The following is a 57,671-nucleotide window of genomic DNA, read 5'->3' on the forward strand; positions in this document are numbered from 1 at the left end:
GAGACGCCATGTACGGTTTGAATCCCTGTTGGATCATCATCTAATACAATGACTTTATGATGAAAGCTGTTCAGTGCTTGTTCGTATGCTGCTTGAATGATTTTTGAATCCGCTTTCGGAAGAGCATTCAGTATGTCAGTGCTTTTCTTCATAACCATCTCATCCTTTCTTCACTTCGACATGAGCCATTTTTTCGTAATATTGAACGATGCCGCCATGGTCAAGCCCAGATTTTCCGTCGGCTTTGAGCGCGTGGAAGATTTCGAGCAGCTGGCTAGAAAGAGGGAGAGGAACGCCGATATCGTGAGCCGTTTCCATCACATTGGTTAAATCCTTTAAGTTAATGTCGATACGTCCGCCTGGTTCAAAGTTACGTTCTAAGATGAGAGGGACTTTTGCATCAAGAACGGCACTTCCTGCCAGCCCACCGCGAATAGCTTCATACATTTTGTCAATGGCAATGCCCGATTTAGCAGCAAGAACGAGCGCCTCGGACATAGCGGCAATATTTAAGTTGACGATGATTTGATTGGCGAGCTTCGCTGTTGTTCCGCTCCCATTTGTGCCAACTAATACAACCTCTGTGCCCATCGCAAGCAGGACATCCTTCACTTGCTCAAAGATGGCTTCTTCGCCGCCAGCCATGATGGCAAGTGTTCCGTCTATTGCCTTCGGTTCTCCTCCGCTGACAGGTGCGTCGATAAATTCCACCTGATGCTGTTTTGTAAGAGCAGCTAAAGCTCTAGAAGTAACAGGGGAAATTGAGCTCATATCTACGACAATCGTTCCAGGTTTAGCTGTAGTTAAAATGCCATGATCACCTGAAACAACAGCCTCTACGTGCTCTCCTTTAGGAAGCATTGTGATAATGATATCGCTTTCAGAAGCGGCATCAGCTGCTGAAACAGCACCTTTTGCTCCGGCTTTTTGTAACGCTTGAATCGCTTCCTCATTTAGATCGAAAACAGTCACAGTATGACCGGCTTTTAATAGATTAAGTGCCATAGGCTTTCCCATAATACCTAATCCAATGAATCCAAGTTTCTTTGTCACATTGAACGCCTCCTATATAGAAAACCCTTACAAAGAGCGCTTTCTTTTTCATTTGTTAGTATATATACTATCTTATTTATTTGATAGTAGGAAATAAACTATTGTTCATTTAATGTACATGACGTGATAGGAACGTGTCAACGGAAAATATGAGAAAAGTCACAAAAAAAGACCGGAATCAGCTCCGGCCTTTTGCGTTCATGTTTTATTTTTAGCTACGGCTAATCGAGATCTTTTCACATTTTCAATGGCATTTGATCCTAGTTCTAAAACAGCGGCAACGTATAGTACATCGATGATCACAAGCTGGTTAATACGGGAGATCATGGAGTCAGATCGATAGGTTGTCTCCCTAGAAGAACTGAGCAGATGAAAGTCAGATCGCTTTGCGAGTTCTGATTTCGGATAGCTAGTGATAGAGGCAATTTTTGCTCCCTTTTCTTTAGCAAATTGCACGGCATCGAGAATTTCTCTACTCTCTCCTGAATGGGAGATCGCAACGATAAAATCGTGTTCCGTGGCGTGAGTTGCAATCATGTTCATCATATGCGGATCACTGCATAGACTTACTTCAAAACCAAGCTGGAGGAACTTATGATAAGCATCCCCGGCAATAAAGCTGGACGCACCGGCTCCAAAAAAGACGGTTTTATGTGCCTGTTTCATTTGTTCAATAAATTGCGTGACGGCATGGTCTTCTACTATATGTTTCATATCTTGAATAGAGTTTGTTGTTAACTCTATGACCTTATGTTTAATGTCAGCTACACTATCGGATGCCTCGATTTCACCGTATATGGATTGGGGTGTATTGGTTGCTATATCCTGTGCGACATGGACACGAAACACTTGGTATGATTCATAACCAATTTTCCGTAGAAACCGAAAGATCGTCGTTTCACTTGTATTGCATTCAGAAGCGAGTGCACTAATGGAATGAAGCACAACCTTCTGAGGGTTTTCTAAAATGTAATTGGCAATCTTTTTCTGGGTCGGAGACAAACTATGAAACGTCGTCCGAATGTGACTAAAAATATTCTCTTCTATGATAAACACCACACTTCTTCATCTAGCATTCTACATTAAGCATACAGGAACTTATGAAAACGGTAAACAAACCCGAAGTGGGAAAATGAAGAATAATATGGAAATACTGCTTCTTTTGGTTCTTTTGTCATGGTATACTCAATTGGTAATAGACAAAAATGGGGGTTTTTACTATGACAATGAAAAAAGGCCTAACAATCAGTCTGCTCATTTTTTCACTGATTGTTTCGTTGTTTGCGCCAGTTGGATCTGCGGATGCCAAACAAGCAAAAAAAGCGAAAGTAAGCACACATTATTATAAAAAGAAAAAAACGTTTAAATATGCACAGGTGAAAAACCTAAGTAAGGCGCATATGAAAACCATCAATCGTGATTTAAAAGAAGACATCGCATTCTCTTATTCTACTTATTTATACTTAAAGGACGAAGCGAAAAAGGATGGCTTTGGGAAGATCACGTACGAAAGATCGTTTAAAACGAAATTTAACAATGGGAAGAAACTCAGTATCTTAAACTATGATTACATGAATGATGGTGGAATGCACGGCGATACGATGGTTTCCAGCATGAACTATGTGCTAACGAAGAAAAAGACAAAGCAAGTATTCTTGACAGACGTTGTGAAAACAAAGAAAAAGCGTACGAAAGTAAGAGATTATATTTATAACTACACAAAGAAACATAAGAGCAAATTCTATGCGAACCTGAAAAAAAGAGACATTGAAATCAACTACAACACGCAGTATTACTTTACGAAAAAGGGAATTGCTGTTGTCTTCCAGCCATATGAGATTTCACCTTACTATGTAGGGATACCGGTGATTCAAGTTCCTGCGAAAGTATATAAATAAAAAGAAAAACGACCACTGTATTTGGTCGTTTTTTTGCTATTTACTCAATGAAAAAGAGCCCCTGATGAGGCTCTTTTTTTAGATTTATACTTGTTTAGGTGCCTCGTTTAGTGGGTGACGGCGTTTTCCGTTGTAGTGGCGGCGCATACGAAAGATTTCAAACTCCGAAAGCTCTGCGCTTTTTCGTTTTGGTGTGCGGTTATCTTTTTTGAAAGAGAATAGTAAGTAGCAGCAAAGTGAAGCGATAATCAATAAAATCATCATATGACATTCCTCCAATTCATCCTATTCTTTAAGTGTAGACAGGGTGAGTGATGTTTATAACTGAAAATAAGCAGCAGAATCGGTTTAGTTCTTAAGATTTAGGTGATCTGCTAATTTAGGTCTAAAATACTGGTTGTTTTTAACTATTATATTTCCAGTTATTGCACTCGTCAAGAAGAATTTTTCTGGGGTTGTCTCTATTAGTACGAATAAGTGTCATAAAAGTTTCAGAAAATTGTAAACTTTTATTAAAAAACCGTTCCCGAACAGGAACGGTTGTAAACATATCTATGCTTTTTCTTCAAATAAACGGGCGATTTCTACGATAACTTCTGTTGCTTTCACCATGTTCTCGACAGAAATAAATTCATATTTACCGTGGAAGTTTTCCCCGCCAGTAAAGATGTTTGGCGTTGGAAGACCTTTATATGAAAGCTGGGAGCCATCTGTACCGCCGCGGATTGGTTCGATCACAGGTGTCACTGAGCGGTTTTCCATTGCTTCATGGGCAATATCCACAATGTGTTTCACCGGCTCAATTTTTTCTCTCATATTATAATATTGATCTTGAATTTTGAGATTGATGCTGTTTTCTCCGTAAATGGCTTTTAAGTCACTTGCTATTTTTTCAAATAGTGCTTTGCGATCGTTAAATTTGTCTTTATCAAAATCACGAATAATATATTGAAGCTCTGCTTCTTCGACTTCTCCTACAAACTTCGTGAGATGGAAAAACCCTTCATAGCCTTCTGTGTATTCCGGTGATTCATCAGATGGTAGCTTGTTGTGGAAGAGCATCCCAATCTTCGCAGCGCTGACCATTTTGTCTTTTGCTGTCCCAGGGTGGACATTGTTTCCTTTAATTGATACTTTCGCACCTGCTGCGTTAAAGCTTTCATATTGCAGCTCCCCGAGTGGTCCTCCGTCAATTGTATACGCATAGGAAGCGCCAAAGGCTTCCACATCAAATTTGTGCGGCCCTCTGCCAATCTCTTCATCTGGTGTAAAGGCGACGCGAATTTTGCCATGCTTGATTTCTGGATGCTCAATTAAGTAATGCATAGCGGTCATAATTTCTGCGATACCTGCTTTGTTATCCGCACCAAGTAAGGTTGTGCCATCTGTTGTGATTAGCGTATGTCCTTGATACTTTTGTAAATTTGGAAACTGTGTTGGAGATAAAACGATATGTAAATCTTCATTTAAGGTGATGTCGCCGCCTTGATAGTTTTCATGAAGCTGCGGTTTTACATTTTTTCCGGTGAAGTCAGTCGCTGTGTCGATGTGAGCCAGGAAGCCAATAGTCGGCACGTCTTTGTCTGTGTTAGACGGGATCGTCCCCATGACATATCCGTTTTCATCCATTGTTACTTCTTGAATCCCGATGGATTTCATTTCTTCAACTAGTTGTCTAGCTAAGTTCAACTGTCCTTCAGTTGATGGGCAACTTTCCTTATCTGCATCCGACTGTGTATCTACCTTCACATAACTTGTGAATCGCTGAATCATTTCTTCTTTCATGTATACGTCACTCCTTTTGTAGAATACGTTCATTTTATCACGTCTTGAATGCGCTTCATAACAAGAAAGGCTTTCTCTGGCAATTAGAGAGGAAAAAGACCTACTTTCATTTTATGATGTGTTGAATGGTTCTTTAGGGTGATTTTTTTGGGTGTCTTTTTATTTATAATGAGGACATATAAAATCATCCATTTGTACGTTAAATTGGGAGAAAGGGGTGCGAAAGTTGGATTCTAGTCAAACGCTGGCACTCGCTCAAAAGTTTCAGGAAGCAGCTGAGGAGATTCGGCAGTCAAAGCAGTTGCTGGAGAATCGGCTCAAGGCAGTAGTATCAGGCTGGCAAGGAGAAGCAAGGAATAAATTTGATCAAAGCTTTGAAGAAACAACAGCACGCTATGATCAATTTGAAAAGGACTTGCTTGAAACAAGTCAGGAACTGCGCGATGCAGCGGTCAAAATCGAGGAACGGAAAGCTGAAATAGCCAGAATGGAAGAGCTTGAGCGAAAGAGACGAGAAGAACGGAGAGAAAGAAACCGAGAAGGGAGATGATGTGATGGCACGTGACATAGTGGTTGATCCAGATCAGCTGACAGGGCTGGCGAATGATGTTGTAGGCGAACTGTCTGCCATAGAAACGAAGCACCGCGATTTACATAGTGAACTGGATGGTCTCATTTTAGGCTGTGATCCTCGGTATAGAAGCTGTTTTTCCGGCGTCGGGGATGCATGGGGAGCAGGACAAGCATTGATCAGTAAATTGAGCAGTGATGATATTGCGATTCGTCATGCAAAAGATAAAATGGTCGAAGCAGATGATATTTTACGGAAATTGTACAGTATCTATGATCAATATGGAACACTCACGAGCTTAGCTGGTATTGTGATGATGCAGGCGAAATACTACGGGCTTGGGATGACGACCTTCATTAAAGAAAATGGCCGTTATGCAGCGCAGCATTCAAAGCTACTGCTTGATTTGACGAGCCGGGTAGAAGGAACGAGATTTGACCGACTAGCAAGGATTTGGCTAAGCAATAAAGAATTATTAAAACGATCAAATTGGTCGATGGCTGATTTGGTCCATAAGAAATTCACAAAATTTTATCCTGACGATACAGTTGCATTTACGAATAGTGTCCGTGATTTTACAAAAGGAAGTATCAATTGGAAGGACACGGCTGCGATCAAGTCTGTTTTGAAAAATGGATCAAGATTTGCCAAAGGAAATGCCATCATTGCAACGGTAGTCACTGGTGCAACGGAAACGGTCGGCTGTGGTTTGAAAATTGCAGAGAACTATGCAGAATTCGGTGATCAGCCAGAAGTCCTGAAGCGTGAAAATGCGAAGGCTGTTGGAAATGCAGTGAACAATACGGTCTTTATCGCTGGCGGGTCTGTCGCAGGTGCCGTTGTCGGAGGAGCTCTTGGAAGCTTCGCAGGACCGATTGGAACTGTCGTTGGAGGAGCCATTGGTTCCGCAGTCGGTGGTTTTATAGGAGAAAAAGTTGCCAAGCTGACATCAGGATTTGCTGAGCAGGTTGCAGTGAAATTAAAGGACCCAATTCATGCAGTCGTGGATAAAGGGAGGCAAGCATTCGAGCTTGCGGGTCAAGGTGTGAAAGCAGTCAATGACACCATTGATCAGGCAAATCAGGTGATACATAAAGGGATAGAAAAAACAAAAGAAACCGCAGATTCGCTCATAAAAGGTGCAGGCGATTTCTTTAAGGGTGCATTTTCTTTTGGATAAGGAGAGATCAAGTTGGATCAGCTAAGTCTAAGTATTGAGGAACTCATCTTTAGTTTTTACAGTGAAGGCTATTTTGAACAGGGCATGTCCTTAAAGGAAGCCTATTACCCTGATGTAGAGGACGAGCGATTAGGTTTTTTATTTGAAATTGCGTGCCGCTCTTTGCTCGCAAAAGGTGTACTGGAATTTCAAAACAGACAATATCGTTATAAAGCGGAATACCGTCATTTCATTCAGGCGATGAATGATGCATCTCACACCATCAAGGCGTCTCGATTTGGGGATAAAGATGAAGAAATTAGTACCTCCTTTCACACGACACAGATGGGCGTATATGCGCATCATACGCTGTATGATCAACAAGTCCATCAGATTCAAAAACTGAAGGATGACCAGCAGGCAGAGGAACAAGTGACTGCCTTTTTCAACATACAGATGAGTGATCACCCTGAATCTGTCATGACCCTGCAAGCAGAGGAATTTGAAAAGCTATTAGAGCAAGCAAGTGAGGCGAAAAAAGAGTGGCCTTCCTTCCTTCCTCGAGCAGAGAACGAAGAACTCGTGCAGTCATTTGTTTCGGATGTACAGACGAGAAAAGGAAAGATGGACTCCCTAATGAAGGTCGTCTACGACAAAAATAATACGCCTGATGTGGAATCTATGTTATTTGTTATTCCAGGTGAGAAACAGTCGTGGCTTGTGTCGGGAATAAAAGAAAGTGAATTTCGCGTGGAGACGGCTCATAGAGACGGATTACGTTCTATATTCTAATGGAGAAAAGGAGAATGACGCTTGAATCCAAGTGAAGGAATAGAAGTGAGAAGCAGGACCTTTTTAAGGGTATGGGCTTTTTTAGCAACAGGCGGCTTCGGTATCATCGGTATTTGGTTGTTTTCAGAAGCTCTAACATTTGAATCGAATTATACATTGTTTTTATTTTTAGGCGGACTATTAGGCATGGTATATGGCTCGATCTCTTTTTTGATGATTCTGCCAGCTTTTACGAAGAGGGGAAATGTGATTTTTCGCATTCAGCGCGGAAAAAATGGTGCTGTGCTGCATCGTGAGCGGACGATTCCTTTTCAAGACATTCAATCCATTGATATGCGTAGGCATCGGTACAGTGTAAGAGGATTTCTCTTCATGGATGTGCTCATTCGGAAAATAGATGGGAAATTGATCAAAATTCCAGCGTACAGTATTTTAGATGAAGAAGTATTCGAGCAAACCGTCAAACAAGAGATCTATCCATATTTAAATCAGACAGCCCAAGAGAACTGGAGACAGCAGCATGGTCAGGTTGAAGAACAGATCAATTAAGTATTATTTGCCAATATCCTAAAGGATGAGGCGCCACTTTTTCGAAAAAATCGTGTATGATGTCAGTAAAGACTGAAGACTCGGAGAGGTGATGAGAGATGGATAAAGAGATGGTAATCGACCTCGTCACAGAACAAATGGCACGAATTCGAAAAGAAAAGAATTATACGCAGGACCGCATGGCTGAGGTACTTGGTTTATCGAAGCGTCATTTGCAACAGGTTGAAAAAAATAGGCTTCGCCTCAACTGGACGCAAACTGCGGCCGTATGTGCATTATTCAGGGATAGTGACATTTTAAAAGGGACACTTGGAGATGATCCGCTTGAGATTCTGGAAGTCGTTGCACATGATGAATTGCATTTATCGGTGGAACGTACGATCGGCGGAAAGGTTTGGTGGCGGACATCTATCAAAAAAGGCACATTTCGTCTTCAGCAAAATGTGCTGAGTCAGCATTACCGCATTTTAGATGATGAGAATTATCGCTATTATAGTTCGTTTAATAAAGAAGAAGCGAAGCGGCGCTTAGAGGAACTAAGTCAGCTGTCTTCTCCTTATTCATAAGCAGTTAAAAAAAGAGAGGCACCCGATTGGTAGGGGCCTCTCTTTTTTGTGTTTTATACTTTTAGGGTGTTTTTCGCCCGAATAAAGGCAACAAGCTGTTTGATTTCTTCATCATTTAGGGGAACACCGTCTACAAGAATGGTTCCTTCTTTTGCTTCCGTCAGTTCAATTTTGATATCAGAGATTTTACGTTGTATCTCTGGCTCGTCCGTTCTACCAAGTAAAAAATCAATGGACGTATCATACAAATCAGCCAGGCGCTTCACTGCTTCAAGCGAAGGTCGTCGGTACCCAGATTCGTAACCGGCATAGGTGCTTTTGGCGATACCTAGGCGATCTGCCGTATGCTGGAGAGACCATTTTTTCTTTTTTCTAAGAGTGGTTAAACGATCGAGTATCATTACATGAACGCTCCTTTATATACAACAACAGTATATCATATTTTGTGATAGAATGTACGCGTTATGCGTAATAATTTCTTGATTAATTCGCGTTATGTGACTATAATGGCAATGAAGGTACGCGTAAAGCGTATATTATAGAATAGCACAAGCTGGCTTATAATATGTGTGACAAACGTAGTAATTTTACTGAAAGAGGTGGACCTGTTGAAGAAATTATTGCTTTTAACCACTGGTGGGACGATTGCATCTGTAGAGAGTGAAAATGGTTTGGCTCCAGGTGTTAAAGCTGAGGACCTTTTAAGCTATTTAAACGAAATTAATGCAGAGTACACAATGGACACAAAGTCCCTAATGAGTATAGATAGTACAAATATGCAGCCTGAATACTGGGTAGATATCGCAACAGCCATTTATGAAAATTATGATCAATATGACGGCTTTGTTGTCACGCATGGAACCGATACAATGGCCTATACATCAGCAGCACTATCTTATATGCTGCAAAATCCGGATAAGCCAATTGTCATTACAGGCTCACAAATCCCGATTACGTTCAAGAAAACAGATGCGAAGAAAAACATCACTGATGCGATTCGCTTTGCATGTGACGGCGTAGGCGGCGTGTATGTTGTCTTTGATGGCAGAGTGATTCAAGGGACACGCGCAATCAAATTAAGAACGAAAAGCTACGATGCATTTGAAAGTATTAACTATCCATATATTGCATCGATTGAAAACCATCAAATTGAATACAATAGCAAAGTAAAAAGATCGTCAATGAAACCGCTTAAATTAGACGCATCCTTAAACACCGACGTTTGTCTCTTGAAATTGCACCCAGGTCTAAAGCCTGAATTCTTAGATGCAATCAAAGGTGTATATAAAGGAGTCGTTATCGAAAGCTACGGCAGCGGCGGAATTCCTTTCGAAGGAAGAAACCTTTTAGAGAAAATCAACGAATTGCTCGAAGAAGGCATTTCTGTTGTCATCACAACTCAGTGTCTTGAAGAAGGAGAAGACATGAGCGTGTATGAAGTAGGACGCAAAATCAATCAAGAACTGGTGGCACGTTCACGAAACATGAACACAGAAGCCATCGTGCCGAAACTCATGTGGGCATTAGGTAAAACAACAGACCCAAGAGAAGTGAAAAAGATTATGGAAACGCCGATCGCAGAAGATTTAGTGATTTAACTATTCTATAGAAAGCAGGTCATATCAGATGGTTCAAGCAACTTATCGCTATGAGAAGGATTTTCTTGGAGAAAAAGAAATTCTAGCAGACGTGTATTATGGAGTTCAAACCCTTCGTGCAAAGGAAAATTTCCCGATTACGGGATACCGCATGCATGAGGAACTGATTAGAGCCTTTGCCATCGTGAAAAAAGCAGCAGCTCAAGCCAATATGGAAGTTGGACGTTTATATGAAGGAATTGGAAATGCCATCGTACAAGCTTCTGATGAGGTCATTGAAGGTAAACTGCATGAGTACTTTATTGTAGACCCAATTCAAGGCGGCGCAGGAACGTCGATGAATATGAATGCCAATGAAGTCATTGGAAACAGAGCGCTAGAAATCATGGGACATCAAAAGGGTGAATACATTCATTTAAGCCCAAACACACATGTTAACATGTCACAATCCACGAATGACTCGTTTCCAACAGCTATCCATATTGCTGTATTGAAGCAATTAGACATTCTGCTTGAGACAATGCAAACGATGCAGGACGTATTCCAAAAGAAAGCGAAAGAATTTGATCATGTGATCAAAATGGGACGTACGCACCTGCAGGATGCTGTTCCAATTCGTTTAGGACAGGAATTTGAAGCTTACAGCCGCGTGCTCAGCCGCGATATTAAGCGGATCAACCAATCAAAGCAGCATTTATATGAAGTCAATATGGGTGCAACAGCAGTTGGGACAGGCCTAAACGCAGATCCTCGTTATATTGAGATCGTCGTGAAGAAGCTAGCCGATATTTCTGGCCTTCCGCTTGTAGGCGCAGAGCATCTTGTAGATGCAACGCAAAATACAGATGCGTACACAGAGGTGTCTGCTGCATTAAAAGTATGCATGATGAACATGTCTAAGATTTCCAATGACCTTCGTCTAATGGCTTCTGGTCCACGTGCAGGTCTTGCTGAAATTGCATTGCCAGCTCGTCAGCCAGGATCATCCATTATGCCTGGGAAAGTCAATCCAGTTATGGCAGAGCTCATTAACCAAATCGCATTCCAGGTCATTGGGAATGACCACACCATCTGTCTTGCCTCTGAAGCAGGTCAGCTTGAGTTAAATGTGATGGAGCCTGTTTTGGTCTTTAACTTACTTCAATCTATTAGTATAATGAATAACGGCTTCCGTTCATTCACAGATCATTGCTTAGTGGACATTGAAGCAAATGAAAAACGTTTGAAAGAATATGTAGAAAAAAGCGCAGGCGTGATCACTGCAGTGAATCCTCATTTAGGCTATGAAGCAGCGGCTAGAATCGCTAGGGAAGCCATTTTAACAGGACAATCGATCAGAGATCTTTGCTTGCAAAATGATGTGTTAACAGAAGAAGAACTTGATATTATTTTGAATCCATTCGAGATGACAAAGCCTGGAATTGCGGGTGCAGAGCTCCTAGAGCGATAATAATATCAAAAATTTTATTTTATTAATATGTAGAATTGCCTGTGAAATAGAGAAAAACAGGCAATTCACTTTCTTTCGAATTGACACACTTTTTTCACAATATTTTGAAAACGCTTAACGCGTACACAAAGGGAGGAAACACAATGAAATCACCACGTCTGCCGTCTATGTTAGAAGTCGTGTCTGTACTTGGCTTGTTTTTAGCAATTGTTTTATCTTTTACTCTTTATTTCAAATTGGATATTCAACTAGCATTGTTTATCTCATGGTTTATGGTTATCGGATTAGGTGTTCGATTGGGGCATTCCTATAAGGATCTTCAAAATGCGATCACAAAAGGGATATCGAATGGTTTAGAAGCCATTTTAATCTTAATTGCAGTAGGTGCACTTGTTGGTACATGGATTGCAGGTGGGGTTGTACCTACGTTAATCTATTATGGTTTAGAGTTTATTCATCCTAATATCTTCTTATTAGCTACGCTTGTCATCTGTGCACTCATGTCCATTGCAACAGGAACCTCTTGGGGGACGGTCGGAACGGCAGGGATTGCGATGATCGCAATTGGTGAAGGGCTTGGTATTCCACTTCCGATTGTGGCAGGTGCCGTCTTATCTGGTGCTTATTTTGGAGATAAATTATCCCCATTATCAGATAGTACAGTGCTCGCTTCCTCACTTTCAAAAGTGGACGTGCTGGCGCATGTTCGAGCGATGATGGTTTTATCCATACCAGCCTTTGTTATAACAGCCATTATGTTTACGGTTACAGGCTTTATGTATGGAGGACGCAACATTGATCAAGATAAAGTAGAGTTTTTGAAAAATGCTCTTCATGATACATTCACCATCAACATTTGGATGGTCATCCCAGCAGTAGTGGTTGTATTACTGCTCGTATTTAAGAAACCTTCAATGCCTGTTATAGCCATTGGTGCTCTTTTAGGATCTATTTGGGCGATGGCTTTCCAAGGAATGAATCCAGCAGATGCGATTGGTTCAGCATACAATGGCTTCTCTATTAATTCAGATGTAGATTTCTTAAATACGCTGTTAAATCGTGGTGGTATTGTGAATATGCTTGGATCTTTAGTGGTCATTATTCTCGGGCTTGGGTTTGGTGGCGTACTTGAATATCTAGGCGTTCTAAAAGTAATTGTTTCTACTTTTGAGAAGAAATTATATAATGCAGGAAATGTAACTCTATCAACACTTGTTGTAGCATTCTTTGCAAATATTTTCGGATGTGCAATGTACGTTTCATTAATTCTTACACCGAAGATTATGGAAAAAAGCTACGATAAATTGAAAATAGACAGACGTGTTCTATCTAGAAACGCTGAAGTCGGTGGAACGATGACGTCTGGTATGGTTCCTTGGTCAGATAACGGGATTTATATGGCGGGAATTCTAGGCGTATCCACATTCTCTTATTTACCATTTATGTGGTTGAGCTTTGTGGCCATCGGTCTTGCTATTATTTACGGATATACAGGGAAATTTATCTGGTACGTTAAGAATCCACCACAAGAATCAGAAGAATCGGCTTCATAAGCCGTTTACAAAAGCCGCTCCTCTAACGGGCGGCTTTTGTTTGTCCTAGGTCTGTATGACTATATGTGACATCTCACAAATAATCAGGATGTAAGACCCCCTATAAAAGGGGGCTTAAGGGGTAATGAGAAGCAGAATGAAAGCATATTTATCCCATAAAAAGGGCACAAATCCCTATTCAAACGTGAGTCTTTGAACCTTATAATAACAATATTGGAAAAAGTGCTATTCACCTTACGCTCGTTTAGAAGAACTCTAAGCAGCGTTTTTATTTTTTTGTCAGGAGGAGGAACCCATAATGAGCTTATCGGATATGCTGTCTGCCCTAAACGGTGGCATTACAAGTAAAAAGGCAGAAATCGAAGAGAAAATCGCTCGACTGAAAAAGGCGAAAAGTAAGGTCGAACGTGAACAAGATGCGGCAGAAACAGACTTGAAGCAAATCAAGCAGCCAAAGCTTGGGACCTCTTGGAAAGGTGAGCGAAGCCAAGATTTCAAATCAGAACGAAATGAAGCCCATGATGCGTTGCAAACGATTGTGAACGATAAGTACCCACGCTATGTGAGCCGCATCGAATTCAAAATTAGTACGTTAGAAGCTGAACAAGCAGCGTTATCCTTTGCTAGTTCCCTAGCTGGAGACGCCGCACGTCTTGCTGAAAAAGGAGAAGACGCAGTGGAGGACGCCAAACGCTTGATCTCAAAAGCATGGAGCAGCTTATAAGCCAACTTCATGCTGAACAAACTTGGAGGATATCACGATGGGACAAATTAAGTTAAACTACCAAACAGTTATGAATCAACTAGACGAAGTCTCCCAAGCAGTCGAAGCTTTAACGATGAAAAAAGCAGCAGATAAAGCAGGTGAAAACAGCCTTGAATTTGTGACCAAATGGACGGCACGTGAGGCAGAGGTGAACGAAATGGTCTCAAGTTTTAAAGAAGCTTTAACCAAAAATGTCCAGGATACACGCTCGAATGTGAAAACCTTAAAAGAACAGGATGAAGCGATTGCGGCAAAATAAATGCAATCGTTTTTCTAATGGGTTTCATGGGATGAAGCAAAATATAGATCTAAAGACACATATATCATTCGGGATATACGACCTTGTATTATTCCGTTTTTCTTCCAAGCGCGTCACTAAAAGGACACCTTTTCCCTATTTAAGACTGAGGCTTTTCACCTTATACTATACTTAATGAAAGCAAAACGATAGAAATGTCAGGTTTGGAAAAATCAAGTGAGTCGATCATTTCTAATGCTCTGACGCTGTGCTTTCGTATGAGGTCCGATAGAGGTGGATGACATGAGTTTATCCGAGATGCTACACCATCTGCATATGGGAATTGAAAACAGACGTGCAGAATTTGATGAAATGATCTCTCGGTTAAAGACAGCCAAAAGCAATATTCGAACAGAACAAGATCTTGCGCAGTCAGACATAAAGGAAATCAAGAAGCCTGCTCTAGATTCGTCATGGAAAGGTGAGAGAGGAACTGACTTTCATCACCACAGAAAAGACGCCTACCAAGTCATGCACGACATCGTAAACAATGAGTATGAAAAATATATCTCCGAAATTGATCAAAAAATCTTGCACTTTGAATTGAAAAAAATGGAGCTGGCTGTCGCCAGTAATTTTGCCGGAAGAGCCCAGGACGTGATGGAAAAGGGCGAGGATTTTGCGCTCGATGTTAAACATCTGATTGAACGGGGCTGGAAGGCTCTTTAAAATAATAAAACAGCCATCTCATCAGCGAGCGGCTGTTTTTTTGTTTAGTCACATCCACCACCACTATCACCAGAATCTCCTCCCCCGCAGGAGACATCAGAAGCGTGATGACTATAAGAATCAGTATAGGTACTTGTTGTTGAACTGTGATGAGAGGAACGTTTAGCAGATGTACGTTGATCCTTTGGTGTGAACAGATGAGCAACGATTGCGCCTAAAGAAGCCAATATGATGATAACAACAAACATAAAAGAACCCATGATGTATCCCTCCTCTTGTTTTCTATTCATACGAATGAGCCATATCGTGGTTCCCGAATTGAAAGAAAAACTGGGCAAAGAGTTCTACTTTCGTTTATGATGATAGGCAAAAGTAAATGCCAAGGGAGGAGAGATCATGCTATCTCTACGTCAGGAGGAGCTTCTGAAACGACTGATGCAAGTGGAACAGGAACTGACTAGTGAAGAAATTGCCCGCATGATTGGTGTCACATCAAGAACCATCCGAACAGATATGAAAGCGCTTAAATCTACTTTAGCTGAACATGGAGCCGTACTTCATATCAAACGAGGGGCAGGGTATACATTGACCGTCGAGGATTATGGGTCTTTTCGTACATTTTTGAAAAAATCATTGGGAGAAAGAAATGAAAAAAAAGAACAGATTATCCCCAATCAGCCTGAAGACCGTGTAGCCTATCTATTGAAAAGGCTGCTTCTGTCTGAAGACTATATAAAGTTAGATGCGTTGGCAGAGGAATTGTTTGTGAGTGAATCGACAGTGAAAAATGATTTGAAAGCGGTCAGACATTTATTTTCATTACATGGACTTTCTGTGTCACATCGTCCTAAATATGGCCTACGGCTGACAGGGGAGGAAATGAAATTAAGATATTGTATGGCTGAGCATGTGTTTCAAAAAGCGCATGCGAACTCTACGCTGTTACCTGAAGAAACGTATCAATTCATTCAGGGTATCGTGCGTTCACGTACAAAAGCTAGCGGACTTTATCTGTCAGAGATTGGTTTAAGTAATTTGGTCACCCACATCGCCATTGCATGCAAGCGAATTGAAGAGAAAAAAATAGTCATGATGCCAGAAACGGAATTGAAAGAGATTCAAGTCCAGCCTGTTTTCCAAGTAGCTCAACAAATGGCAGAAGATATTCGGCATGTGCTAGGAATTGAGTTTCCATTATCTGAAATGGCGTATATTGCAATTCACTTGATGGGAGCGAAGATGATGGCTTACGGAGATGCGGGTCATACGCTATTTCATCTTCTAGAAGAAGATCACTTTCGCTTCATTCACCAATTGCTTGCTTATGTAGAGGAGCACATGTCACTTAATATTCAATTTGATAAAGAATTAATCGTTGGATTAAGTCTTCATTTACGTTCTGCTATTCATCGTTTTAGGTACGGTATGAACATTCGTAATCCTTATTTAACGGACATTAAAAGGCATTATCCCATTGCATTTGAAGCTGGTGTTTATATGGGGAGATGGCTGAAAGAAAAAGAGGGAATTGAGATTCATGAGGATGAGATTGGGTATTTGGCGCTTCATATCGGGGCTGCAATCGAGCGAACAAAATCACAGCACGTGAAAAAGAGATGCCTAATTGTATGTGCGACGGGTGTCGCCAGCAGTCAGCTCCTTCTTCATAAGCTGAAAGCAGCTTTTAGCGAAAGGATGGAAATCGTTGGTACTGCAAGTGTTGGGGAAATGTCTTCGTACGATTTGAGAAGCATTGATTTTATTATTAGTACCATTCCGCTTCAGAACACGTTGCCGGTGCCAGTAGTTGATGTACATACGATTCTAAGTGACGATGATATTGTTCGGCTGAAACGGTTTGTGCAGGGTGCGCAGGATACAGGGGTTTTGCGATATGTGAGTCCGGCGCTGACATTTTTTCAGCAAGACCTTCAATCAAGAGAAGAGGTTCTGCAATTTTTCGTGAACGTGCTCAAGGAACAGGATCGCATCCCAGAAGAGTTTGAACAATTATTGCTGGAAAGAGAGCAAGTGTCACCGACATCGTTTGGTCATTTGGTTGCGATTCCTCATCCGATTAAGCCAGCAACAGATGACACGTTTTGTGCGATCTGTACGTTAAAAAAACCGGTGCTGTGGGGTGAAAATCGGGTACAAGTCGTTTGTTTGTTGAGCATCCAGAAGACGTATCAAAAAGAATTACAGTCACTTTATCAATTTCTTGTACGGCTGACAGAGCGCAAGGAAGTGGTAGATCAACTCATCAAGGCCGCTTCATTTGAAGAACTGACGGCGGCGCTACAAGTATTGGAGCATCCGAATGAAAAAAAGGGACACTCATTTCCGCATCTGTGAGGAAAAAGATTAGATGTTAATGAAAGCGCTTTTAAAATAACATCAAAAAGGAGGATGATCACGAGTTTTTGCAAAGGGGGAGACAGATCATGAGCTTCAAGGAGAAAGCGGCAGACGTCATGGGGAATGTGGCTTATCGTATCACGAATCAGAAATATATTATGGCGATTAAACAGGCATTTGTCACACTGATGCCAATCATCATTACAGGGGCTTTTGCTGTATTGGTGGCAAATATGATTATGAGCCCAGAAACAGGGCTTGCTCATTTTGAGATGTTCAGATTTTTAGCGGAGCTTCAGCCAATTATGAAGGCAATCAATTATGCCACGCTGAACTTTTTAACGATTGGGGCTGTGTTCCTCATCGGAATAGAGCTTGGGAAAATCAACGGACACAAGTCTCTGTTCCCAGGGCTGATGGCTTTGATTTCATTTATTTCTGTTATTCCAACGACACTTCTTCTTGAAGTGGATGGATCGATGCGTGAAGTTGTAGATGTACTGGCAAGGCAATTTTCCGATCCAAAAAGTTTATTTTTAGGGATGATCATAGCGATCGTATCTGTAGAAATTTTTTGTAAGCTGACTAAGGTGAAATGGCTGCAAATCAAGATGCCAGATTCTGTTCCATCGAATGTGGCAACATCTTTTTCGTCACTTTTTCCTTCGATCATTACGATTACGATCATTAGTTCCTTCGGCTTTGCATTTCATCGTTTAACAGGCATTTATTTGCATGAAGCAGTGTATAACGTGGTGCAACGTCCGCTAGAAAGTGTTGTACAGGGTTTGCCGGGAATTTTAACCTTGATGTTTGTGGCGCAATTTTTCTGGGTGATCGGCATCCATGGCAATCAGATGATTAAACCGATCAGGGAGCCACTCTTATTAGGATCGATTGCAGTAAATATGACAGCATTTCAAGAAGGAAAAGAGATTCCAAATATCATCACGATGCCATTTTGGGATGTGTATATGAGCATCGGTGGTTCAGGTGTGACCATTGGGCTTTTGATTGCGATTTTTATTGCTGGAAGAAGGGAAGAGATGCGAAGTATTGCCAAGCTCTCATCTGGTCCAGGTCTCTTCAATATCAATGAACCCGTTATTTTTGGCTTACCTGTCATGTTAAACCCTGTGATGGCAATTCCATTTATCGTCACACCCCTTGTGACAGGAACGATTGGTTACATTGCGACAGCTACAGGGTTTGCTGGAAAAGCCGTCGTGATGGTGCCGTGGACGACACCACCGATCGTGAATGCATGGCTGTCCACCGCTGGCAGCATGGGGGCTGTCATCACACAGCTCATCTGTATTGGGGTCGCAGTCTTCATCTATTTGCCATTTGTTCTCTTGTCTAACCGCAAACCAGAAACGGCACCAGATTCAGAGTAAAAGGAGTGACATGAATGAACATGCAATTCAGGTGGTACGGAGAGGATGATCCCGTCTCACTCTCCCATATACGCTAAATTCCAGGCATGAAAGGTATTGTGAGTGCCGTCTATGATGTACCAGCTGGTGACCTGTGGCCTGAGGAAAGGATTGCTTGAGAGACATGAACTCGTATTTGAGGTGGTAGAAAGTCTTCCTGTCCATCAAGACATCAAACTCGGTAGACCAAAGAGGGACGTTTATATCAAGCATTATCAAGAAAACATTCGACGAGTAGCGAAGCACGGTGTGAAAGTCATTTGTTATAACTTCATGCCTGTCCTCGATTGGACACGAACGCAACTCGACTTTTCATTGGCTGATCGATCAACGACCCTTGCCTATTTTCAGCATCAACTAGAACAAATGGACATAGAGAAAGACCCATTTTCGCTGCCAAGATGGGATACCTCTTATACACAGGAGGAAATGAAACAATTGATGGCTGATTACAGGGAGCTTGGGGCTATATATTTGCAAGGGATTTGGGAAGGACTTCACGTTCAAACGAAGAAAGGGAAGGTGGCAACATGAACAGAATCGAGATTCCAAGAGATTTTATCCTAGGTGCTGCGGCCTCTGCTTGGCAAACGGAGGGATGGAAGGGAAAGCAAGCGCATCAGGACTCGTACATCGATTTATGGTATAAGAACGGATATCACGTATGGCACGAAGGATATGGGCCGGCTGGTGCGACGAACTTTTACGAGCGCTATCCAGAAGATGTAGCCCTCATGAAAGAAATTGGCCTGACTCATTATAGGACATCGATCAATTGGTCGAGATTTTTTATCGATTACGAGAAGGGGATTGTGGATGAGGATTACGCCCGTTACGTTGATGATTTGATCAATGAATTAATTGCGTCAGGTGTAGAGCCGATGTTTTGTTTAGAGCATTATGAGCTTCCAGCCGTGCTGCTTGAAAAGTACGACGGATGGTCATCAAAGCATGTCGTCGAGCTTTTTGTTCTCTATGCGGAAAAGGTGTTTGAGCGATATGGAGACAGGGTCAAGCATTGGTTTAGCTTTAATGAACCGATTGTTGTCCAAACACGCGTGTACCTAGATGCTATTCGCTATCCATTTGAGCAAAATACGAAGAAATGGATGCAGTGGAATTATCATAAAGCGTTGGCAACAGCAAAAGTGGTGAAGCTGTTTCGAGAGATGGGATTGAAGGAATCAACAGGTGCAAAAATTGGGGTAATTCTCAATCCAGAAGTGACATATGCAAGATCTTCTGCTCCGCATGATCAAGAAGCGGCACGGATATATGATTTGTTTTTCAATCGAGTGTTCTTAGATCCCTCCATCAAAGGGGAGTATCCAGAGGAATTGCTCGATCTGTTGAAAAAGCATGAGATTCTTTTCGATGCGACAGAGGAAGAGCTTCAGATGATCAAGAATTATACGGTCGATGTCGTCGGGCTCAACTTATACTATCCTCATCGTGTCAAGGCGCCGAGTAAGGCGTGGAATGAGCACACACCATTTCATCCGACTTATTATTACGATATGTTTGAGCTTCCAGGAAGAAAAATGAATCCATTCAGAGGCTGGGAAATCTACCCGGACATTGTCTATGATATGGGCATGAGAATAAAAGAAGAATACGGAAATATTGAGTGGTTTGTGGCCGAAAACGGCATGGGTGTAGAAAAGGAAGAACGGTTTAAAAAAGAAGACGGTATTATCGATGATCAGTATCGCATTTCCTTTATCAGCCAGCATTTGAAACGGGCAATTCAAGCGAAAGCAGAAGGCTCAAATTGCAAGGGCTATATGCTGTGGGCTTTTACGGATAATGTATCGCCGATGAATGCCTTTAAAAATCGCTACGGATTAGTCGAAATCCAGCTGGAGAATGAACGGAATCGTCAGTTGAAAGCATCAGCGTATTGGTACCAGACATTAATTAAAACAAGGGAACTGAAGGTCGAAACAGAAGTCAACTATCGATAGGAGTGTTGCGATATGAAACGAATCATTCTCGCTTGTGCCGCAGGAATGTCTACGTCCATTGTAGTGTCCAAAATGAAGGCAGCCGCAGAAGCTAAGGGGCTGGAATATGATATATACGCCATACCTGAAGGGGCTATTGCGGATGAATTAGAAGAGCATGGAGAAGATGTGCAGGTGATTTTACTTGGACCACAAGTTAGCTTTATGAAAAAGGCAGCAGAAAAAACAGCGGCACCTTACCAAATACCTGTCGATGTCATCAATGTGAAATTATACGGAACAGCGAACGGAGAAAAAATACTAGAACATGCTCTGAAACTAGCAAATGAATCTTAAGTAATTGGAGGAGAAGCAGATGACGGTATTAGAGGAAATGCAGGGAGCAGCCTTTCAAATCATTGCTCATGCGGGCGAGGCAAGAAGTCATTATGTCGAAGCCATTCGTCTAGCAAGAACTGATGATTTTGAAAAAGCACAGCAGTTGATTGAAAAAGGGGAGGAAGCGTTTCGAAGCATCCACAACCTGCACTTGTCGCTAATCCAAAAAGAGGCGGCAGGTGAGCAGCTTCCCTTTTCTTTACTGCTAATACATGCAGAAGATCAAATGCTCACAACAGAGACCATTCATCTGCTTGCCATCGAAATGATTGAAATGTGTAAAAAAATGAACACCCTGTCAAAATAGATATCAGCTAGTAACCAATTTCTGTTATAATCATTCGATAGATAGAGAGAAAGCAGGATTGGTGAATGAAAAAAACATGTATGTTGATGACGGTTGGTCTTTTGGCGCTGCTCATTTCAGGCTGTATGGGAACGAAGGAGCAAACGGAAGGAAACCAGCAAGTGGTCAAAGAGGAAAAAGGTCCATTACAATTAAAAGAAACAGAAGAGATTCAGCAGGCAGAAGCGATAGAGGTTGATACACAAAACTGGATTGAGCAAAAGGAGCCGGTAGAGCTTCCGATTTTGATGTATCACAGCATCTCCAGTGGTAACTCGTTACGTGTGCCAAAAAGCGAGTTTGCATCTCATATGAAATGGCTGAAGGACAACGACTATGTCACACTGTCGCCAGAAGAGGCGTACCGCGTTTTCACAACAAATTCGAAGCCAAGTAAGAAGAGTGTCCTCATTACATTTGATGATGGATATACCGATAACTATACAAAGGCATTTCCGATTTTAAAGCAGTATGGAATGAAGGCAACGATTTTCATGATTGAGCAATCCATTGGCCGTCCGAACCACTTAACAGATGAACAAATGGATGAAATGATAAAAAATGGGCTATCAATTGAGAGTCATACAAGTCATCATTTAGAGCTCAATCGATTATCAAAGCAGCAGCAGGAAGAGGAATTAAAAGGATCAAAGGCATTCTTTGATCAACGTTTTTCTCAGCGTACGAGAATGGTGAGCTATCCTGTCGGGCGCTATAACGAAGACACGCTGAAGCTGGCGAAAGAAGCAGGTTATCAAATGGCTGTCACCACTGAACCTGGACATGCGAAGAAGGAACAGGGCATGATGTCCTTACACCGCGTTCGCATTTCACCGGGACTTTCACCCGAAAGCTTTGGCAGGCTCGTAAAAGGGAATGAACGATAAATGTTTCACATGAAACATTTTACGACAAGTTTCATGGTTTGAATAAAACTTGTTTTGGACTTATAGATTCAAGCAGGGTAAGGAATCAGTTTTGTCATCCACTGATCCTTTTTATTTAACTAAACAAGGTCATACAGTTGCCAATAGAAAGTAAGGGGGCGTTACATAAGAATTTTAAGTTATATAGATTGTTGCTCAGTGTACTTGATAAAAAATTCATTTCAAACAGTACAGTTCTTAGAATTTTTTACACTTAAAGGGTTAAAAAGTGTGCTTATCTATGGTAACAAATTGATACTTATGATAACATGTAATTGCACAAGTTTTTTGTTCAACTCGGACTAAGTTGAACTAGTTTTCAAACTGAAGCACGAGAGCTTCAAGGTGAATTTCTTTAATGTCACCATATAACTGAAAAGAAATTTAATTTGAGCACTCGGCTGACTACCGTGTGCTTTTTCTATGTATACATTTTTAATTTGAGGAATACACTGAAATAAATAAAGTAGCCCTCCAAAAAGCAGAAACGAGATAGAACCAGCATTACCTTGACTAGGGGTAATGAAGGTGCTACTTTATTTTTTATTATCATCTTAAGGGTTAATTCAGAACGGTCTCTTATCTATCATCCATGTTATGAACTGGACTAGAGTTCGTATCGAATTTAAGATAAGAAACCAAAGCTTGTACTTGCAGGTGCAAGCTTTTTTCTTTTTGTTCTTGCGTCTCTCAACGCGTGAATGCACAAGTTTTGTTCTCAAACTGACCCCTCCTTTCTTGGCATAAAAACACCTTTATTATAGAAGGGGGGAGGACTATCAATTACTTTACGTTTCTATGTATATTTTACCATTATGTCCATAAAATTACGAATAGCACCATGTTGTTTTCCTCTTGTTTTTTATCATTCATCAAAAAATTGCAATGCGCTCTTTCTTGCTTGTAATAATCAATTCGATCCTGCATAGTACCTGTATGAACCTCAAATTTATGTCCGACAGGGTCCGTAAAGTAGATCAACTGATGATCATTTTCATCTCTTGGGCGACCTGGCACATATAAATCTATATCCTTTTCCACATTCAGAGCAAGCCGTCTTTTTTTCCTTTTACTAATAAAGTGGCGTCAAATACTTTGGTGTAAAAATCAATTGAGGTTTCTAAATCAGAAACAGAAAAATGCCAATTGAAAAAGCCTGTAGACGGGGTCTACAAGCTTTTTTTGTTTATTGATAAACGGGATAGCCCGTTATTTTGATATCTTTCCCTAGTGTTTCTACTGAGAGCTGATCGAGTTCAATGGCGTCACTCATAAGACGTATGCCTTCGCCTCCAAAAAAGGAAGGAGAAAGCCTTCCGCCAATCAGTTTAGGTGCCATATAAATGACTAATTTATCTACAAGCTGCTGTTCTAAAAATGAAGCATTGATCTGGCCGCCGCCTTCAATCATGAGGGAGGAGACATTTTTTTCTCCCAGCATTTGAAGTACTTCTTGAAGGGGCACCCGCGTCTCGCTATCTGTTACAAAGACGCTGACGCCGGCTGCTTCTAAAGCGGCCCGTTTTTCCTCATCTGCTTGTTTTGTTGTAAAGATCCATGTTGGTGCCATCTGATCCGTGACGATCTTTGCTGTCAGCGGAGTTGATAGCTTAGAGTCTAAAACAATGCGAATCGGATGATTTCCATTTGGAATCCGTGCAGTGAGTGAAGGGTCGTCATGAATAACCGTTTGAGCACCGACCAATATCCCATCATTGATACTGCGGATATGATGAGCATCATAACGGGATGTCTCAGATGTAATCCATTTGCTGTCAGACGTAGCAGACGCAATTTTTCCGTCTAATGTAATACCCGCTTTGAGTGTCACGAAAGGTGTTTTTTTCGTAATAAAATGATTAAACACTTCATTCATGAGAATGGATTCCTGTTCAAGTACGCCTGTAATCACTTGGATGCCAGCATCTTGTAAAATGGCAATTCCGCGGCCAGCGACAAGCGGATTCGGGTCAAGAGCCGCCACGACAACGGTTTCGACGCCTGCTTTCACAAGTGCCTCCGCACAAGGACCTGTACGGCCATGGTGAGAACAAGGCTCAAGGGTCACATAAATGGTGGCTCCTTTTGCCTTGTCTCCGGCCATTTTAAGTGCATGAATTTCAGCATGTGGTTCACCGGCTTTCATGTGAGCACCGACACCAACAATTTCATTCTCTCGCACAATCACAGCCCCGACGAGCGGGTTTGGAGATGTCTGACCTTTCATTGCCCGTGCATTTTCAAGTGCTAGATTCATATAACGCTCATGATGTGGCAATCGTACGCACCTCTTGATCCGCCTTCATATGACCTGAGCGGTTAATTTTTGTCTGCAAGTATTTTTCATTGAACTCAGAGACATCACCCCAAAGTGGAATCCGTCCAGAAAGAGAAAGACCTGCATGGCTGATGGCGTCTGTCTTTTTCGGATTATTGGTAATGAGTCTAACTGGCTTTGTACGAAGTGTTTGAAGAACCGCGATGGCCTCTTCATATTGACGCGTGTCATCTTCAAAGCCAAGTGCTTCGTTCGCTTCTACTGTATCGTAGCCGTTTTCTTGAAGGATATAAGCCATGGCTTTCGTGAAAAGTCCAATACCGCGGCCTTCATGGTTGGCTAAATAAAACAGGGCACCTGCACCATTGTCCTCAATCATTCGCATGGACTGCTTCAATTGGAATCCGCAATCGCAGCGCTTGCTTCCGAAAATATCACCAGTGTGGCAAATGGAATGCATGCGGATAAGGGCTTCGTCAGCGTGCTCGAAATCTCCATACACTAGCACGCTTGACTGCTGATGATCGGCAAGCTGGCGGGACGAGAGGCTTTCAATTAAAGCTTCATCTGACAATGGTTCTAACCCATCGTCTTTTAACCATGAATACCAGTTGAACATCACTGTTCTGCCGTCTAAATTCACTGGCAATTTAATGGGTCCAGTGATATATATATACCCGTCTTCTTGCTGTACTCGTTTGATTTTATCTTTTAAAATGGCTGTTTTAACATCTGTGTGTTTGTCCATATTCTGCACCTTCTTTTTTGTCTGTTTCTTCAATCTGTAAACGAACGAGAACGCCAAATGGATCAACGAATTCGTTACTTTTCCCAACTGTTTTCACTGGAGTGCCTGCTTTTGTTAGGCGCTCAACGACGGACTGTCTGTCTGCCTCTTGTGGGAATACGAGTGTATAGCTTCTAATTCCTGAAAAACGTGGATCAATGGCTCCCTTTCGCCCACGTCCCCATGCATTAAAGGCAAGGTGATGGTGGTACACACCAGCTGCGATAAATACGCTTGCTGGTGGAGCCATTCGAATATGAAAACCGAGCGTATTGACATAAAAGGAATCAGCTACTTCTGGGTTCAGATGGAAATGTAAGTGTCCCATCACGGTACCAGCCGGAAGTCCTTCCCACGTCGTATCAGCGGCTTCTTGTAGGAGACCATCTCCATCAAGAGGTGCATTTCCGCCACCTTTCAGTTCTCCATGCTCACCTACCCAAACGTCCTCAGGACGATCAGCATATATTTCTACGCCAATGCCGTCAGGATCACTTAAATAAATGGCTTCACTAAAAAAGTGGTCGCTTGCTCCAATTAAAGGATAGCCTTTTTTGATCACATGTGCCAGCCATGTGCCCAGGTTTTTTCTGGTAGGTAATAAAACAGCAAAATGATAAAGTCCTGGCTCGTGATCAGGCTTCTCCTTGAGCTGTGCATCTTCTTTTAACAAAAGAATGGGTTCCTTTGCATTGCTGCCAAGTGTCACTGTGGAATCTGTCTTATCTAATATAGAAAATCCTAAAATATCTGTATAAAAAGGTATAGAACGCTCAAAGCTGGATACATGTAATTCTGTTACACCCAATCTTAGCTCCTCAATTGTCTTCAAGCTCGGTCATCTCCTTCATGATATATGCATCGGCATGTTCAAATGTTTTTGAAAATCTATAAAATGAATACCTTGTTACTTTTAGTAACTAAACTATATAATAGTTAGTGACTTATTTCAAGTAATTAATTATGTTATAATGAAAAAAAGAGAAAAAAGCGGGAGGGAGTAAGGTATGGCTCAAGAAGATGGCTGTCCAATCACAGATGCCATGGAGATTCTAGGCAAGAAGTGGGTCATTCTCATCATCAATCAGCTTCTGACAGGTCCTAAGCGTTTCTGTCAGCTTGAAAATGAAATGAACATCAGCGGCAGATTATTATCTGAAAGGCTGAAGGATTTAGAGGCTGAAGGACTCGTTGAGAAAAACGTATACCCTGACATTCCAGTACGGATTGAATACGAATTAACAGCGCAAGGGAAGAAAATAGAGCCGATTATTCGTGAAATGTATGCTTGGTCTTTAGAACGTAAAAACAGCAAAAAAGGGGAACATGTCCCTTCCTAATCGATTTCGATCAGACTGTCTGATCGAAATTTTTTGTGTGATTTTCCAGAAATCTAAGTCAATAGTATGAAAAATGATGTTGACAATAAATTCACCCATCATATAAGATCAAGAAGAAGAGGGTTCTTTTCCCTGTAATGGAATGGAGGTCATGCCATGGTATCATGAATGGGACAGATTGCCTAAAACACGTGTCAATACATCATTTAGAAACAGACATCTTTGGCTTTTAAGAAGCAAAGATTTATTTTTTCAACTCAATTGATAATGATTATCATAATCATCTATAAGTATGATCCAGCGCTTATGAAGGTTATTTTTTTTATTGTCCGTTGAGAATAATTATCAATATCATTTAGGAGGGTTCATATGAAAGTCATTCGTTCAACATCACACGCATTATTGCTTTTTAGTTTTGTTCTATTATTTGCTCTAGCCCCGATTAGCTCAGCATCAGCAGCTGGGTTAGCAGATGGTCAACATTCAGCACAATATGTGGTTTGGAAGGCAGATAGCGATTCGACTTCAACAGCGAATACGTATTTTGAAAAACCAGCAAAGCTTGTCGTGAAGGATGGAAAAATCAAAGCACAAGTGACGTTAACAAATAGTTCTTGGATCACTAGCTTTAAAACACTTGAGCAAGGTGTCTACAAAGATGCGAAGGTGATCAGTACAAACACAGCTGCGAATAAGAGAACAGTAGAATTCAACGTGAACAGCCTGACAGAAGTCGTACCAGCAAAAGTGAGCGTCACTGTACCGGCCATCGGATATACAGGTAATTACGACATCCGACTCAAGTTTGATTCAGCATCTGTTCAATAAAAAGGGAGGAAATTCGCTTGATGAAAAAAATGATGAGGCTATCAGTCTTCATGACCGCTTTATTATTGGCATTCATGCTGCCTTTTTCAAACGCACAGGCTGCCACGTTAAAGGATGGTACATACTCCGTCAACTATAATGTGCTCAAGGCTGAAGGAAATGCGGTCTCCATGGCAAATGATTACTGGCTGAAGCCAGCAAAAGTGATTGCAAAAAACGGGAAGCTGACAGTACAAATGACCATTAAAAATAGCAGCTGGGTGACGGAATTTAAAGTGCCCGGAAATGGCGGCTATGTCGATACAACGGTTCTCTCAACCAATAAAAAAGCCAACACAAGGATTGTTCAGTTCCAAGCACAGAGCTTGTCTAAACCAATCAAGTCAAAAATACATGTCACTGTAAAATCTGCTGATTATGATCATGATTATACCATTCAGCTGAAATTTGATGAGAGCAGCATGAAATCACTTTCGTCTAACAGCACAAACAAATCAGCGGGTGAGGCAGAAAAGCAGCAGCCATCAAAAGAATCAACGAAAACATCTGATTCATCCACGACAAAACAAGAAGAGAATCCTCAAACTGGTGATACAAACCAGACAGTGTGGCTCCTTGTACTTGCTCTATGCTCAGGTGGATTTTTAGCAAGAAAGTGGATCATCAAGCATTAAGGAAGGAAGTGTCACCATTTGAAACGTCTTTTACATCTAAAGGCAGCCATTCTGCTCATTTTATTCAGTTTGTTGACTGCATTTCAGATTCCTCAAGGAACGGCACAAGCTGCATCATTTGTTGATGGTGAATACACAGTCGGGTTCACTGTTTTAAAAAATGGCAGCACAGAAGCGTCCATGATGGATACGTATACAGAAAAGCCAGCTAAGCTGATTGTGGAAAATGGCAAAACGACTGCCTATGTCACACTGAAGCAAAGCAAAGAGATTACAGATTTCAAGGTCGAACAAAATGGCAATCTTGTCACCACTGAAACCGTTAGTGAGGATGAAACTGCCAATACACGTGTGATCAAATTTGATGTTGCCGACTTATCAGCCAAATTAAACGGTTGGGTGAAAATTTACTGGGATTTAGGCGGCTTTATTTATGACGAAGCATATGATGTGCAGCTTGCATTCGATCAAAGCAGCCTAACGCTCGTTACACCTGCAAAGCCAGACGATAGCGAAACAAAACCAGATGACCAAACTGGCACAAAGCCAGACGATAGCGAAACAAAACCAGATGACCAAACTGGCACAAAGCCGGACGATAGCGAAACAAAGCCAGATGATCAAACTGGCACAAAGCCAGACGATAACGAAACAAAGCCGGATGATCAAACTGGCACAAAACCAGTGGATTCTACGCAAAATCAACTGAAAGATGGCGAGTACCGCATCAATTACAGTGTGCTCAAAGGGGATGAAGATGAGTCATCTCGGATGAATCAATACTTCTCACATCCTGCATCCTTAACCATCAAAAATGGAAAACGAACCATTTCCTTTACGGTGAAGGACGATACGTCTGTTGCTTCCTTGAAAACAGAGAAAAACGGTTCTTATCAAGAAGTGAAGACTGTCAGTACAGATAAAGCAAAGAACACAAGAGTGGTATCATTTGATGTCGCAGATTTGAAAAAAGCGGTCAAAGGAAAAGTACACGTTGTCGTAGCAGCCGCTCACTATGAGCAAACCTACGATATTCGTTTTCAATTCGATGCAAAGAGTATCGCGCCACTTAAAGCCGGACAGGTAGAGGAAGAAACGCCTGCTACGCCAGAAACGCCTGCTACACCAGAAACACCAAAACCAAACACACCATCACCAGAAACAAATAACGGCGGAGCTGCTCAAGTGACGGCTCAGCTTAAAGACGGTGTATACAAGCTTCCTTTTTCTATGAAGAAAGCAGACAAGGATGAGCTTTCTCGTATGAACGATTACGTCGTGAGCCCTGCGACACTGGTTGTGAAAAATGGCCGCCATTTCGTTTCATATACAGTGAAGAATAGCTCAGCCATCACGTCCTTCCAAGTAGGAACAGGCGGCAAGTTTGAGGAGACGCTTGTTGCAAAAACAGATCAAAAATCAGATACACGAGTGATTCAATATGAAGTCAAAAGCTTAAGCACGGCTCAGGCAGCACGCGTGAAAATTGATATTCCGGCTGCGAATTATCATGAGCAGTACGATGTCCAACTTGTCTATGACACGAAAGGAATTGCTCTTGGTGAAGGAAGCGGGATTCGAACGGTCATTGGAGACGATGAGAGTATTGGCTTTGTCAAAAATCCAAATGATCGCGATTCTCAACCAAATCAACCGAATCAACTTGAGAATTTAGTGCCAGAGGAAACAGGCGCAGAGCAGTTAACTTTTACTCCATCAGATGACCAAACCAAGTCTGAGACTGGACAGCTGAATCCAAAAACAGGAGATACCTCTCTTCTTTGGGTGTATATTCTTTTATTCGGCGGGTCATTATTCGTACTCGTTAGAAAGTATCAAACAAGAACAAGATAAATGGTTTAGTTGAAGTGAGATGCGCCGAGATCATCGACGCATCCACTCTCTTTTTTCGAAAGGGGGCTTCTGTTTTTGAAGCATCGAATGTTATGTACCTTGATCGCTGCCTTCAGTGTGTGCGTGATCTTATCGGGCTGCTCACAGTCAGCTGAAAGCTCAGCAAAAAGCAAAAAAAGCGTAGAATCAAATGCGCGCATTGTGGCAACAACTGTAGCCGCTGTGGAGATCATGGATGCCTTAGAGATCGATCTTGTCGGGGTGCCAACTAGCCAAAAATCCTTGCCAGCTCGTTATAAAGGACTGCCGGAAGTCGGTAATCCAATGAGCCCAGACATGGAAATCATCCAATCACTTCAACCGACAGATGTCCTGTCTGTGACAACCCTTCAATATGATTTAGAGACACCCTTTCAGCAAGCTGGTGTCCCTGCTACATACTTAAATCTCGAGAGCATGGCTAACATGGAAAAGGCGATCACGAAGCTCGGAGATCAGTATGACAGAAAGAAACAAGCCAAGCGCATCGTGACTGATTTTGAACAAAAAAAGAAAGACATACAAGAGAAGACGAAGGGAAAACGAAAGCCATCCGTTCTGATTTTACTTGGTGTACCAGGCAGTTATTTGGTGGCGACAGAGCATTCATATATTGGTGATCTTGTACGTATCGCAGGCGGAGAGAACATTGTCAAAGGTGAGAAAATGGAGTATTTGGCTTCCAATACGGAGTATTTACAAAAAGCCAATCCAGATATCATCCTCCGGGCCGCACATGGGATGCCAGATGAAGTCGTTCGCATGTTTGATCAAGAATTTAAAACAAATGACATTTGGAAGCATTTTCATGCAGTCAAGCAAAACCGGGTGTATGACCTCGAAGAAAGCTTATTCGGGACAACAGGCAATTTAAAGGCAGCAGAAGCATTAGATGAACTAACGCGTATGCTGTATCCGTCATAAGCGGCGAATCTGAATGATAAAAGGACGTTTAAGATGAAAAAAACAGGAGTTTTATTTCTGACAGTCAGTGTCTTACTAGTGTGCGTGTTTATTTATTCCGCCATTACTGGGAGCATTCATGTCACCCCGATTGAATTATTGGAAGGGCTCATCACCGGTCAACATGCACAGGTAGAAATCATTAAAGATCTCAGAATTCCTCGCATGCTCATTGCCATGTTTACAGGGGCCGCCTTATCAGTCTCCGGTGTACTGCTACAGTCGGTCATGAGGAATCCATTAGCTGATGCCGGCGTCATTGGAATTTCATCAGGAGCCAGCTTCTTTTCTTTAATGGCCATAACAGCACTTCCTCAATTTTATTTCTACTCTCCTTTATTTTCGGTGTTAGGCGGAGCCATTGCGTGTTTCCTCGTGTATGTTCTGTCTTGGAAGGGTGGATTAAGCCCCATCCGTATGATTTTGGTTGGGATCGCCATCAATGCCATGTTTACTGGAATGGCTGAAGCATTTGTGACCATTTGCAGTTATTTCAATATCACGATCAATCAGTCAGGACAGTCGAATCTCACGATGAAAACGTGGGGAGATGTCCGTTTAATCGGAGTCTATGGTGTCGTCGGTCTTGTCGTAGCCCTTTTCTTTAGTAGGTGGTGTAACCTCTTGGCTCTTCAGGACAAGACAGCGAAAAATTTAGGATTGCGTGTGACCAGAATGCGCCTTTTGATTTCCATCACAGCTGTATTGCTTGCGGCGGTGACAGCAGCGGTAGCGGGCGTGATCGCGTTTGTCGGTTTGCTTATCCCGCACATTTCAAGAAGACTTGTCGGCTCGGATCACCGGGTACTCATTCCATTTTCTGCGTTAGGCGGGGCTTTGCTGATTCTAACGGCTGATACACTCGGCAGGACGCTTGTCGCGCCAAATGAAATTCCTGCTTCTACGATCATGGCCGTGATTGGCGGACCATTTCTGATCTTTTTACTAAGAAGGGGGGATCGTCTTCATGGACATTCGTGAGGTGTCATTCTCATATGACCAGCAGAAGGACATCGTTCAATCGGTCACCACACACATTGAAAAAGGGAAAATCACAACCATTATCGGTCCGAATGGCTCGGGGAAATCCACACTGCTTTCATTGATGGCGCATAACCATGCGCCAAACAAAGGGCAGATTTACTTAGACGGCCAAGCGCTGAATGCGTTTAAGCCAAAGGAACTGGCAAAAAAGCTCGCTGTCGTTCATCAGCAAAATGAAGCACCGCTTGATTTAACGATCGAAAGGGTCGTGGCATTCGGCAGAACGCCGTATCAGACGATGCGCGGAGGAGACAAGGAAGAGGATGAGAGAGCGATAGAGTGGGCGCTTTCTAGTACAAAGCTAACGGAAAAACGAAAGGTGCCGCTCGCCTCACTGTCAGGCGGTGAGCGGCAGCGAGTATGGATTGCGATGGCACTTGCGCAAAAAACGCCGATCCTTTTCTTAGACGAACCGACAACCTATTTGGATATCTACTATCAATTTGACATTCTTGAGCTGATCCGTGAGCTCAATGTCGTACATGGACTAACAATCGTTATGGTGCTGCACGACATGAACCAAGCTGTCCGCTACAGCGATGTCATCATTGCGATGAAGAATGGGCGGATTATGAGTGAAGGACAACCAAATGATGTGTTAACAGAAGAAAATGTGCGGCACATTTATGATGTGTCCGTCACGATTAAACAGGATGCAGAAACAGGGATGTACATCGTGCCTGTTGGTATATAAGCTGTGCAAAAAGCAGGTGAGACAGTGTGAAAAGACGAAAACGGGTCTGGCAGCGTATGCTGACAATCGTCTGTTTAGGTGTATTCATTTATAGCGGTTCGGCGATTGGCTTAGAACTGTTCGGCTATTATCAAAATCGGCAGGTGCTTGCAAAGGCTCAGACGATGTACGGACATGAGCCAGGAATGAATGAAAACCGGGAGCCAGGAACCATTCGTACATCATTTGATGAACTGCGGAAGGTAAACGATGACATTGTTGGGTGGATCAACATGAAGGACACAATGATCCAGTACCCAATCGTCCAATCTCGCGATAATGCGTTCTACTTAACCCGTAATTACTTAAAAAATGACACCAGGGCAGGCAGTATTTTTATGGATTATCGCAATGACGTCTTGCATGAAAGCCCGAATACTGTGGTGTACGGGCATCGAATGAGGGATGGGTCCATGTTCGCTGGACTCACAAACTATTTAAAAAAGGATTTCTTCGATGAACATCGGACATTTCAATACGATACGCTGTATCAAAGCTATGAGGCGGAGATTTTTGCCGTGTATGAAACAACGGTGGACTTCGATTATATTCAAACCGATTTTCAAGATCTTGGCGAATATGCGCACTACTTGCAAGCTGTGCGGAAAAAATCAATCTATCAAACGAAGACAGACGTGTCCACAGATGACCTCATCCTCACTCTATCGACCTGTGATCATGTGCTTGCACCGAAAAACGGGCGTCTCGTGGTACAGGCAAAGCTAAAGAAAGTTTACTAGAAAAGGAGAGACAGGCGGTTGAAATTTTCACATGTGATTTTCATGGGACTTGTCTTAATGTTACTCCTCGTCGGATGCAGTCAGGCAGCACCTGTAGAGAAAGGGAGCGGACAAGGTGCGCTGAAGATAAAGGACTTTGCCGGCAGAACACTGTCGTTTGAAGACTCCCCTCAGCGTATTGTCTCATTATCGACTGGAGACATGAGCATCCTATATGCCTTAGGCGGCGAGGTGGTCGGTCGTCCGGCCGCCGAATTACCAGAAAGCTTACAACAGGCTACATCTGTCCAAACAATTGGTACAACACATCAATTTGATGTAGAGCTCATCACAAGCTTAAAGCCCGATGTAGTACTTGGGAATGAACAATTAAACAGCAAGGACATCTCTACAATAGAAGGAATTGGTTCACAGCTTCTTTTGACAAGTGCCAATTCAGTAAAGGACATCCAGCGGCAAATTACGTTATTCGGAGATTTGCTAGGGAAGCAGCAAGAGGCAAAAGCGCTTAACAAGCAAATCGATCAGCGGAAAAAGCAGGTCAAACAGCCTCAGAAAAAAGTGAAGACACTCGTTGTATACGGGGCACCTGGCACATATATGGCGGCACTACCTCAATCCTTAAGCGGAGATTTACTGCACATCGCTGGAGGGACGAACATTGCGGAGAATGAACCGGCACTCGAGAAATTCCCTCAATACGCTCAAATCAATGCAGAGAAGGTCATCGAAGCTGATCCTGATCTTATCCTGCTTATGACCCACAGCAATCCTGAAGATGTGAAAGCGGGCTTTATGAGTGAAATGAAGCAGAATGCCGCATGGCACGATGTGTCAGCCGTCAAACATGGACATGTCGAGATTTTGCCTAGTGATCTATTTGGGACGAATCCAGGTGCAGACGTGATGAAAGCGATTGATGAACTAGAGAAAAGATTGAAGCGATTGTCATCATGAAAATGAATGCAGAATTAGATTTTCAAAAAAGACAGTCGAGGCGAAGATGGCTGATACCCGGGCTGTTCATCTCGTTAGTTGTAGGCGCATGTCTAGGACTTGCATTAGGTTCTGTTCAATTAACACTACAAGACTTACTCGCTGCTTTGACGGGGTCAGGTCAGCCTGTCCATGAGAAAATAGTGATGGATTTACGTCTGCCGCGCGTTCTCATCGGTTTCATCGTTGGGGCCTGTCTCGCAGCATCAGGGGCGATTTTACAAGGAGTCGTCCGAAATCCACTCGCTGACCCTGGCATCATCGGTGTGACAGCTGGCGGCGGATTGGCTGCTGTGCTCAGCATGATCGTGTTTCCACAATTCACGTATCTGCTTCCAGCCTCTGCTTTCCTTGGCGCTTTATTAGCGGCACTTGTGGTGTATATGCTCTCATTTGATCAAGGGGTTTCCCCGCTGAAGCTGATTTTGGCGGGAGTGGCAGTCAATGCCCTGCTTGGGGCGGTGATGAATGGGTTTATGGTGCTTTATAGTGAGCGTGTGCAGGCTGTCCTGCCCTTTTTATCAGGAGGATTAAATGGACGGAGCTGGCATCATCTAAGCTTCGTGTCGCCCTATGCGCTCGCTGGATTGTGCCTTTGTTTTTTTGCCATCAAGCCGGCAAATCTTCTTTTGCTTGGCGATGAATCAGCTCAGCTACTCGGTCTCAGAGTAGAGCGCACACGGTTTTTCTTAATTGCACTAGCGGCACTTTTAGCTGGTGCAGCAGTAAGTGTGAGCGGCTTAATAGGCTTTGTCGGACTGGTCGTTCCTCATTTTATCCGTCTTTTAATTGGAGATGACTACCGGTACCTGCTGCCAATCTCAATGCTGGGCGGAGGCGTGCTTGTGGTTTTTGCAGATACAGCGGCAAGGGTATGGTTTACGCCAGTTGAACTGCCTGTCGGTATCTTGCTTGCCTGCATCGGTGCACCTTTCTTCCTCTATTTATTAAAAAAGAAAGGGAGGGGTTAAGTTGGATGTGATCGCTATGGATGACGTGAGTCTCAGTCAAGGAGGCTTTCAGCTCTCATCTATATCAGCAGCTGTTCCTAAAGGAAGCGTGACAGGCATTATTGGACCGAATGGATCAGGTAAGTCGACTTTTATTAAAGCAGCCGCACGCCTTACATCAATCGAAAGCGGCATGATATACATTCACGATATACCGCAAAAAGAGATGACGGCTCAGGAGATTGCAAAGGAGATCGCCGTTCTCATGCAGACGAGGACAGCTATTCCATCTATGACCGTACGGGAGCTGGTCGCACTTGGACGCAGTCCGCATCGTTCGATCTGGAAAAAAAGCTCGAAGACAGATCAAGAAGCGATTGAGTGGGCGCTTGATGTGACCAATAGCCGTATCAATGAAAATAGAATGCTGCATACATTGTCTGGCGGAGAAAGGCAAAAAGCGTATATTGCGATGGCGCTTGCTCAGAAGACAGAGACGATTATTCTGGATGAGCCGACAACTTACCTAGATATTGCGCATCAGCTTGATTTACTAGAGCTACTCAAACAACTGAATAAGACGCATGGAATCACCATTTTAATGGTTCTTCACGACCTGCAGCAGGCAGCAAAATATTGTGACCGCCTCATCGCGATGAAGCGTGGTCAGATTTACCAAATAGGGACACCAAAAGACGTATTAACAGAAAGCTTTTTCAAAGAGGTCTTTGGGATTCAGGCTGAGGTTCACTTAGACGGTGAGCATCCGCTGATTATTCCAATCGCTTCGATCCAACAACAAAAGGGAGATGAACAAAACATGATCATTGTGAATAACCAGGTAAGAGTAGAAAAAGGCAGTGCCGACCACCTCGTCAAACGTTTTAACAAGCAGGGACAAGTAGAATTCATGGAAGGATTTTTAGGCATGGAGGTCTGGGTCACACAGCAGACAACCGATTACGATGAAGTGACCATTCATACACGCTGGAATCGAAAAGAAGACTTCGTGAACTGGACAAAATCTCAGGCATTTGGTGATGCGCACGCTCATGGAAAAGCGAAACCTGAAGGCCTATTGAAAAACAAAATTACGTACTATGAAGTACAAGTGACTAGACCGGCTTTACAGAAAAAAGCCTAAAAAAGAAACAAAGCGCTGCAGCTCACGTGCAGCGCTATTTTTTTGCGTTTTTTTACTTTCTGTCACATTTCTTTGACAAAGTATTCAAACAACTGACACAATACCATCCAATTTTTAGGTAAAATTTACTTTATTTTTGAAGCGTATGGGTGTAAAGTACAGGTATAAATAACTAACCGAATGAAAAGCAAGAGTAAAATTTCACCGAGTAAACCATTTCAAACAGGCTATTATTTGTGAATTGTTGAACAAATAGTGAACATTTTGTGAAATGGTGAGCATAAATATTCAAATCATTCGGCATGTGAAAGTAAGGGAGGATGTAAGGCTGTGAGTGAGCTGTTTTTAGCAAGATTTCAATTTGCTTCAACGACATTATTTCATTTTATTTTTGTTCCTATGTCAATAGGTTTGGTGTTTATCGTTGCATTGATGCAGACCCTTTATGTCGTCAAGAAAAAAGAGATTTATAAAAAAATGGCGAAGTTTTGGGGTCATCTATTCTTACTCAATTTTGCAGTAGGTGTGGTGACAGGGATTCTCCAAGAATTCCAGTTTGGGATGAACTGGTCAGATTATTCAAGGTTTGTCGGTGATGTATTTGGTGCGCCGCTTGCCATTGAAGCACTGCTCGCCTTTTTCCTTGAATCTACATTTATTGGACTTTGGATATTCGGCTGGGATCGCTTGCCGAAGAAGATTCATTTATTGTGTATTTGGCTCGTTTCCCTTGGTACGATCTTTTCGGCGTTTTGGATTTTACTCGCCAACTCATTTATGCAAGAACCAGTTGGATTTGTGATTAAAAATGGCCGTGCAGAAATGAATGATTTTGGCGCTCTTGTAACAAACCCGCAGCTTTGGGTTGAATTCCCGCACGTTCTGTTTGGTGCGCTGGCTACAGGTGCATTCTTTATCGCAGGAGTTAGTGCCTATAAAATGATCAAAAAACAAGAAATCGCCTTTTTCAAAAAATCATTCCAGATTGCGATGGTTCTCGCTTTAATTTCTGGCTTAGGTGTGGCGTTCTCTGGACATGACCAAGCGAAGCACTTAATGGAATCACAGCCGATGAAGATGGCAGCAAGTGAAGCCCTTTGGAAGGATAGTGGAGATCCAGCGGCTTGGACACTATTTGCCAATATTGATACAGATAAAAAAGAAAACTCTGCGGAGATCAATATTCCGTTTGCTTTAAGTTACTTGGCTTATTCAAAATTTAGTGGAGATGTGCCAGGCATGCTGACCCTTCAAAAAGAATATGAAGCAAAGTTTGGTCCTGGAGACTATATTCCGCCAGTAAAAACAACGTTCTGGAGCTTTAGAATCATGGTTGGTGCCGGCATGCTGATGATTTTTGCCAGTATGATTGGCTTGTACTTAAGCTTTAGAAAAAAACTCGAAACGAACAAATGGTTTTTACGCTTCATGGTAGGGATGATTTCATTCCCATTTATTGCGAACTCAGCTGGCTGGATTATGACCGAAATTGGGCGTCAGCCGTGGACGGTCTTTGGAATGATGACGACGGCTCAATCGATTTCACCAAACGTATCGTACGGCATGCTGTTATTCTCAGTCATTAGCTTTACGACGATTTATCTGATTCTTGCCATCTTGCTTGCCTACCTATTCATTCGAGAAATTAAAAAAGGTGCACATTCGGAAGAGGATACAGATCAAAAGGATGAAACGGACCTGTCTACAGATCCATTTGATGGAGGCGCATATCATGGCATATCTTAACGAGATTTGGTTTATTCTTGTCGCAGTATTGTTTGTTGGATTTTTCTTCTTAGAAGGATTTGATTTTGGTGTTGGGATGTCCATGCAGCTACTTGGTAAGGATGCGCACGAACGCCGCATTTTAATTAACACGATTGGACCTTTCTGGGATGCGAATGAGGTCTGGCTGATTACAGCTGGGGGCGCAATTTTCGCTGCTTTCCCGCACTGGTATGCCACGATGTTCAGTGGATACTATATACCGTTTGCGGTTCTCCTCTTAGCGCTCATCGGGCGCGGAGTTGCCTTTGAATTCCGAGGGAAGGTTGAGAAAGCCTCTTGGATCAAAGCATGGGACTGGGTCATCTTCTTTGGCAGTCTGTTGCCACCGTTTTTACTCGGTGTGCTATTCACAAGTATTTTACGCGGGATGCCAATTGATCAAGACATGAACATGTACGCTGGTTTTACGGATTTTGTTAACCTTTATTCAGTGATAGGCGGATTAGCTGTAACGATTCTTTGCCTACTGCACGGATTGATTTTCGTCACACTTCGTACAGAGGGTGATTTAAGAGATCGTGCGAGAAAGCTTGGCAAGCGTGTCCTGCTGATTGCGCTGCCAGTACTTGTCCTATTTGTTGGTGTATCTATCATGGAAACAGACATTTATACGGTACGCCCGATCATCACCATTCCGTTAACTGTTCTCATCGTGGTTTGTTACGTAGCGGCGCTATTCTTTATGAAAAAAGAACGTGATGGCTGGACATTCCTATTCACAGGTGCTGGCATCATGGTGACAGTGACGATGCTTTTCACTGCATTGTTCCCGCGCGTCATGATTAGTTCAATCAACCATACATTTGATTTGACCATTCAAAACGCTGCATCTGGATCTTATTCACTGACGGTCATGACGATTGTTGCCATTTCTTTGCTGCCCTTTGTGCTTGGGTATCAAATTTGGAGCTATTACGTCTTCCGTAAACGTGTAAGCGGTAAGGAGCCAATGACCTACTAATGGATAAACGTTTGCTTCAATTAAAAGGAATAAGAGGGCTTCTTGCCCTCTTAGGTATTGTGTCACTCATCCAAGGAGCAAGTATTATTTTCCAAGCACAGTGGCTGGCACATGCCATTACTACGCTGTTTGACGGGAAAAGCCTTTCGCAGGCAACGCCTTATGTCCTGCTGTTTCTTGCTGCCTTTCTTGTGCGGCACGGTCTCACCTTGATTCGGGAGAAGGTCATGTTTACCTACTCTTCCCGAATTGGAGCAGACATCAGAAAACAGCTGTTAGACCAACTCTTTCGTTTAGGCCCAGCTTTCACAAAGAAAAAGGGTACAGGAAAGCTTGTCACATTAGCGATGGAGGGAATTGCTCAATATCGTCAGTATTTACAGCTGTTTTTACCGAAAATGGTGAACATGGCAGTGATACCGGCAATGGTCCTCATCTATGTTTGGACATTAGACGACACATCTGCTGTTATTTTAATCGTGACGCTACCGATATTAATTATCTTTATGATTTTGCTAGGTCTAGTCGCTCAGCGTAAAGCGGCCAAACAATGGAGATCGTATGAGAAATTATCCAATCATTTTACTGATTCTCTCCGCGGCCTTGAAACGCTTCGTTACTTAGGCATTAGCAAAAAACATTCTCGCAATATCGGGGAAGTGTCAAAGCGATATCGAAAGGCGACCATGAGTACGCTGAAGGTCGCATTTCTTTCATCATTTGCGCTGGATTTCTTTTCCATGCTGTCGATTGCAACCGTCGCTGTCTTTCTTGGCTTGCGATTAATTGAAGGAGAGCTTCTCTTATTGCCGGCTTTGACGGCGCTCATGCTGGCACCAGAATATTTCCTGCCAGTACGTGAAGTGGGAAATGATTATCATGCCACGCTAAATGGAAAAGAAGCGAATGAAGCGATGCAGGTCATTTTAGAAGAAAAGGGCTTCCGCACGCAGGAGACACAATCAGTGCAATTGAACGAGTGGAATGAACAGTCTGCACTCACCCTGCATGATGTGAGTGTCCAGCATGACGAACATGCCCCTTATTCAATTCAGGATGTAGATCTTACTGTCAAAGGGATGAAGAAAATCGGAATCATTGGTGCCAGTGGTTCAGGGAAATCGACGTTAACCGATGTGCTCGGCGGCTTTGTTGAACCGACCTCAGGTCAAATCACACTAAACGGCAATTCGCTTGTGCATTTACAGATGAAGGAATGGCAAAAGGAAGTCGTCTATATGCCTCAGCACCCTTATTTATTTCACATGACATTAAGAGAAAACATTCGTTTTTATGAACCGCATGCAACAGATGAAGAAGTGGAAAGAGCTTCCAGAGAAGCGGGCTTATCTCAGCTCGTGGCGCAGCTACCAAATGGCTTTGATGAGGTCATTGGAGAACAAGGAAGAGGACTAAGCGGCGGACAGGCACAAAGAATTGCGCTTGCGCGAACGGTGCTGGGCAAGCGGTTCATTATGCTGTTAGATGAACCAACGGCACATCTCGATATTGAGACAGAGTATGAATTGAAGAAAACAATGCTTCCGCTGTTTGAAGATAAACTTGTGTTCTTAGCGACACATAGGCTCCATTGGATGCCAGATATGGATGAGATCATTGTCATGGATGAAGGAACAATTGCGGAAATGGGTACACATGAATCATTAATGCAAAGAGAAGGCGTGTATTATCAATTGGTACAGGAGCAAATGGGGGCGGTCACACATGGTAAGTAAAGGCTGGTTTATACCTTATATCAAGGAGAATCAAAAGCTGTTTGCGCTGGTTTTATTTCTAGGGGCAATTGCAGTATTCTCTGCTTCTATGCTGATGTATACGTCAGGATTTCTCATTTCAAAAGCTGCCACAAGACCTGAGAATATACTTATGGTCTACGTCCCAATTGTAGCTGTCCGTACCTTTGGTATTTCACGCTCAGCTGCCCGTTATGCAGAAAGATTGGCGAGCCACCAGCTCATTTTGACCATGATTGAAAAAATGCGTGTCCGCCTATATGACATGGCTGAACGAAGTGCGAAACAGACAAAGCTAGGTACAGGTGAAATGCTAGGGCTCTTGTCAGATGATGTTGAGAGACTACAGGACGCCTATTTAAAAACCATCTTTCCATCCATCGGTGCACTGCTTTTATACGCAGCATCCATTGGGGCACTTGGTCTATTCTCGTGGCCTTTTGCTGGCTTAATGCTGATTTATATGGCACTTCTTGTATTTGTTTTCCCATACGTCACAGTGCTAGTGAACCGGGCGAGACAAACTCAAATGAAAAAAGGCAGAAATGAACTGTATAGCCATTTAACAGATGCCGTCATGGGCGTGAGTGATTGGCTGTTTAGCGGTAGGCAGAAAGATTTTGTGGATGAATATGAAAAGAAAGAAGCGCAGCTGTTAGCGCTTGAAGCAGCCAAGCACCGATTTATCCGTCTGCGCCAGTTTTTGGCACAGCTTATCATTGGAGGAGCTGTTGTGCTTGTCGTGTATTGGAGCGGTTCCGTCGTCCAGTCAGGCTCGATGTCACACACCCTAATTGCAGCCTTCGTGCTTGTGCTTTTTCCGTTAACAGAGGCCTTTCTTCCACTTTCAGATGCAGCAGGTGATATTCCGGTCTATCAGCATGCTGTCAGCAGATTACATCATTATGAAAAGCTTTCGTATGAAGGAGAATCTGAGCGCAAGACAGTTGACCAGTCGGCTGTTTCTCAAAATAAAGCTGTTTCTTTTGAACAAGTGTCCTTTGGGTATGATTTGCACCAACCCGTGCTAAAGCAACTCTCATTTTCACTAAAGCAAGGGGAATCACTTGCTCTCTTAGGGAAAAGCGGTGCAGGAAAATCGACTATTTTGAAATTGTTAGAAGGAGCTGTCGTGCCAAATCAAGGAGCTGTCAGCATTCAGGGGAAACCGGTCGAAAGCATTCGAGAGAACGTGTCTACCTATGTGTCAGTGCTCAATCAGCAGCCGTATTTATTCGATACCTCTGTTTTAAACAATATTCGCTTAGGCTCTCCTCATGCGACAGAGGAACAAGTAAAAGAAGCAGCGAGACAAGTGCAGCTGCACGATACCATCGAATCTTTGCCAGAGGGTTATCACACCGGTGTGCAGGAGACAGGGATTCGTTTCTCAGGGGGAGAAAGACAACGGATGGCGTTAGCCCGTATTTTGCTGCAAAACACCCCGATTGTTGTATTAGATGAGCCCACCGTTGGACTTGACCCACGTACAGAGCGTGAGTTGCTTGAAACCATTTTCCGTGTGTTAAAAGGAAAAACGGTCATTTGGATTACCCATCATCTCACTGGCTGTGAGGCATGTGACCGCATTATGTTTATTGAAGATGGTCAAATTGAGATGCAGGGGGAGCATCAGGAACTACTGAAAGAAAACCCGCGCTATCAAAAATTGTATGAGATGGATCGGCCGTTTTCTACAATATAAATAGATGTAATGACAAGAACGTTCGGACAGAGATTTCTGCCCGAACGTTTTGTGGTTTTAAGGGTTTACTTTTCCAACACCAGCATTTGATACTACTTCTGATTTGACATTGTTCACGTTAAGCAAAGAGTAGTTATAAGGAGGGTTGTACGTACCTGTAGAAGACGTTGGCAGACTGCCTGAGCTGTTAATATATGAGTTGTTGATGACATGCCATGTACCGACTTGACGGCTGTCCCAGCTGCCAATCGCATTTTTTGTATTTTCAAATACGTTGTGCTCAATTCTCATTTTTGCGCCCATACGAGAGTTAATCGCTGTTGTATGGATACCTTTATAGTAGTTGTTATACACATGACCTTCCCCGAAGCGCATAGATGGTACACGAGAATTCAGGTTTTCAAAACGGTTGTTGTGGAATGTGATTTTTCGGTTGTAGTTGTCGTTATCAGAGCTGCCCATGAGCATCGTTTTCCAGCTGTCATGAACATAGTTCCAAGAGAAGGTAATATAGTCGGAGTCATTTTTCACATCAAATAATCCATCATAATCATCTTTACCAGAGTTTAAAGTATTGTACAGTTCATTATGGTCGACCCATACGTTTTTAGAAGCGCCTTCGATTCCGATGGCATCCTTGTCACCGATTTTGCTGTGATGAATTTTCAGGTTGCGAATGATGATGTTATTGGCACGCCATACTTTAATGCCAATGCCATTAAATTCACCTTTCGTGCCTTTGCCGACGATCGAGACATTGTTTGTATCTTTCACATCGATTTTATTGGCAGATGTATTAGAAGGGGTAATCGTCCCGTCGACAACAATTTTTAACTTTTCGTTTTTTCCTTTACTTTTGATGGCAGCCAATAATTCATTTCCAGTTTTGACTGTGACGGTTTTACCACCTTCACCGCCTGTTGTACCACCATTTAATGTGGAGAATCCTTGTTGATTAAAATTGGCCATAATAGAAGGGCTTTCAGGGTACTTTGCTGCCGCTTTTGCCTCCCCATTAGGTGCAAATAATGAAGTCACGAGACCAACCGCTAACACACCAGCTAACAATGGAACTTTTTTCTTCAAAGTCAACATCTCCATTCATTTTGTTTTAATGTAAACGTTTCCAAAAATAAGCTGCAATTCAACTGTTCCTCCTTCCTTCGCCAGTATCGCCTTTTTCGGAATGTAGGAAGAGCATAGCACGCAAAAAGGTATCATCGGCTAAGAATTGGCGCTATGTATTCCGTGATTTTCTAGAAAACTGAGGCCATGATTATTTTATTTTTGTCTAAATGAGACAAGGATCATTGACGATAGGTATTGGGATTACCTAGTGATTATGAAAGAGAGCTTGTCCGCTTGATAGAAAATCAGAACGAATCATTTTGTGAGAGACGAAGGAATGTCATAATCATTTCATAAGAAAAAACTGGATATTTAACGCTTCAATTACTGGACCAACAGGGAGAAAAGCAAACAAGCTAAAAAAATAGAGTCTATTTTGAACGATATCGTCATACGTGTCGTCTCATGAATAAGAGAAGAAAAAAGGAAGGAGGGGTGTGTTTGGAGCAGACAGAAGAGACACTATTGATTCAGCGGGCAAAACAGGGGGAAGATGCTGCATTTACAGCCCTATATCGTCATCATTATTCCTTTCTTTACCGTTATATAATGAAGCTCACCCTTCAACAAGAGCTTGCAGAAGAAATCATGCAAGAAACGATGCTGAAAGCGTACATGAAACTCTCTTCATTTAGAGGAGATTCCTTATTCTCAACATGGCTCATATCCATTGCATCTAGACAATTTTTGGATCACCAGAAGAAAAGAAAACGTGAACAATTGAGGGAAGGAAAGGCAAATCAAGAGACGATGCGCCGTTTTAAATGGGAGATTCAGCAAAAGGGCCATACTTGGCACGAGATGTGGGATGCTCTAAACGAATTGAAGGCTCAGGAGAGAGCGCCGATTATTTTGCACTATTATTATGGCTTTACTTATCCAGAGATTGCTTCAATGCTCGGTATGAGAGAAGGCACTGTGAAGTCGAGGGTTCATCATGGGTTAAAGAAAATTCGAAAGGAGTGGTCTTAATGAAGGAAGATCAGTTCACAGAACGTTTAAAGGAAGAGTTACAGCAACTAGATGAACAAATTGAAGTGAAAGAGCCAAGTGAACAAGCTGTCATGATGATGCTGAAGCAGGCGAAGGAACAAGAGAAAAGGCGTTTTAAACAAGAAGTGCTGGCGTATGTTCTCATCAGTCTGACCATTCTCACACTATTTGTCGCTGCCATCACCCATTTACCTTTTATCTTCATTCTTCTTCAAGTCGTGAGTGTGCCGCTCTGCGTCGTTGTCGGCATCAAGGAATATCAACATATTAAAGGAGGGTCTTCCTTATGAGTCAGACGGAGATGATCATCTTATTGTGCGCATTGCCGTTACTATTTGCGCAGGGCCTGCTTTTATTTATGGATGCGAAGAAAAGAGGGCGTTATAAGTGGTTTTGGGGCATTGTCGGTTTAATTAACTTCCCATCGTCTTCTATTTTATATTGGCTTTGTGTCGTGTACCCTGATCGAAAAAAAGAAGAGAAGATCCGAAAAGATTGAGCTGCCGGCCTATAAAACTTTAGGCCTTTTTTTCGTGTTGAAGATCAACTAGAAATCTTTCATGGTTCATCTAATTGTCAAAGAGTGCGGGATATATAGTGTCTAAAACATGATTTCTAGCTCAATAGTCATTCTGTAAGAGATACTTTCTAAAAACGATGACGTCGGCTGTTTGATCCATCTCAAATCGGCATCATTTTCATCTGTTATCAGTATTGATCAGTTTTTACAAATGGTGTTAAATTAATCTCAATATGCGTTAGAAAATCTAACAGGATAAATGTGTGAAGATATACAAAGGAGGCAGATGAGACATGTTGACCTTAGATCGAGCAGCACAAACAGCACAAAGCTACATCGACCGTGTGTTAGAAGAGGTGGCAAAACGAAATCCTGGTGAAGAGGAATTTCAGCAAGCCGTAAGAGAAATTCTAGAATCACTTGTTCCCGTTTTTGCAAAGCATCCAGAGTATGAAAAACAAGGCATTTTAGAACGACTCATCGAGCCTGAACGGCTTGTGGTATTTCGCGTACCATGGGTAGACGATGAGGGGAAAGTACAAGTCAACCGTGGTTTCAGGGTTCAATTCAATAGTGCCATCGGTCCTTACAAAGGAGGCATTCGTTTCCACCCATCTGTCAATGCAAGCATTATCAAGTTTTTAGGATTTGAACAAATCTTTAAAAATGCACTGACTGGTATGCCGATCGGTGGAGGAAAAGGTGGATCAGATTTTGATCCTAAAGGGAAATCAGATGGAGAAATCATGCGTTTCGTTCAAAGCTTTATGAGTGAACTCAGCCGATATATTGGGCCTGATCAAGATGTGCCAGCAGGTGATATTGGCGTAGGGGCACGCGAAATTGGTTATATGTTCGGGCAGTACAAGAAAATGCGTGGTGCTTATGAAGCAGGTGTGCTTACAGGGAAGAGCCCTGGATTTGGAGGCAGCTTAGCCAGAAAAGAAGCAACAGGCTATGGACTGGTGTACTTTATGGAAGAAATGTTAAAAGCGAATGGATTTCAATTTGAAGGACGTTCAGTTGTCGTATCTGGCTCAGGGAATGTGTCTATTTATGCGATGGAGAAGGTCATAGAGCTAGGTGGTAAGGTCGTAGCATGCAGTGATTCAAGCGGAGCGATTTATGATCCACAAGGCATTTCATTAGAAACAGTGAAACAACTGAAAGAAGAAAGCAATCAACGAATTGGGGCATACATAGACATTCACCCGCATGCTGAATTGATTGAAGATTGCGAACAAATTTGGTCTGTTCCTTGTGACATTGCGCTTCCATGTGCAACGCAAAATGAAATATCTGAGATGCAGGCACAGCAGCTCGTAGAAAATGGTGTCATTGCGGTAGGAGAAGGAGCGAATATGCCCTCTACTCTAAAGGCAGTCAAAGTTTTTGAACAGAATGATATTCTATTTGCGCCGGCAAAAGCGGCAAATGCAGGTGGAGTAGGTGTCTCAGCGCTGGAAATGGCGCAAAACAGTGCAAGAATGTCTTGGACATTTGAGGAAGTAGATGATCAGCTGAAACAAATGATGCAGACGATTTATCGTCAGTGTACAGAGACAGCAGACGAATATGGACACTCTGGAAACTTGATCGTAGGCGCAAATATTGCAGGATTTCGTAAAGTGGCAGATGCGATGATCGCTCAAGGCGTGATTTAACTCCTGCTCTCCCGCACCTGTTTATTTCATGACAAGATGGGGAATCTTCCTTGTAAGAATGACAATAAGGAGGCGCGGGAGAAATGAAAAAATGGCTGAAACAAATTTTTAAATGGGCACCTGTGATTTATCCAGTGGTGAGAAAAATATATAAAGAGCGGAAAGCATCTAAACGTCGTAACGTATCAGCCGGATAATCCGGCTTTTTTTTATGCACACATACCGGTTGTGCAATGAATGAAAAAAAAGTTAGATTTGAATGATCCAAGTCATGCCTCACTCCGTTAAGTACATAACAAACGGAAAGAGGAGGCAATAACAGATGAACATGAAAAAAGCGATTTTAACCATCCCGCTTAGTGCAGCATTACTATTTCCGGCAGCTCATAGCGCAAGTGCACACGAAGGACATATGCATGGAGAGGCAAAGAAGATGTCTTCGTCACAAGAGGTGTCAAATAAAGCAACAGATCTTCGAGCAACTCTAGATCAGTTGTTTTCAGAGCACGCTTATTTAGCAGTCATCACAATGCAAAAGGGAATTGACGATAGCAAAGATTTTAAACAAGCAGCGGCAGCGCTAAATGACAATACAAATGACTTATCGGAAGCCATCGCTTCTGTGTACGGAAAAAAAGCAGGGAAACAATTCAAAGACATTTGGTCAAGTCATATTGGTTACTTTGTTGATTATGTACAAGCAACGGCAAAGAAAGATGAAGCAGGTAAAAAGAAAGCAGTTAAGCAGCTTGACCAATATCGCATGAAACAAGCCGATATGCTCGATCAAGCAACAGACGGTAGATTGAAAGCTAGCGAACTAGAAGAAGGCTTAAAAATGCACGTCAATGAACTGTTAAAAGCGTTTGATAGCTACACTGAAAAGGATTTTGATACGACCTATGAAACGGTTAGAAAATCTATTCATCATATGTTTGAAGTAGGAAAAGGCGTATCGTGGGCGATCACAGATCAATTTCCTGGGAAATTTGATCACAAATCCGTCGACACACCGGCCGCAGACCTTCGTGAAGATTTAAACTACTTGTTCTCAGAGCATTTGGCGCTTGCAGTCGTTGCTATGCAAAAAGGAAATGATGGCAGCAAGGACTTTGATCAAGCAGCGGCAGCTTTGAACGAAAACACAAATGATTTATCGGATGCGATTGCCTCTGTTTATGGCAAGGATGCCGGAAAACAATTCAAAGATATTTGGTCGAGCCATATCGGATACTTAGTTGATTATGTCAAAGCGGATGCATCAGGAGACAAAGAAGCGAAAGAAAAAGCGGTGAAAAACTTAGATGCGTATCGAATGAAGCAAGCGAAATTTTTAGATCAAGCAACAGATGGACGTTTGAAGGCAGCAGATTTAGAAGCGGGCTTAAAAATGCATATTGATGAATTGATCAAAACATATACGTCATACCATAATGGCGATTACGATCAGCTTTATCCAACAGTGCGAGAAGCGTACGGTCATATGTTCATGGTCGGTCAAGATGTCGCAGCAGCCATTGTTGATCAGCATCCTAAAATGTTCAAATCCAAGATGCCTAATGAAATGCCGAAAACAGGTATGGGAGGTACAGCCGGTCCTTTAGGTATGTCATATGAAGCCTTTGCGGGATTAATTGCAAGCTTGATCCTAGCCGGTGGTGCAATGGGTGCGTTCTTCCTTATTCGCCGCAAGACATCAAATTAAGCTCATATCAAAACAAAGGGGGAACGTGCACAATCGTGCCGTTCCTTTCTTTCAAAGGAGGCAGACTGACTTGAAAAGGTGGATGTTTGGTCTTCTGATGCTTCTCATCATCACGGGCTGTGCATCAAAATCAATGGATGATTCGTCATCCGCTAAAACAACCTCATCTCCTGAAAAAATCACAACAAACCAAGCCGCAAAACAGTCTCATTCAAAAGCTATATTAAAAGACGAACCGTCCGGTATTGTACCGGCTGAAATTGCAATTCCGGCGATTGGTGTCAAAGCAAAAGTAGAGAAAACCACCTTATCTAAGGATGGCAGTATGGGCGTTCCTAAAAAGACGGACAACACAGCTTGGTTTAAAGATGGTCCAAAGCCAGGAGATAAAGGGAACGCCGTCATGAATGGTCATGTTGATAATAAATGGGGACCTTCTGTTTTTTATCGACTAAAGGAGCTAAAAAAGGGAAACAAGGTAATCGTGACTTCCTCGTCAGGGAAAAAGCGAACCTTTGAAGTCATCAAAGTGCAAAGTTATCCTCGTGAAGAAAAGCCTAATGCATTTTTCGGGTATGCTTTTACACGAAATCTCAATTTAATCACATGTACAGGGACATTTGATCATGCAGCTGGGACTCATGAAAAAAGATTGGTTGTCTTTACGCAGCTGATCTCTTCATAAAAAAGGCGATGGCACGAAGGTGCAGCGCCTTTTTTTCATGGTTTCCAAACGGTCCTACAAAAAGATTCATAGGTCATTAGATACGGTTTGTTGTATAAATAGGGGCGTTTGTCATATAAATGAGTTGGCAATTTTTATTTCTTTTCAGTAGAATATGAGTAATGAAGAGAACTGCAAGCGTATACAACCTGTCCAGACAAGGCAGATTCTCCACCCTTACATAAGGAGGCCGATCTGATGCTGAGTAAAAGACTGGCGCACATTTTAAGTCAGTTAATGGCAGCGGATACCCCGCTCACAAGCGCTGCGCTTTCTGTCAGCTTACAAGTGACAAGCCGCACCGTTCGTACAGACATCAAGGAACTGAACGACCGTCTCGCTCCTTACCAAGCGGCTGTATCAGCTGTTCGAGGAGCTGGTTATGAGCTGTTGATCAACGATGAGAATGCCTTTCGCCGTTTTATGAAAGAAGAGGTCGAACAGGAAGAACCGCTGGCTGTTCTGCCGGAGGAGCGCGTTCGGTTTATTTTAAAAAAACTGCTTCTTGCAGAGTCTTATGTGAAACTGGAAGATTTACAGGAGCAGCTGTTTATCAGTAAATCGACGATGAGTAACGATATGAAATGGGTCAAACGCAAGCTTGAACCCTTTGATCTAAAGCTGGAAGCAAAGCCGAATAAAGGCTGCCGGATCAAAGGATCGGAGATGAAAATCCGCTATTGTATGTCAGAATATTTATTCAATGAACGCCGTTCCTACCAAACGATGCTGAATACAGCAGTGACCATTTTGCCAAAACATGAACTGGAATTGATTCAGAAAACAATCATTGATTATATCAATGAAGAAAGAATGAATCTATCAGACATTTGCATGAATAATTTAATCGTTCATGTTGCGATTGCCTGCAAACGGATTAGACACGGAAACTATGTATCTGTTTTGCCAGAAGAAATCAATGAAATTCCACGGGCAAAGGAATACAAGGTCGCGAAAAAAATGGTGGAACGTCTTGAAGGACTGCTGGACGTCTCTTTTCCACAAGAGGAGATCGTCTATATCGCCATTCATTTGTTAGGAACAGCTAAAATGGTGCAGTCCTTTTCATCGAGCGGTCAAAAACAAATTGTGGATGATGACACGAGCCGTCTTGTTCAGCTTATGTTGAAAGCGATTGACCAAAAATTGCAGCTGGATTTAGCAGGAGATGCGGAATTGCTGATTGGGCTCAGTCTGCACTTAAAGCCAGCCATGACTCGGTGTAAATATGGGATGAACTTAAGAAATCCGATGCTGGATGAAATAAAGGCGGGGTATCCACTTGCTTTTGAAGCAGGGATTGTCGCTAGCCGGGTAATTGAAGAAGAGACGGGGCTATGTATCCATGAGAATGAAATCGGCTATATCGCGCTTCATTTTGGTGCGGCTTTAGAGCGAAGAAAAATGGAGATTCCGCCGAAGCGATGTCTCATTGTTTGTGCATCTGGTGCAGGGAGTGCGAGGTTGCTGCAGGATCGATTGCGGTCACAATTTGGGTCAAAGTTGACAATCTTAGGCACAGCAGAGCTTTATTCGCTTCCGCATGTCTCTTTACATGCCCTTGATTTGATTATTACAACGGTCCCGATTCAGATGGATATCCCGATTCCCGTCATACAAGTCAATACTATTTTGGGAGGCGGCGACTTTTTAAAAATTGAAGAAGCCCTGACGAGTGAAACAAGGGTGACATTGGCCTCTCAATATATGAAAAAGGAATTGGTCTTTACAAAGCGTGCCTTTCAAACAAAGGAAGAGGTCATCGCCTTTCTTACAAAAAAAGTCATCGATATGGGATTAGCACCAGCAGAGCTTACACCTTCTGTGATGGAAAGAGAAGAGGCTGCTCCTACATCCTTCGGGCATTATACAGCCATTCCGCACCCAATGACGCCGCTGACAGAAGAGACGTTTTGGGCGATCTGTACACTAGAAAAACCGATTATATGGGGAGAGAAAAAAGTTCAATTTGTCTGCTTGCTTTGTGTCGAAAAAGAGAATGCAAAAGACTTAAAAGGGATGTACCGTCTACTGGGTGAGCTTGTGCACAATGTGAAATTCATTCAGCACCTCATCGCCTGTGATACATTTGAAGACATGCTCGATATCATGTATAAGAAAGCTCCTTCGTACAAGAATTCATAGTGTGATCTTAACTTTTTCCGCTTCCTAAAGGAAAAAGTATAGGTGTTTATGAAAGCGGTTTCATAATATGATGAGTGTGTAAAGAAAAGCTACACACTTTCAAAAGGGGGCGTTTACACATGAACATCTTATTGGTATGTGCAGCAGGTATGTCTACAAGCTTACTAGTTACAAAAATGGAGAAAAGCGCGCAAGAACAAGGAAAAGACTATCGTATTTGGGCAGTATCCGGAGATTCAGCAAAAAATCATATTGATCAAGCCGATGTGCTTTTATTAGGACCACAGGTTCGATATTTATTACCACAAATGAAAAAGCTAGGAGAAGAAAAAAGTATTCCAGTCGACGTCATCAATACCGTGCATTACGGCGTATGTAATGGGGCTGAGGTTTTAAAATCTGCTGAACAGTTAGTGAACGGATAAAGGGGGCGGAAGGGATGAATGGATTCAACCGATTTCTAGAAGAGAAGGTCATGCCGTTTGCAGGGAAGATTGCCGCTCAAAGACATTTACAAGCATTGCGTGACGGAATTGTTTTAACCATGCCTCTCATTATTGTCGGTTCACTGTTTCTCATTTTAGCCAACCTTCCGATTCCAGGATACAGCGATTTTATGGCAAGTATCTTCGGAGCAGAATGGGCCACGAAACTATCCTACCCTGTGAATGCAACCTTTGACATTATGGCACTTGTTGCAACCTTCGGGATTGCCTACAGGTTAGCTGAAAAGTATGCAGTGGATGCCCTATCATCTGGTGCGATCGCTGTTGCAGCTTTCCTTTTGGCGACACCCTATCAAGTTCCTTTCACACCTGAAGGCTCAACAGAAGCCATCTTAGTAGGTGGGGGAATTCCAGTCACATTGATGGGCAGTAAAGGGTTATTCGTTGCCATGATTATTGCTATGCTTTCAACTGAAATTTACCGATTCATCGTCCAGCGGAATATCGTCATTAAGATGCCTGATGGTGTACCGCCAGCAGTGAGTAAATCGTTTATCGCACTTATACCAGGTTTTGTGGTCATCACGCTGATCTGGGTCGCTAGACTTTTGATTGAGATGACACCATTTGAAAGTATTCATAATATCATCACGGTCTTAATTGGCACACCGCTTTCCATTCTTGGTGGAAGCTTAGGCGGTAGTATTGTCGCCATGGGCGTGCAAATGCTTCTCTGGGCTTGCGGTATTCATGGAGCAACCATTGTCGGCGGCGTCATGGGACCAATTTGGCTCGGTGCGATGGATGAGAACCGTCTCGCATTCCAAGCAGGAGAAGTGCTGCCAAATATCTTCACAGCGCAGTTCTTTGAAATCTTTATCAATGTCGGCGGAAGCGGTGCAACGCTTGCCTTGGTGCTGACGATGATCTTACGTGCCAGAAGTAAGCAAATGAAACAGCTTGGCCGACTTGCCATTGGGCCAGCTATCTTTAACATCAACGAACCGATCATTTTCGGAATGCCGATTGTCATGAACCCAATGCTTTTGATTCCGTTTATCCTTACGCCAATCATGATGATCATTACCACATATATCGGAATGAGCACAGGGCTTGTCGCGAAACCGGCGGGGATTGCGGTCCCATGGACGATGCCGCCTATTATTTCAGGCTATCTCGCCACAGGAGGCAAAATCTCTGGTGCTGTCATGCAGCTGATTAACTTGGCGTTGTCATTCGCTTTATACTACCCATTCTTTAGAATGTGGGATAAGCAGAAATTGAAAGAAGAAAGTGAACTAGAAACAAAAGCCACAACTGATGAAAATGTCGTCAACATGTAATAGAGGAAACAAGGGGGATGCGGCCGATGGAAATGGAACAAATTGTGTTTCAACTCATCTTACACGGCGGGAATGGCAGAAGCTCAGCGATGGAGGCCATTACATGTGCAAAGCAAGGAAACTTTGATGAGGCGAAGCTAAAATTGCAGGAAGCACAAGACGCGTTAAATGAGGCGCATCACGCACAAACAGAGCTGATCCAAGGAGAAATTAGAGGAGAAAAGACCGACATCAGTCTCTTAATGATCCATGCACAGGATCATCTCATGAACGCAATGACTGTCAAGGAGCTTGCGGCGGAAATCATCGAGCTCCATGAAAAAATGAAGCAACTCGGAGGTGTCAATTCATGAAAGAAGGAATCAAAATTGTCACAATAGGCGGAGGATCGAGCTATACGCCTGAGCTTGTCGAAGGATTTATCAAACGGTATCATGAATTGCCAGTAAAGGAATTATGGCTAGTGGATATTGAAGCGGGTCAGGAAAAGTTAAACATTGTGGGTGCTCTTGCGAAACGCATGGTCGAAAAAGCAGGGCTACCGATTGAAGTACACCTGACGCTTGACCGCAGGGAGGCCCTGAAGGACGCAGATTTTGTGACAACACAATTTCGTGTAGGGTTGCTTGAAGCACGTGCAAAGGATGAGAGAATCCCGCTGAAATACGGCGTCATCGGTCAGGAAACGAACGGACCAGGCGGTTTATTTAAAGGTCTTCGAACCATTCCAGTGATTCTCGACATCGTGAAGGATATGGAAGAGCTTTGTCCAGATGCATGGCTTGTGAATTTTACAAATCCAGCAGGGATGGTCACAGAAGCTGTGCTGCGCTATACGAATCTAAAAAAAGTAGTCGGACTATGCAATGTTCCAATTGGGATAAAAATGGGGATTGCCAAGGCGCTTGAGGTGGATGTTGAACGGATCGAGGTACAGTTCGCAGGCCTCAACCACATGGTTTATGGATTAGACGTGTATTTAGACGGGGTCAGCATTATGGATCAAGTGCTCGATGAATTAGGAAATCCGAATAGTCAGTGGTCTATGAAGAACATTGAAGCGAAAAACTGGGAACCTTCTTTTGTGAAAGGCTTAGGAGTCATCCCATGCCCGTATCACCGCTATTACTATAAAACAAAAGATATGCTGGAAGAAGAGCAAAAGGCAGCCCAAGAAAAAGGAACAAGAGCAGAGGTTGTGTTGCAGGTCGAGCACGAATTATTTGAGCTCTATAAAGATCCCGATTTATCAATTAAACCTCCGCAACTCGAAAAAAGAGGCGGGGCGTACTACAGTGATGCGGCATGTAACTTAATCAGCTCCATCTATAATGATAAGCATGACATCCAACCAGTCAATACAGTGAACAGAGGGGCCATTGCCAGCATTCCGGCTGATTCAGCGGTTGAAGTGAACTGTATCATCACCAAGGATGGACCAAAACCAATTGCGACGGGTGATCTGCCTGTAGCTGTGAGAGGGCTCGTTCAACAAATCAAATCATTTGAGCGTGTGGCAGCAGAAGCGGCAGTCACAGGAGATTACGAGACGGCTCTTGTAGCAATGACGATCAATCCGCTTGTCCCATCTGACGAAATTGCAAAGCAAATTTTAGATGAAATGCTCGAAGCGCATCGTGAATATTTACCGCAATTCTTCAAATCAGTTAAAGCATAAAACAAATGGCCCCTTTATGGGGTCGTTTTTTTATCATTGCACCATATAGAAATTCAAAAAAGAAGTGTATGATAGTAAAAAACAACATGTATGGCTTCAAAGAAAGGACGGTTTGAGTATGGTTGCAATTGGTTTAATGCTTTACGGCTTTGTCGTTCAACCTCTGTTGAGTTATGGCACAGTGGTCTTGTTTTTGTATGGCATCATCGCTTCATTTATTGGTCTTATTCGTCATAGACAGTATGTGTGGATTTATGTTCTTCGCCTGCTCGTTTGTTTTACCATTCCAGTAACCAACCTGTTGATGTATTTCGCCACAATTGGTGGAGATGAAAGAGACTTTGATTTTCAGCCGATGCCGTTTGTTTATTATCTTGTTTTTATCATAGAAATTATCATCGTCTTTTTACCAGAGATCTTTTTACTGATCGAAAAAAAGAGGAGCATCAAATGGAAACAGTGGATATATGCAGGGGCGATTGTGGGTGTATCTGTCTTGTTTTGGTGTACGATTTGATAGAAGGCTGACTGGATATCTAAGGCTATTTCGTCTTTTTGCCACGTAACCTCTTTCGTCTAACCTTTACAAAAGTAATAGAAAGAACAAGGATAGAAATTCCGAGAAACTTAAATAGAACACGGGTGTGAAACGGTGAATCGTCGAAACCAGTAGCGACGATCATTGAACCGATACAGATCCCAATGAACGCTAGTAGATAAGTAAAAAACATACCATCACTCTCCTTAATCATATGTATTTACCATTATAAGGTATATTGGAGAGGTGAATAAACAAAAAAAGAACCCTTCATGATTGAAAGGTTCTTTTACATGTTTAAGCTTGTTTGACGACCGAGTCGACTTCTACTGTCCAGCCGAAGATATCTGGTTGTGTGCCTTTTTGAATACCAGTAATGGCTTCATACAATTTCTTTGATACTTCACCTGTTTGACCATCTTGAATCACATATGGCTGATCGTGATAAATTAATTCCCCGACAGGAGAGATGACGGCCGCCGTTCCAGTTCCAAAGATTTCTTCAAGCTCACCTGATTGATGTGCTTCAATTAACTCATCAATCGAAATTTTACGCTCTGTCACTGGAATTCCCCAATGTTTTAATAGCTCAAGTACAGAGTTACGGGTGATGCCTTCTAAAATGCTGCCGTTCAATTCAGGCGTCACGATTTCCCCATTGATCTTAAAGAAGATATTCATACTTCCGACTTCTTCAATATACTTCTTCTCAACACCATCAAGCCAAAGAACTTGTGAAAAACCTTTCGTTTCAGCCACTTGCTGTGCCTTAAGGCTTGAGGCGTAGTTTCCAGCTGTTTTGGCATTTCCTGTTCCGCCTTTAACGGCACGGACAAACTCGTTTTCAACGGCAATTTTGACTGGATGGATGCCTTCTTTATAGTAAGATCCCACTGGAGATAGGATAATCAGCAGCTTATACGTGCTTGACGGTGCAACGCCTAAATACGGCTCAGTGGAAATAATGAATGGACGGATATACAAGGAAGTGCCCTCTGCATCAGGTACCCAATCCTTATCAATGCGAATGAGTTCATTTAAGCCCTCTAAAACCGTTTCTGTATCAATTTGCGGGATACACAGGCGGTCATTGGATCTGTTTAAGCGCTCCATGTTCTTTTCCGGACGGAATAAGAGAATTTTCTGATCCTCGGAAACATAAGCCTTCAAGCCTTCAAAAACAGATTGCCCATAATGGTAGACCATCGAAGCTGGGTCCATTGGAATGGCCTGATAAGGGATAATTCTTGGGTCATACCAGCCTTGATCAATGGAATAATCCATCACAAACATGTGATCTGTGAAGATTTTTCCGAATTCAAGTTGATCAGATTGAGGTTTTGGTTTTTTTGTTGAACTAAGTTCAACGCGGATGGGTTGTTTTGGCATCGTAAATCTCCTTGCTGTTTGATTATTTGAAAATTCTAATAATATGAAATAATTATGATTCTATTCTATACCTTCACAAAATATTAGCAATAGGTTTTCTGGAATTCAGACAAGAAAAATCTGTTAAAGCGCTTTCCTTCTCTCTGCCGTCAGTCTGCCTCATGTCACCCCTTTTTAATAAAGAAATAAAATCCAAATACATTATTAACTGATTAATCTGACAATTTAAAAGCGGATAAATTTCCTGTAAGATATTCTTTCAACCATACACCTTTTGACCAGTACATTGCAAGGGGCATTCTCATATTTTAATCCTCTTTTTTTTAACCGATAAAGAAAATAGAAGTGAAAGGAGCAAACAACAGGATGAAACGAGCGATACCAGGTATTTTACTTATTTTATTCATAACCGTCATCAGCTTCGGCTGTCAAGCGATGACGGAGGAGGCTGGCGCTAAGCAAAGCACAGCCTATCACGTAGCGACAAACGGAAACGATAAAAACCCAGGAACGAAGCAAAAACCTTTTCGCACGCTGAAAAAAGCGGCAAGTATGGCGAAAGCTGGGACAACCATTTACGTGAGAGGCGGCACATATAAAGAGAAATTGATTGTCCGCCATTCAGGTACAAAGAAAGCACCAGTTATCTTTCAAGCTTATGGAAAAGAAAAACCTGTTATTAGCGGGGCTTCACTTAAAGGAAAT

The 57,671-nt window shown here is 42.5% G+C and carries 60 protein-coding genes and 1 pseudogene (2 of these 61 running past the window's edge); 48 read left to right on the forward strand and 13 right to left on the reverse strand.

The genetic code is table 11. The features are described from left to right. The 3 genes from GPS65_RS00775 to GPS65_RS00785 all read right to left on the reverse strand — a co-directional run. On the reverse strand, window positions 1-152 hold the 5' portion of the coding sequence (locus GPS65_RS00775; protein ID WP_144481800.1) for a four-carbon acid sugar kinase family protein. It extends 1,270 nt beyond the left edge of the window; the window shows 152 of its 1,422 coding nt (coding positions 1-152); its start codon is at window positions 150-152; the stop codon falls past the left edge of the window. Window positions 153-159: 7 nt separating this feature from the next. Next, window positions 160-1,053 carry a 2-hydroxy-3-oxopropionate reductase gene (garR, locus tag GPS65_RS00780; RefSeq protein ID WP_012011754.1) on the reverse strand — a complete coding sequence of 298 codons (894 nt, stop codon included), beginning with the start codon at window positions 1,051-1,053 and terminating at the stop codon, window positions 160-162. Between the two features lie 198 nt (window positions 1,054-1,251). Next, window positions 1,252-2,112 carry a MurR/RpiR family transcriptional regulator gene (locus tag GPS65_RS00785; RefSeq protein ID WP_088002644.1) on the reverse strand — a complete coding sequence of 287 codons (861 nt, stop codon included), beginning with the start codon at window positions 2,110-2,112 and terminating at the stop codon, window positions 1,252-1,254. 161 nt (window positions 2,113-2,273) lie between these two features. Between GPS65_RS00785 and GPS65_RS00790 the strand changes: the two genes are divergently transcribed. Further along, window positions 2,274-2,951 carry a DUF3298 and DUF4163 domain-containing protein gene (locus GPS65_RS00790; protein WP_041816056.1) on the forward strand — a complete coding sequence of 226 codons (678 nt, stop codon included), beginning with the start codon at window positions 2,274-2,276 and terminating at the stop codon, window positions 2,949-2,951. An 84-nt stretch (window positions 2,952-3,035) separates the two neighbouring features. Here GPS65_RS00790 and GPS65_RS00795 read toward each other — a convergent pair whose 3' ends face one another. Together GPS65_RS00795 and pepT are read right to left on the reverse strand one after the other, a co-directional pair. Next, complete coding sequence (locus GPS65_RS00795) at window positions 3,036-3,215, reverse strand: hypothetical protein (RefSeq protein WP_041816054.1); 180 nt, start codon at window positions 3,213-3,215, stop codon at window positions 3,036-3,038. 288 nt (window positions 3,216-3,503) lie between these two features. Next, window positions 3,504-4,736 carry a peptidase T gene (gene pepT, locus GPS65_RS00800; protein ID WP_012011750.1) on the reverse strand — a complete coding sequence of 411 codons (1,233 nt, stop codon included), beginning with the start codon at window positions 4,734-4,736 and terminating at the stop codon, window positions 3,504-3,506. 226 nt (window positions 4,737-4,962) lie between these two features. On the opposite strand from pepT, the gene GPS65_RS00805 reads away from it, so the two are divergent. The 5 genes from GPS65_RS00805 to GPS65_RS00825 all read left to right on the forward strand — a co-directional run bounded on the left by GPS65_RS00805 (window position 4,963) and on the right by GPS65_RS00825 (window position 8,373). Continuing rightward, window positions 4,963-5,286, forward strand: a complete 324-nt coding sequence (locus GPS65_RS00805; RefSeq protein WP_144481799.1) for a WXG100 family type VII secretion target — start codon at window positions 4,963-4,965, stop codon at window positions 5,284-5,286. A gap of 4 nt (window positions 5,287-5,290) precedes the next feature. Continuing rightward, window positions 5,291-6,487, forward strand: coding sequence for a DUF6861 domain-containing protein (locus tag GPS65_RS00810; RefSeq protein WP_144468077.1), 1,197 nt, complete (start codon window positions 5,291-5,293; stop codon window positions 6,485-6,487). 12 nt (window positions 6,488-6,499) lie between these two features. After that, window positions 6,500-7,258: a hypothetical protein gene (locus GPS65_RS00815; RefSeq protein ID WP_012011747.1), complete on the forward strand. Its 759-nt coding sequence runs from the start codon at window positions 6,500-6,502 to the stop codon at window positions 7,256-7,258. 21 nt (window positions 7,259-7,279) lie between these two features. Then, window positions 7,280-7,807 (forward strand): YfjD family protein, encoded by a 528-nt coding sequence (locus GPS65_RS00820; RefSeq protein ID WP_012011746.1) that lies wholly within the window; start codon window positions 7,280-7,282, stop codon window positions 7,805-7,807. A 98-nt stretch (window positions 7,808-7,905) separates the two neighbouring features. Beyond that, window positions 7,906-8,373, forward strand: coding sequence for a helix-turn-helix domain-containing protein (locus tag GPS65_RS00825; RefSeq protein ID WP_012011745.1), 468 nt, complete (start codon window positions 7,906-7,908; stop codon window positions 8,371-8,373). Between the two features lie 53 nt (window positions 8,374-8,426). On the opposite strand, the gene GPS65_RS00830 is transcribed toward GPS65_RS00825, so the two are convergent. Further along, the gene (locus GPS65_RS00830) at window positions 8,427-8,774 is read right to left on the reverse strand and encodes a helix-turn-helix domain-containing protein (RefSeq protein WP_003214932.1); all 348 of its coding nucleotides are present in this window, start codon (window positions 8,772-8,774) and stop codon (window positions 8,427-8,429) included. 207 nt (window positions 8,775-8,981) lie between these two features. Here GPS65_RS00830 and GPS65_RS00835 point away from each other — a divergent pair, with 207 nt between their 5' ends. The 6 genes from GPS65_RS00835 to GPS65_RS00860 all read left to right on the forward strand — a co-directional run bounded on the left by GPS65_RS00835 (window position 8,982) and on the right by GPS65_RS00860 (window position 14,707). After that, window positions 8,982-9,971 (forward strand): asparaginase, encoded by a 990-nt coding sequence (locus GPS65_RS00835; protein WP_003215391.1) that lies wholly within the window; start codon window positions 8,982-8,984, stop codon window positions 9,969-9,971. Window positions 9,972-9,999: 28 nt separating this feature from the next. Continuing rightward, window positions 10,000-11,421, forward strand: a complete 1,422-nt coding sequence (gene aspA / locus GPS65_RS00840) for an aspartate ammonia-lyase (protein ID WP_144481798.1) — start codon at window positions 10,000-10,002, stop codon at window positions 11,419-11,421. A 143-nt stretch (window positions 11,422-11,564) separates the two neighbouring features. Next, window positions 11,565-12,974: a Na+/H+ antiporter NhaC gene (gene nhaC / locus GPS65_RS00845; protein ID WP_012011743.1), complete on the forward strand. Its 1,410-nt coding sequence runs from the start codon at window positions 11,565-11,567 to the stop codon at window positions 12,972-12,974. 298 nt (window positions 12,975-13,272) lie between these two features. Continuing rightward, complete coding sequence (locus tag GPS65_RS00850) at window positions 13,273-13,698, forward strand: YwqH-like family protein (protein WP_050944558.1); 426 nt, start codon at window positions 13,273-13,275, stop codon at window positions 13,696-13,698. A gap of 37 nt (window positions 13,699-13,735) precedes the next feature. After that, window positions 13,736-13,999: a YwqI/YxiC family protein gene (locus GPS65_RS00855; protein ID WP_012011741.1), complete on the forward strand. Its 264-nt coding sequence runs from the start codon at window positions 13,736-13,738 to the stop codon at window positions 13,997-13,999. Between the two features lie 282 nt (window positions 14,000-14,281). Then, window positions 14,282-14,707: a YwqH-like family protein gene (locus GPS65_RS00860; RefSeq protein WP_012011740.1), complete on the forward strand. Its 426-nt coding sequence runs from the start codon at window positions 14,282-14,284 to the stop codon at window positions 14,705-14,707. 44 nt (window positions 14,708-14,751) lie between these two features. Here GPS65_RS00860 and GPS65_RS00865 read toward each other — a convergent pair whose 3' ends face one another. Continuing rightward, the gene (locus tag GPS65_RS00865) at window positions 14,752-14,967 is read right to left on the reverse strand and encodes a hypothetical protein (protein WP_225970040.1); all 216 of its coding nucleotides are present in this window, start codon (window positions 14,965-14,967) and stop codon (window positions 14,752-14,754) included. Between the two features lie 136 nt (window positions 14,968-15,103). On the opposite strand from GPS65_RS00865, the gene GPS65_RS00870 reads away from it, so the two are divergent. The 7 genes from GPS65_RS00870 (at window position 15,104) to GPS65_RS00900 (ending at window position 22,076) form a co-directional block, all read left to right on the forward strand. Next, a complete protein-coding gene (locus GPS65_RS00870; RefSeq protein ID WP_012011738.1) occupies window positions 15,104-17,062 on the forward strand; it encodes a BglG family transcription antiterminator in 1,959 nt (652 codons plus the stop codon). An 89-nt stretch (window positions 17,063-17,151) separates the two neighbouring features. Beyond that, a complete protein-coding gene (locus GPS65_RS00875; protein WP_144455230.1) occupies window positions 17,152-18,462 on the forward strand; it encodes a PTS sugar transporter subunit IIC in 1,311 nt (436 codons plus the stop codon). A gap of 150 nt (window positions 18,463-18,612) precedes the next feature. Further along, entirely contained in the window at window positions 18,613-19,035 is a 423-nt protein-coding gene (locus GPS65_RS00880) for a mannonate dehydratase (RefSeq protein ID WP_238389126.1), read from the forward strand. Continuing rightward, complete coding sequence (locus GPS65_RS00885) at window positions 19,032-20,465, forward strand: glycoside hydrolase family 1 protein (protein WP_012011736.1); 1,434 nt, start codon at window positions 19,032-19,034, stop codon at window positions 20,463-20,465. The genes GPS65_RS00880 and GPS65_RS00885 overlap by 4 nt, the downstream gene beginning before the upstream one ends. Before the next feature lie 12 nt (window positions 20,466-20,477). Then, window positions 20,478-20,801 carry a PTS sugar transporter subunit IIB gene (locus GPS65_RS00890; RefSeq protein WP_012011735.1) on the forward strand — a complete coding sequence of 108 codons (324 nt, stop codon included), beginning with the start codon at window positions 20,478-20,480 and terminating at the stop codon, window positions 20,799-20,801. Between the two features lie 19 nt (window positions 20,802-20,820). Further along, window positions 20,821-21,150 (forward strand): PTS sugar transporter subunit IIA, encoded by a 330-nt coding sequence (locus GPS65_RS00895; protein WP_041816049.1) that lies wholly within the window; start codon window positions 20,821-20,823, stop codon window positions 21,148-21,150. A 65-nt stretch (window positions 21,151-21,215) separates the two neighbouring features. Further along, window positions 21,216-22,076: a polysaccharide deacetylase family protein gene (locus GPS65_RS00900; protein WP_144473460.1), complete on the forward strand. Its 861-nt coding sequence runs from the start codon at window positions 21,216-21,218 to the stop codon at window positions 22,074-22,076. Between the two features lie 852 nt (window positions 22,077-22,928). Here GPS65_RS00900 and GPS65_RS00905 read toward each other — a convergent pair. The 4 genes and pseudogenes from GPS65_RS00905 to GPS65_RS00920 all read right to left on the reverse strand — a co-directional run bounded on the left by GPS65_RS00905 (window position 22,929) and on the right by GPS65_RS00920 (window position 26,012). Beyond that, window positions 22,929-23,227 (reverse strand): annotated as a pseudogene (locus GPS65_RS00905) (VOC family protein). 74 nt (window positions 23,228-23,301) lie between these two features. Continuing rightward, window positions 23,302-24,393, reverse strand: a complete 1,092-nt coding sequence (gene ribD / locus GPS65_RS00910) for a bifunctional diaminohydroxyphosphoribosylaminopyrimidine deaminase/5-amino-6-(5-phosphoribosylamino)uracil reductase RibD (RefSeq protein ID WP_119125569.1) — start codon at window positions 24,391-24,393, stop codon at window positions 23,302-23,304. After that, the gene (locus GPS65_RS00915) at window positions 24,380-25,141 is read right to left on the reverse strand and encodes a GTP cyclohydrolase II (RefSeq protein ID WP_119125568.1); all 762 of its coding nucleotides are present in this window, start codon (window positions 25,139-25,141) and stop codon (window positions 24,380-24,382) included. Before GPS65_RS00915 ends, ribD begins: the two co-directional genes overlap by 14 nt. Continuing rightward, a complete protein-coding gene (locus GPS65_RS00920; protein ID WP_119125567.1) occupies window positions 25,119-26,012 on the reverse strand; it encodes a VOC family protein in 894 nt (297 codons plus the stop codon). The genes GPS65_RS00915 and GPS65_RS00920 overlap by 23 nt, the downstream gene beginning before the upstream one ends. A gap of 175 nt (window positions 26,013-26,187) precedes the next feature. On the opposite strand from GPS65_RS00920, the gene GPS65_RS00925 reads away from it, so the two are divergent. From GPS65_RS00925 to cydC, 15 genes are all read left to right on the forward strand, one after another. Then, on the forward strand, window positions 26,188-26,520 hold the full coding sequence (locus GPS65_RS00925; RefSeq protein WP_012011728.1) for a winged helix-turn-helix transcriptional regulator: 333 nt from the start codon (window positions 26,188-26,190) through the stop codon (window positions 26,518-26,520). A 369-nt stretch (window positions 26,521-26,889) separates the two neighbouring features. After that, the gene (locus GPS65_RS00930) at window positions 26,890-27,348 is read left to right on the forward strand and encodes an NEAT domain-containing protein (protein WP_119125566.1); all 459 of its coding nucleotides are present in this window, start codon (window positions 26,890-26,892) and stop codon (window positions 27,346-27,348) included. A 20-nt stretch (window positions 27,349-27,368) separates the two neighbouring features. Further along, a complete protein-coding gene (gene isdC, locus GPS65_RS00935) occupies window positions 27,369-28,022 on the forward strand; it encodes a heme uptake protein IsdC (protein ID WP_119125730.1) in 654 nt (217 codons plus the stop codon). Window positions 28,023-28,040: 18 nt separating this feature from the next. Then, window positions 28,041-29,876 (forward strand): NEAT domain-containing protein, encoded by a 1,836-nt coding sequence (locus GPS65_RS00940; RefSeq protein ID WP_119125565.1) that lies wholly within the window; start codon window positions 28,041-28,043, stop codon window positions 29,874-29,876. Between the two features lie 75 nt (window positions 29,877-29,951). Beyond that, complete coding sequence (gene isdE / locus GPS65_RS00945; protein WP_119125564.1) at window positions 29,952-30,839, forward strand: heme ABC transporter substrate-binding protein IsdE; 888 nt, start codon at window positions 29,952-29,954, stop codon at window positions 30,837-30,839. Between the two features lie 33 nt (window positions 30,840-30,872). Next, on the forward strand, window positions 30,873-31,859 hold the full coding sequence (locus GPS65_RS00950; protein WP_144481797.1) for a FecCD family ABC transporter permease: 987 nt from the start codon (window positions 30,873-30,875) through the stop codon (window positions 31,857-31,859). After that, window positions 31,846-32,616, forward strand: a complete 771-nt coding sequence (locus GPS65_RS00955; RefSeq protein ID WP_144481796.1) for an ABC transporter ATP-binding protein — start codon at window positions 31,846-31,848, stop codon at window positions 32,614-32,616. The genes GPS65_RS00950 and GPS65_RS00955 overlap by 14 nt, the downstream gene beginning before the upstream one ends. Window positions 32,617-32,642: 26 nt before the next feature. Next, window positions 32,643-33,395 carry a class B sortase gene (gene srtB / locus GPS65_RS00960; protein ID WP_144481795.1) on the forward strand — a complete coding sequence of 251 codons (753 nt, stop codon included), beginning with the start codon at window positions 32,643-32,645 and terminating at the stop codon, window positions 33,393-33,395. Between the two features lie 18 nt (window positions 33,396-33,413). Continuing rightward, the gene (locus tag GPS65_RS00965) at window positions 33,414-34,352 is read left to right on the forward strand and encodes an ABC transporter substrate-binding protein (protein ID WP_119125561.1); all 939 of its coding nucleotides are present in this window, start codon (window positions 33,414-33,416) and stop codon (window positions 34,350-34,352) included. After that, the gene (locus tag GPS65_RS00970) at window positions 34,349-35,362 is read left to right on the forward strand and encodes a FecCD family ABC transporter permease (RefSeq protein ID WP_119125560.1); all 1,014 of its coding nucleotides are present in this window, start codon (window positions 34,349-34,351) and stop codon (window positions 35,360-35,362) included. Before GPS65_RS00965 ends, GPS65_RS00970 begins: the two co-directional genes overlap by 4 nt. A gap of 1 nt (window position 35,363) precedes the next feature. Further along, window positions 35,364-36,485, forward strand: a complete 1,122-nt coding sequence (gene isdG, locus GPS65_RS19595; protein ID WP_088002591.1) for a heme oxygenase — start codon at window positions 35,364-35,366, stop codon at window positions 36,483-36,485. A gap of 330 nt (window positions 36,486-36,815) precedes the next feature. Further along, entirely contained in the window at window positions 36,816-38,231 is a 1,416-nt protein-coding gene (locus GPS65_RS00980) for a cytochrome ubiquinol oxidase subunit I (protein ID WP_119125559.1), read from the forward strand. Further along, window positions 38,218-39,234, forward strand: coding sequence for a cytochrome d ubiquinol oxidase subunit II (cydB, locus tag GPS65_RS00985; RefSeq protein WP_088002585.1), 1,017 nt, complete (start codon window positions 38,218-38,220; stop codon window positions 39,232-39,234). The genes GPS65_RS00980 and cydB overlap by 14 nt, the downstream gene beginning before the upstream one ends. Continuing rightward, the gene (gene cydD / locus GPS65_RS00990) at window positions 39,234-40,970 is read left to right on the forward strand and encodes a thiol reductant ABC exporter subunit CydD (RefSeq protein ID WP_119125558.1); all 1,737 of its coding nucleotides are present in this window, start codon (window positions 39,234-39,236) and stop codon (window positions 40,968-40,970) included. The genes cydB and cydD overlap by 1 nt, the downstream gene beginning before the upstream one ends. After that, window positions 40,960-42,693 carry a thiol reductant ABC exporter subunit CydC gene (cydC, locus tag GPS65_RS00995; RefSeq protein WP_161985298.1) on the forward strand — a complete coding sequence of 578 codons (1,734 nt, stop codon included), beginning with the start codon at window positions 40,960-40,962 and terminating at the stop codon, window positions 42,691-42,693. The genes cydD and cydC overlap by 11 nt, the downstream gene beginning before the upstream one ends. A 57-nt stretch (window positions 42,694-42,750) precedes the next feature. Here the strand turns inward: cydC and GPS65_RS01000 are convergent, their stop codons facing one another. Next, complete coding sequence (locus GPS65_RS01000) at window positions 42,751-43,779, reverse strand: pectate lyase family protein (protein ID WP_119125556.1); 1,029 nt, start codon at window positions 43,777-43,779, stop codon at window positions 42,751-42,753. Window positions 43,780-44,262: 483 nt separating this feature from the next. Here GPS65_RS01000 and sigY point away from each other — a divergent pair, with 483 nt between their 5' ends. The 13 genes from sigY to GPS65_RS01060 all read left to right on the forward strand — a co-directional run bounded on the left by sigY (window position 44,263) and on the right by GPS65_RS01060 (window position 55,556). Continuing rightward, complete coding sequence (sigY, locus tag GPS65_RS01005) at window positions 44,263-44,793, forward strand: RNA polymerase sigma factor SigY (RefSeq protein WP_119125555.1); 531 nt, start codon at window positions 44,263-44,265, stop codon at window positions 44,791-44,793. Then, window positions 44,793-45,104: a YxlC family protein gene (locus GPS65_RS01010; RefSeq protein ID WP_012011714.1), complete on the forward strand. Its 312-nt coding sequence runs from the start codon at window positions 44,793-44,795 to the stop codon at window positions 45,102-45,104. Before sigY ends, GPS65_RS01010 begins: the two co-directional genes overlap by 1 nt. Beyond that, window positions 45,101-45,313: a transcriptional regulator gene (locus GPS65_RS01015; RefSeq protein ID WP_088002567.1), complete on the forward strand. Its 213-nt coding sequence runs from the start codon at window positions 45,101-45,103 to the stop codon at window positions 45,311-45,313. The genes GPS65_RS01010 and GPS65_RS01015 overlap by 4 nt, the downstream gene beginning before the upstream one ends. A 314-nt stretch (window positions 45,314-45,627) precedes the next feature. Beyond that, entirely contained in the window at window positions 45,628-46,998 is a 1,371-nt protein-coding gene (gdhA, locus tag GPS65_RS01020) for an NADP-specific glutamate dehydrogenase (protein ID WP_119125554.1), read from the forward strand. A gap of 83 nt (window positions 46,999-47,081) precedes the next feature. Next, window positions 47,082-47,195: a hypothetical protein gene (locus GPS65_RS19405; RefSeq protein ID WP_003214702.1), complete on the forward strand. Its 114-nt coding sequence runs from the start codon at window positions 47,082-47,084 to the stop codon at window positions 47,193-47,195. A gap of 125 nt (window positions 47,196-47,320) precedes the next feature. Then, window positions 47,321-48,703, forward strand: coding sequence for a copper amine oxidase (locus GPS65_RS01025; RefSeq protein WP_119125553.1), 1,383 nt, complete (start codon window positions 47,321-47,323; stop codon window positions 48,701-48,703). A gap of 70 nt (window positions 48,704-48,773) precedes the next feature. After that, entirely contained in the window at window positions 48,774-49,388 is a 615-nt protein-coding gene (locus GPS65_RS01030; RefSeq protein ID WP_119125552.1) for a class F sortase, read from the forward strand. 237 nt (window positions 49,389-49,625) lie between these two features. Continuing rightward, window positions 49,626-51,572, forward strand: a complete 1,947-nt coding sequence (locus GPS65_RS01035; RefSeq protein ID WP_119125551.1) for a BglG family transcription antiterminator — start codon at window positions 49,626-49,628, stop codon at window positions 51,570-51,572. A gap of 119 nt (window positions 51,573-51,691) precedes the next feature. Next, on the forward strand, window positions 51,692-51,997 hold the full coding sequence (locus GPS65_RS01040; RefSeq protein WP_012011708.1) for a PTS sugar transporter subunit IIB: 306 nt from the start codon (window positions 51,692-51,694) through the stop codon (window positions 51,995-51,997). Between the two features lie 14 nt (window positions 51,998-52,011). Next, the gene (celB, locus tag GPS65_RS01045) at window positions 52,012-53,361 is read left to right on the forward strand and encodes a PTS cellobiose transporter subunit IIC (protein WP_012011707.1); all 1,350 of its coding nucleotides are present in this window, start codon (window positions 52,012-52,014) and stop codon (window positions 53,359-53,361) included. 26 nt (window positions 53,362-53,387) lie between these two features. Further along, window positions 53,388-53,714 carry a PTS lactose/cellobiose transporter subunit IIA gene (locus GPS65_RS01050; RefSeq protein ID WP_012011706.1) on the forward strand — a complete coding sequence of 109 codons (327 nt, stop codon included), beginning with the start codon at window positions 53,388-53,390 and terminating at the stop codon, window positions 53,712-53,714. Beyond that, window positions 53,711-55,039, forward strand: coding sequence for a 6-phospho-beta-glucosidase (locus tag GPS65_RS01055; protein WP_012011705.1), 1,329 nt, complete (start codon window positions 53,711-53,713; stop codon window positions 55,037-55,039). The genes GPS65_RS01050 and GPS65_RS01055 overlap by 4 nt, the downstream gene beginning before the upstream one ends. Window positions 55,040-55,157: 118 nt before the next feature. Next, entirely contained in the window at window positions 55,158-55,556 is a 399-nt protein-coding gene (locus GPS65_RS01060; protein WP_088002550.1) for a hypothetical protein, read from the forward strand. A gap of 318 nt (window positions 55,557-55,874) precedes the next feature. On the opposite strand, the gene GPS65_RS01065 is transcribed toward GPS65_RS01060, so the two are convergent. Continuing rightward, window positions 55,875-56,966 carry a branched-chain amino acid aminotransferase gene (locus tag GPS65_RS01065; protein ID WP_003215056.1) on the reverse strand — a complete coding sequence of 364 codons (1,092 nt, stop codon included), beginning with the start codon at window positions 56,964-56,966 and terminating at the stop codon, window positions 55,875-55,877. Between the two features lie 366 nt (window positions 56,967-57,332). Between GPS65_RS01065 and GPS65_RS01070 the strand changes: the two genes are divergently transcribed. Next, window positions 57,333-57,671, forward strand: the beginning of a protein-coding gene (locus GPS65_RS01070) for a right-handed parallel beta-helix repeat-containing protein (protein ID WP_119125547.1). Its footprint extends 1,089 nt past the window's final position; only the first 339 of its 1,428 coding nucleotides appear in the window; its start codon is at window positions 57,333-57,335; the stop codon falls past the right edge of the window.

It is taken from the genome of Bacillus pumilus, assembly GCF_009937765.1.
In the GTDB taxonomy this organism is placed as follows: domain Bacteria; phylum Bacillota; class Bacilli; order Bacillales; family Bacillaceae; genus Bacillus; species Bacillus pumilus_O.

Bases quoted from the DNA above. Each gene is read 5' to 3' on its own strand.
- GPS65_RS00790 (WP_041816056.1), top strand. From the start codon at position 2,274: ATGACAATGAAAAAAGGCCTAACAATCAGTCTGCTCATTTTTTCACTG.
- GPS65_RS00795 (WP_041816054.1), bottom strand. From the start codon at position 3,215: ATGATGATTTTATTGATTATCGCTTCACTTTGCTGCTACTTACTATTC.
- pepT (WP_012011750.1), bottom strand. From the start codon at position 4,736: ATGAAAGAAGAAATGATTCAGCGATTCACAAGTTATGTGAAGGTAGAT.
- GPS65_RS00810 (WP_144468077.1), top strand. From the start codon at position 5,291: ATGGCACGTGACATAGTGGTTGATCCAGATCAGCTGACAGGGCTGGCG.
- GPS65_RS00825 (WP_012011745.1), top strand. From the start codon at position 7,906: ATGGATAAAGAGATGGTAATCGACCTCGTCACAGAACAAATGGCACGA.
- GPS65_RS00830 (WP_003214932.1), bottom strand. From the start codon at position 8,774: ATGATACTCGATCGTTTAACCACTCTTAGAAAAAAGAAAAAATGGTCT.
- aspA (WP_144481798.1), top strand. From the start codon at position 10,000: ATGGTTCAAGCAACTTATCGCTATGAGAAGGATTTTCTTGGAGAAAAA.
- nhaC (WP_012011743.1), top strand. From the start codon at position 11,565: ATGAAATCACCACGTCTGCCGTCTATGTTAGAAGTCGTGTCTGTACTT.
- GPS65_RS00850 (WP_050944558.1), top strand. From the start codon at position 13,273: ATGAGCTTATCGGATATGCTGTCTGCCCTAAACGGTGGCATTACAAGT.
- GPS65_RS00855 (WP_012011741.1), top strand. From the start codon at position 13,736: ATGGGACAAATTAAGTTAAACTACCAAACAGTTATGAATCAACTAGAC.
- GPS65_RS00860 (WP_012011740.1), top strand. From the start codon at position 14,282: ATGAGTTTATCCGAGATGCTACACCATCTGCATATGGGAATTGAAAAC.
- GPS65_RS00865 (WP_225970040.1), bottom strand. From the start codon at position 14,967: ATGGGTTCTTTTATGTTTGTTGTTATCATCATATTGGCTTCTTTAGGC.
- GPS65_RS00870 (WP_012011738.1), top strand. From the start codon at position 15,104: ATGCTATCTCTACGTCAGGAGGAGCTTCTGAAACGACTGATGCAAGTG.
- GPS65_RS00875 (WP_144455230.1), top strand. From the start codon at position 17,152: ATGAGCTTCAAGGAGAAAGCGGCAGACGTCATGGGGAATGTGGCTTAT.
- GPS65_RS00885 (WP_012011736.1), top strand. From the start codon at position 19,032: ATGAACAGAATCGAGATTCCAAGAGATTTTATCCTAGGTGCTGCGGCC.
- GPS65_RS00890 (WP_012011735.1), top strand. From the start codon at position 20,478: ATGAAACGAATCATTCTCGCTTGTGCCGCAGGAATGTCTACGTCCATT.
- GPS65_RS00895 (WP_041816049.1), top strand. From the start codon at position 20,821: ATGACGGTATTAGAGGAAATGCAGGGAGCAGCCTTTCAAATCATTGCT.
- GPS65_RS00900 (WP_144473460.1), top strand. From the start codon at position 21,216: ATGAAAAAAACATGTATGTTGATGACGGTTGGTCTTTTGGCGCTGCTC.
- GPS65_RS00915 (WP_119125568.1), bottom strand. From the start codon at position 25,141: ATGGACAAACACACAGATGTTAAAACAGCCATTTTAAAAGATAAAATC.
- GPS65_RS00925 (WP_012011728.1), top strand. From the start codon at position 26,188: ATGGCTCAAGAAGATGGCTGTCCAATCACAGATGCCATGGAGATTCTA.
- GPS65_RS00930 (WP_119125566.1), top strand. From the start codon at position 26,890: ATGAAAGTCATTCGTTCAACATCACACGCATTATTGCTTTTTAGTTTT.
- isdC (WP_119125730.1), top strand. From the start codon at position 27,369: ATGAAAAAAATGATGAGGCTATCAGTCTTCATGACCGCTTTATTATTG.
- GPS65_RS00950 (WP_144481797.1), top strand. From the start codon at position 30,873: ATGAAAAAAACAGGAGTTTTATTTCTGACAGTCAGTGTCTTACTAGTG.
- GPS65_RS00955 (WP_144481796.1), top strand. From the start codon at position 31,846: ATGGACATTCGTGAGGTGTCATTCTCATATGACCAGCAGAAGGACATC.
- GPS65_RS00970 (WP_119125560.1), top strand. From the start codon at position 34,349: ATGAAAATGAATGCAGAATTAGATTTTCAAAAAAGACAGTCGAGGCGA.
- cydB (WP_088002585.1), top strand. From the start codon at position 38,218: ATGGCATATCTTAACGAGATTTGGTTTATTCTTGTCGCAGTATTGTTT.
- cydD (WP_119125558.1), top strand. From the start codon at position 39,234: ATGGATAAACGTTTGCTTCAATTAAAAGGAATAAGAGGGCTTCTTGCC.
- cydC (WP_161985298.1), top strand. From the start codon at position 40,960: ATGGTAAGTAAAGGCTGGTTTATACCTTATATCAAGGAGAATCAAAAG.
- GPS65_RS01010 (WP_012011714.1), top strand. From the start codon at position 44,793: ATGAAGGAAGATCAGTTCACAGAACGTTTAAAGGAAGAGTTACAGCAA.
- GPS65_RS01015 (WP_088002567.1), top strand. From the start codon at position 45,101: ATGAGTCAGACGGAGATGATCATCTTATTGTGCGCATTGCCGTTACTA.
- gdhA (WP_119125554.1), top strand. From the start codon at position 45,628: ATGTTGACCTTAGATCGAGCAGCACAAACAGCACAAAGCTACATCGAC.
- GPS65_RS19405 (WP_003214702.1), top strand. From the start codon at position 47,082: ATGAAAAAATGGCTGAAACAAATTTTTAAATGGGCACCTGTGATTTAT.
- GPS65_RS01025 (WP_119125553.1), top strand. From the start codon at position 47,321: ATGAACATGAAAAAAGCGATTTTAACCATCCCGCTTAGTGCAGCATTA.
- GPS65_RS01035 (WP_119125551.1), top strand. From the start codon at position 49,626: ATGCTGAGTAAAAGACTGGCGCACATTTTAAGTCAGTTAATGGCAGCG.
- GPS65_RS01040 (WP_012011708.1), top strand. From the start codon at position 51,692: ATGAACATCTTATTGGTATGTGCAGCAGGTATGTCTACAAGCTTACTA.
- celB (WP_012011707.1), top strand. From the start codon at position 52,012: ATGAATGGATTCAACCGATTTCTAGAAGAGAAGGTCATGCCGTTTGCA.
- GPS65_RS01050 (WP_012011706.1), top strand. From the start codon at position 53,388: ATGGAAATGGAACAAATTGTGTTTCAACTCATCTTACACGGCGGGAAT.
- GPS65_RS01055 (WP_012011705.1), top strand. From the start codon at position 53,711: ATGAAAGAAGGAATCAAAATTGTCACAATAGGCGGAGGATCGAGCTAT.
- GPS65_RS01060 (WP_088002550.1), top strand. From the start codon at position 55,158: ATGGTTGCAATTGGTTTAATGCTTTACGGCTTTGTCGTTCAACCTCTG.
- GPS65_RS01065 (WP_003215056.1), bottom strand. From the start codon at position 56,966: ATGCCAAAACAACCCATCCGCGTTGAACTTAGTTCAACAAAAAAACCA.